At 65.1% G+C, this 50,856-nt stretch carries 45 protein-coding genes and 1 pseudogene; 28 read left to right on the top strand and 18 right to left on the bottom strand.

What is annotated here, in order from left to right; all coding sequences use genetic code 11:
- The 8 genes from HMPREF9710_RS17805 to flgJ form a co-directional block, all read left to right on the top strand.
- On the top strand, positions 1–527 hold a 527-nt coding region (locus tag HMPREF9710_RS17805; protein ID WP_005668606.1), incomplete at its 5' end, for a flagellar hook-length control protein FliK.
- A gap of 5 nt (positions 528–532) precedes the next feature.
- On the top strand, positions 533–982 hold the full coding sequence (locus tag HMPREF9710_RS17800; RefSeq protein WP_005668605.1) for a flagellar basal body-associated FliL family protein: 450 nt from the start codon (positions 533–535) through the stop codon (positions 980–982).
- A 28-nt stretch (positions 983–1,010) separates the two neighbouring features.
- Positions 1,011–1,745, top strand: coding sequence for a FliA/WhiG family RNA polymerase sigma factor (locus HMPREF9710_RS17795; protein WP_005668604.1), 735 nt, complete (start codon positions 1,011–1,013; stop codon positions 1,743–1,745).
- Between the two features lie 36 nt (positions 1,746–1,781).
- The gene (gene motA / locus HMPREF9710_RS17790; protein WP_005668603.1) at positions 1,782–2,693 is read left to right on the top strand and encodes a flagellar motor stator protein MotA; all 912 of its coding nucleotides are present in this window, start codon (positions 1,782–1,784) and stop codon (positions 2,691–2,693) included.
- 3 nt (positions 2,694–2,696) lie between these two features.
- Positions 2,697–3,644 (top strand): flagellar motor protein MotB, encoded by a 948-nt coding sequence (locus tag HMPREF9710_RS17785; RefSeq protein WP_005668602.1) that lies wholly within the window; start codon positions 2,697–2,699, stop codon positions 3,642–3,644.
- Between the two features lie 29 nt (positions 3,645–3,673).
- Positions 3,674–3,946, top strand: a complete 273-nt coding sequence (gene flgM / locus HMPREF9710_RS17780) for a flagellar biosynthesis anti-sigma factor FlgM (protein WP_005668601.1) — start codon at positions 3,674–3,676, stop codon at positions 3,944–3,946.
- Positions 3,946–4,374, top strand: a complete 429-nt coding sequence (flgN, locus tag HMPREF9710_RS17775; RefSeq protein ID WP_005668600.1) for a flagellar export chaperone FlgN — start codon at positions 3,946–3,948, stop codon at positions 4,372–4,374. Before flgM ends, flgN begins: the two co-directional genes overlap by 1 nt.
- The gene (gene flgJ / locus HMPREF9710_RS17770; RefSeq protein WP_005668599.1) at positions 4,361–5,125 is read left to right on the top strand and encodes a flagellar assembly peptidoglycan hydrolase FlgJ; all 765 of its coding nucleotides are present in this window, start codon (positions 4,361–4,363) and stop codon (positions 5,123–5,125) included. The genes flgN and flgJ overlap by 14 nt, the downstream gene beginning before the upstream one ends.
- Positions 5,126–5,129: 4 nt before the next feature.
- Here flgJ and flgA read toward each other — a convergent pair whose 3' ends face one another.
- Complete coding sequence (gene flgA, locus HMPREF9710_RS17765) at positions 5,130–5,792, bottom strand: flagellar basal body P-ring formation chaperone FlgA (protein WP_229409855.1); 663 nt, start codon at positions 5,790–5,792, stop codon at positions 5,130–5,132.
- 113 nt (positions 5,793–5,905) lie between these two features.
- Here flgA and flgB point away from each other — a divergent pair, with 113 nt between their 5' ends.
- From flgB to fliD, 13 genes are all read left to right on the top strand, one after another.
- A complete protein-coding gene (gene flgB / locus HMPREF9710_RS17760) occupies positions 5,906–6,265 on the top strand; it encodes a flagellar basal body rod protein FlgB (RefSeq protein ID WP_005668595.1) in 360 nt (119 codons plus the stop codon).
- 10 nt (positions 6,266–6,275) lie between these two features.
- The gene (gene flgC / locus HMPREF9710_RS17755; protein ID WP_005668593.1) at positions 6,276–6,680 is read left to right on the top strand and encodes a flagellar basal body rod protein FlgC; all 405 of its coding nucleotides are present in this window, start codon (positions 6,276–6,278) and stop codon (positions 6,678–6,680) included.
- Positions 6,681–6,682: 2 nt separating this feature from the next.
- Complete coding sequence (locus HMPREF9710_RS17750; protein WP_005668592.1) at positions 6,683–7,366, top strand: flagellar hook capping FlgD N-terminal domain-containing protein; 684 nt, start codon at positions 6,683–6,685, stop codon at positions 7,364–7,366.
- 14 nt (positions 7,367–7,380) lie between these two features.
- Entirely contained in the window at positions 7,381–8,565 is a 1,185-nt protein-coding gene (locus tag HMPREF9710_RS17745; RefSeq protein WP_005668590.1) for a flagellar hook protein FlgE, read from the top strand.
- Positions 8,566–8,574: 9 nt separating this feature from the next.
- Positions 8,575–9,300: a flagellar basal body rod protein FlgF gene (locus HMPREF9710_RS17740; RefSeq protein WP_005668588.1), complete on the top strand. Its 726-nt coding sequence runs from the start codon at positions 8,575–8,577 to the stop codon at positions 9,298–9,300.
- Between the two features lie 37 nt (positions 9,301–9,337).
- Entirely contained in the window at positions 9,338–10,123 is a 786-nt protein-coding gene (gene flgG / locus HMPREF9710_RS17735; protein WP_005668586.1) for a flagellar basal-body rod protein FlgG, read from the top strand.
- Positions 10,123–10,776: a flagellar basal body L-ring protein FlgH gene (gene flgH / locus HMPREF9710_RS17730; protein WP_005668584.1), complete on the top strand. Its 654-nt coding sequence runs from the start codon at positions 10,123–10,125 to the stop codon at positions 10,774–10,776. Before flgG ends, flgH begins: the two co-directional genes overlap by 1 nt.
- A gap of 10 nt (positions 10,777–10,786) precedes the next feature.
- Positions 10,787–11,896: a flagellar basal body P-ring protein FlgI gene (locus HMPREF9710_RS17725; RefSeq protein WP_005668582.1), complete on the top strand. Its 1,110-nt coding sequence runs from the start codon at positions 10,787–10,789 to the stop codon at positions 11,894–11,896.
- Positions 11,896–12,234, top strand: a complete 339-nt coding sequence (locus HMPREF9710_RS17720; RefSeq protein WP_005668581.1) for a rod-binding protein — start codon at positions 11,896–11,898, stop codon at positions 12,232–12,234. Before HMPREF9710_RS17725 ends, HMPREF9710_RS17720 begins: the two co-directional genes overlap by 1 nt.
- A gap of 101 nt (positions 12,235–12,335) precedes the next feature.
- Positions 12,336–13,715 (top strand): flagellar hook-associated protein FlgK, encoded by a 1,380-nt coding sequence (gene flgK / locus HMPREF9710_RS17715; protein WP_005668579.1) that lies wholly within the window; start codon positions 12,336–12,338, stop codon positions 13,713–13,715.
- A 10-nt stretch (positions 13,716–13,725) separates the two neighbouring features.
- On the top strand, positions 13,726–14,637 hold the full coding sequence (gene flgL, locus HMPREF9710_RS17710; RefSeq protein WP_005668577.1) for a flagellar hook-associated protein FlgL: 912 nt from the start codon (positions 13,726–13,728) through the stop codon (positions 14,635–14,637).
- Positions 14,637–15,680 carry a hypothetical protein gene (locus HMPREF9710_RS17705; RefSeq protein WP_005668574.1) on the top strand — a complete coding sequence of 348 codons (1,044 nt, stop codon included), beginning with the start codon at positions 14,637–14,639 and terminating at the stop codon, positions 15,678–15,680. Before flgL ends, HMPREF9710_RS17705 begins: the two co-directional genes overlap by 1 nt.
- Positions 15,681–15,822: 142 nt before the next feature.
- On the top strand, positions 15,823–17,151 hold the full coding sequence (gene fliD, locus HMPREF9710_RS17700; protein WP_005668572.1) for a flagellar filament capping protein FliD: 1,329 nt from the start codon (positions 15,823–15,825) through the stop codon (positions 17,149–17,151).
- A gap of 28 nt (positions 17,152–17,179) precedes the next feature.
- Here fliD and HMPREF9710_RS17695 read toward each other — a convergent pair whose 3' ends face one another.
- Complete coding sequence (locus tag HMPREF9710_RS17695) at positions 17,180–17,638, bottom strand: hypothetical protein (protein ID WP_157225638.1); 459 nt, start codon at positions 17,636–17,638, stop codon at positions 17,180–17,182.
- 287 nt (positions 17,639–17,925) lie between these two features.
- Between HMPREF9710_RS17695 and HMPREF9710_RS17690 the strand changes: the two genes are divergently transcribed.
- From HMPREF9710_RS17690 to HMPREF9710_RS17680, 3 genes are all read left to right on the top strand, one after another.
- Positions 17,926–18,420 carry an Hcp family type VI secretion system effector gene (locus HMPREF9710_RS17690; RefSeq protein WP_005668568.1) on the top strand — a complete coding sequence of 165 codons (495 nt, stop codon included), beginning with the start codon at positions 17,926–17,928 and terminating at the stop codon, positions 18,418–18,420.
- Positions 18,421–18,579: 159 nt separating this feature from the next.
- The gene (locus HMPREF9710_RS28425) at positions 18,580–18,807 is read left to right on the top strand and encodes a CHAP domain-containing protein (protein ID WP_005668566.1); all 228 of its coding nucleotides are present in this window, start codon (positions 18,580–18,582) and stop codon (positions 18,805–18,807) included.
- Complete coding sequence (locus tag HMPREF9710_RS17680; RefSeq protein WP_040777014.1) at positions 18,788–19,381, top strand: hypothetical protein; 594 nt, start codon at positions 18,788–18,790, stop codon at positions 19,379–19,381. Before HMPREF9710_RS28425 ends, HMPREF9710_RS17680 begins: the two co-directional genes overlap by 20 nt.
- A gap of 285 nt (positions 19,382–19,666) precedes the next feature.
- On the opposite strand, the gene typA is transcribed toward HMPREF9710_RS17680, so the two are convergent.
- The 13 genes from typA to HMPREF9710_RS17615 form a co-directional block, all read right to left on the bottom strand.
- Positions 19,667–21,499, bottom strand: coding sequence for a translational GTPase TypA (gene typA, locus HMPREF9710_RS17675; protein ID WP_005668564.1), 1,833 nt, complete (start codon positions 21,497–21,499; stop codon positions 19,667–19,669).
- Between the two features lie 240 nt (positions 21,500–21,739).
- Positions 21,740–22,666, bottom strand: a complete 927-nt coding sequence (truB, locus tag HMPREF9710_RS17670) for a tRNA pseudouridine(55) synthase TruB (RefSeq protein WP_005668562.1) — start codon at positions 22,664–22,666, stop codon at positions 21,740–21,742.
- The gene (rbfA, locus tag HMPREF9710_RS17665; RefSeq protein ID WP_005668560.1) at positions 22,663–23,091 is read right to left on the bottom strand and encodes a 30S ribosome-binding factor RbfA; all 429 of its coding nucleotides are present in this window, start codon (positions 23,089–23,091) and stop codon (positions 22,663–22,665) included. The genes truB and rbfA overlap by 4 nt, the downstream gene beginning before the upstream one ends.
- A gap of 216 nt (positions 23,092–23,307) precedes the next feature.
- Positions 23,308–26,142: a translation initiation factor IF-2 gene (gene infB, locus HMPREF9710_RS17660; protein WP_005668558.1), complete on the bottom strand. Its 2,835-nt coding sequence runs from the start codon at positions 26,140–26,142 to the stop codon at positions 23,308–23,310.
- Positions 26,143–26,186: 44 nt separating this feature from the next.
- Positions 26,187–27,752: a transcription termination factor NusA gene (nusA, locus tag HMPREF9710_RS17655; protein ID WP_005668556.1), complete on the bottom strand. Its 1,566-nt coding sequence runs from the start codon at positions 27,750–27,752 to the stop codon at positions 26,187–26,189.
- The gene (gene rimP, locus HMPREF9710_RS17650) at positions 27,749–28,237 is read right to left on the bottom strand and encodes a ribosome maturation factor RimP (RefSeq protein ID WP_005668553.1); all 489 of its coding nucleotides are present in this window, start codon (positions 28,235–28,237) and stop codon (positions 27,749–27,751) included. Before rimP ends, nusA begins: the two co-directional genes overlap by 4 nt.
- Positions 28,238–28,555: 318 nt before the next feature.
- Positions 28,556–30,529, bottom strand: coding sequence for a 23S rRNA pseudouridine(2605) synthase RluB (gene rluB, locus HMPREF9710_RS17645; protein ID WP_005668551.1), 1,974 nt, complete (start codon positions 30,527–30,529; stop codon positions 28,556–28,558).
- A complete protein-coding gene (gene scpB, locus HMPREF9710_RS17640) occupies positions 30,516–31,250 on the bottom strand; it encodes an SMC-Scp complex subunit ScpB (protein ID WP_005668548.1) in 735 nt (244 codons plus the stop codon). The genes rluB and scpB overlap by 14 nt, the downstream gene beginning before the upstream one ends.
- A gap of 406 nt (positions 31,251–31,656) precedes the next feature.
- A complete protein-coding gene (locus tag HMPREF9710_RS17635) occupies positions 31,657–32,670 on the bottom strand; it encodes a glucokinase (protein ID WP_157225637.1) in 1,014 nt (337 codons plus the stop codon).
- A 192-nt stretch (positions 32,671–32,862) separates the two neighbouring features.
- Positions 32,863–33,807 (bottom strand): VTT domain-containing protein, encoded by a 945-nt coding sequence (locus HMPREF9710_RS17630; protein WP_005668545.1) that lies wholly within the window; start codon positions 33,805–33,807, stop codon positions 32,863–32,865.
- 91 nt (positions 33,808–33,898) lie between these two features.
- Positions 33,899–35,599 (bottom strand): ABC transporter ATP-binding protein, encoded by a 1,701-nt coding sequence (locus HMPREF9710_RS17625; RefSeq protein ID WP_085986724.1) that lies wholly within the window; start codon positions 35,597–35,599, stop codon positions 33,899–33,901.
- Positions 35,600–35,607: 8 nt separating this feature from the next.
- Positions 35,608–36,630 carry an ABC transporter permease gene (locus tag HMPREF9710_RS17620; protein ID WP_005668542.1) on the bottom strand — a complete coding sequence of 341 codons (1,023 nt, stop codon included), beginning with the start codon at positions 36,628–36,630 and terminating at the stop codon, positions 35,608–35,610.
- The gene (locus HMPREF9710_RS17615) at positions 36,627–37,565 is read right to left on the bottom strand and encodes an ABC transporter permease (protein ID WP_005668540.1); all 939 of its coding nucleotides are present in this window, start codon (positions 37,563–37,565) and stop codon (positions 36,627–36,629) included. Before HMPREF9710_RS17615 ends, HMPREF9710_RS17620 begins: the two co-directional genes overlap by 4 nt.
- Before the next feature lie 532 nt (positions 37,566–38,097).
- Between HMPREF9710_RS17615 and HMPREF9710_RS17610 the strand changes: the two genes are divergently transcribed.
- Positions 38,098–41,010, top strand: a complete 2,913-nt coding sequence (locus HMPREF9710_RS17610) for a TonB-dependent receptor domain-containing protein (RefSeq protein WP_229409854.1) — start codon at positions 38,098–38,100, stop codon at positions 41,008–41,010.
- 66 nt (positions 41,011–41,076) lie between these two features.
- On the opposite strand, the gene aroG is transcribed toward HMPREF9710_RS17610, so the two are convergent.
- Positions 41,077–42,135: a 3-deoxy-7-phosphoheptulonate synthase AroG gene (gene aroG / locus HMPREF9710_RS17605; RefSeq protein ID WP_005668537.1), complete on the bottom strand. Its 1,059-nt coding sequence runs from the start codon at positions 42,133–42,135 to the stop codon at positions 41,077–41,079.
- A gap of 525 nt (positions 42,136–42,660) precedes the next feature.
- On the opposite strand from aroG, the gene HMPREF9710_RS17600 reads away from it, so the two are divergent.
- Positions 42,661–45,528 carry a TonB-dependent receptor gene (locus tag HMPREF9710_RS17600; protein WP_005668536.1) on the top strand — a complete coding sequence of 956 codons (2,868 nt, stop codon included), beginning with the start codon at positions 42,661–42,663 and terminating at the stop codon, positions 45,526–45,528.
- Between the two features lie 68 nt (positions 45,529–45,596).
- Here the strand turns inward: HMPREF9710_RS17600 and HMPREF9710_RS17595 are convergent, their stop codons facing one another.
- Together HMPREF9710_RS17595 and HMPREF9710_RS28645 are read right to left on the bottom strand one after the other, a co-directional pair.
- Positions 45,597–48,296, bottom strand: coding sequence for a TonB-dependent receptor (locus HMPREF9710_RS17595; protein ID WP_005668535.1), 2,700 nt, complete (start codon positions 48,294–48,296; stop codon positions 45,597–45,599).
- 172 nt (positions 48,297–48,468) lie between these two features.
- Positions 48,469–48,606 (bottom strand): annotated as a pseudogene (locus HMPREF9710_RS28645) (Hcp family type VI secretion system effector); the annotation flags it as partial.
- Positions 48,607–48,666: 60 nt separating this feature from the next.
- Between HMPREF9710_RS28645 and HMPREF9710_RS17585 the strand changes: the two are divergent.
- Positions 48,667–49,754 (top strand): IS3 family transposase gene (locus tag HMPREF9710_RS17585; protein WP_085986720.1). Its coding sequence is split into 2 segments (ribosomal slippage): positions 48,667–48,919 and positions 48,919–49,754, totalling 1,089 coding nucleotides; the frame shifts between segments, so codons are not numbered across the junction.
- Positions 49,755–49,883: 129 nt separating this feature from the next.
- Positions 49,884–50,856, top strand: a 973-nt coding sequence (locus HMPREF9710_RS17580; RefSeq protein WP_005667707.1) for an IS481 family transposase, incomplete at its 3' end; no start/stop codon positions are given.

Genomic DNA, 50,856 nt, shown 5'->3' with positions numbered 1-50,856 from the left:
CCACCGCCGGCGTCGCCGGCGCCGCCAGCCAGCCGGCCGCGACCCGCGGCGCCGACAGCGTCACGCTCGCCGGTCCGCCGACCGCCTGGCGCCAGACCCTGCAGGAAGCGCTGGGCGACCGCCTCCAGCTGCAGCTCGGCCGCGGCATGGAGCAGGCCACGATCCGCCTTGAGCCGCCGATGCTGGGCCGGATCGAGATCTCGGTACGCCACAGCGGCGGCAACCTGGAAGTGTCCATCGCCGCCTCCAACAGCGAAGTGCTGCGCCAGTTGAACACGGTCAGCGACAGCCTGCGCAACGACCTGGCCGGCCGCCAGTACAGCAACGTCTCGGTCAACGTGAGCGAGACCCCGCGCGCCCAATCCACCGCCCAGGCCGGCAACCAGCCGTCCGGCCAGCCCGGCGCCGATGCCGGGGGCCGTGGCCGCCAGCAGAGCGAGGAAGAACAGCGCCAGCGCACGCCCGGCCTGGCCCTGAACGACGCCGGCGACGCCGGTTCCCTGTTTTCGATGAATAACCGCGACTAAAGACCATGAAAGCAAAACTGATCATCGCCTTTGCCGGGGTCGCCGTGGCGGCCGCCGCCGCCGCGGGCGGCGCCATGTGGTACATGAACCCGGCGCCCGCAGCGGGCGCCGTGGCCAAGCCGGCCCCCGAGAAGAAGCCGACCAAGTACGTCACGCTGGACAAGGTGATCGTCATGCTGCGCCGCGCGCCGAACGAGCAGGCCGCGCACTACCTGTCGGTCGACCTGGTGCTGGCCACCACGCCGGCCGAAGAGAAGGAAGCCAAGGAACAGCTGCCGCTGCTGCGCTCGATCGCCGTCTCGGCGCTGTCGGCGCGCACCATGGCCGAAGCCTCGAGCATGACGGTCGACCAGTACGCGGCCGAGCTGAACAAGGTATTCAACGCCAACTATGAAAAGGAAAACCACATCAAGCCGTTTTCCGAAGTCATGGTCGGCAAGCTGATCATCGAGTGACACCATCCCGGGTGACCACGTGGCCTATATGACCGATTACCTCGACGTTGCCGCCGGCGCCTGCGCCGACTATGGCGAGGCGCAAGCCGCCGGCATGAGCGCCCAGGACGAGGGGCGCCACCTGCTGGCCTACGCGCCGCTGGTGAAGCGCATCGCGCGCCAGCTCGGCAGCCAGGTGTCGGGCGCGTTCGGGCGCGAGGACATGGAGCAAATCGGCCTGATGGGCCTGCTCGAAGCGCTGCGCCGCTACGGCCAGCCCGATGCCGGCTTTTCGAGCTATGCGGCGCTGCGCGTGCGCGGCGCCATCCTCGACGAGCTGCGGCGCCAGGACTGGCGTCCGCGCGCCGTGCGCCAGGACAGCCACCGCCAGCGCGACGCCCTGCGCGCGCTGACCCGCAGCCTGGGCCGCGAGCCGAGCGAGAAAGAGGCGGCGCAGGCCCTGGGCCTGTCCTTTGATGAGTATCAACAGTATCTGCTCGACGACAGTGCCGAGGAAATGCTGAGCTTTGACGAAGTCTTGCAGGAAGCGGTCGCCGAAGCCCACCATACGCCCGGCCCGGAAGAACAGTTCATGGTGCGGCGCAGCCTGGAACAGGTGCTGACCACCCTCAACGAAAAGGAGCAGCGCGTGATCCAGATGATCTACGAGTTCGAACTGAGCTACAAGGAAATCGCCGCCGTGCTCGACCTGTCCGACGCCCGCGTCTGCCAGCTCAACAAGAGTGCGCTGGCCAAGATGAAGGCCGCGCTCCAGCGCGACTGAACCGAATCACAGAATAAGCCAGAAAGGCCCTAAGTCATGCAGCAACTACTCGGCATCGCCATCGTGCTCGGCGCCATCTTCGGTGGATTCACCATGATGGGCGGCACCTTCGCCTCGATCTTCCACCCGGTCGAGATCCTGATCATCGGCGGCGCCGCCTTCGGGGCGCTCGTGCTCGGCAATCCGCGCCACGTGCTGTCCGAGATGGGCCACCAGCTCAAGAAGGTCGCGGCGCGCAAGAAGCACGACTCGGAATTCCAGCGCCAGCTGCTGCTCCTGATGTACGAACTGCTGCAGACCGCCGCCGGCGGCCTGAAGGCCCTGGACGCCCACGTCGAGGCGCCCGCCGAAAGCCCGCTGTTCCAGCGCTATCCGGCGATCCTGGCCGAGCCGAAGCTGCTGGCCTTCATCGTCGACAACTTCCGCCTGATGGCCATGGGCAAGATCAACGCCCACGAGCTGGAAGGCGTGCTGGAGCAGGAACTGGAAGCCATCCACGAAGAGCTGACCCAGCCGTCGAAATCGCTGCAGAAGATCGCCGAGGCGATGCCGGGCTTCGGCATCCTGGCCGCGGTGCTGGGCATCGTGATGGCCATGTACTCGGTCTCGGGCGGCGCCGATTCGGGCGAGATCGCCGAGAAGGTCGGCGCGGCCATGGTCGGCACCTTCATCGGCATCTTCTTTTGCTACGGCGTGCTCGAACCGCTGGCCAACCTGATGAAGCAGACCGTCAATTCGGACGCCTCGACCATGGAGACCGTCAAGGTGGTGCTGTGCACCCACGTGGCCGGCAAGCCGGCGCTGCTGGCGATCGACGCCGGACGCCGCCTGATCCAGCTGAACACCAAGCCCAGCTTCGCCCAGCTCGAACAGTGGATCAACGCCATGGGCGGCGAAGACGAATCGCAGAACAAGCGGCGCCGCGGCAGCGACCGCATGGCGGGGTAACACGTGTCGAAAACGAACGACAAGCACGAATCGACCATCGTCAAGCGCGGCGGCGGCAAGCACCAGCACGACGAGCACGGCGGCGCCTGGAAAGTGGCGTTCGCCGACTTTTGCCTGGCCCTGATGGCGCTGTTCCTGGTGCTGTGGCTGATCGCCGCGCGCGAGCAGCAGAACCTGAAGGCGATCGTGCGCGACGCCACCAGCGCCGGCATGCTCGAGGGGCAAGGCCAGAAGCCGGCCATCGCCACCGAGCCGAGCGGCAGCCTGATCGAACGCTTCGAAGTCCCGCGCACCGGCAATGCCGGCACCAGCCAGCCGGGCAGCCCGAGCGCCCCGAAGGTCGGCTATGAGACGCCAGCCGACCTGGCAGCATTGTCCAGGGCCCTGACCGAGCTGTCGGTGAACGCCGGCCTGGCCTCGAACCTGGCCACCGTCGTCACGCCCTACGGCTTGCGCGTGATGCTGCACGACACCGACAAGCAGGGCATGTTCATGCGCGGCAGCGCGCTGCCCACCGGCCGCTTCGCGCGCCTGCTGCAGAAGATGGGGCCGCTGTTCGCCCAGATGCGCAACCAGATGCTGATCATCGGCCATACCGATTCGAGCCGCTACGCCGGCATCGACAAGGGCGGCTACTCGAACTGGGCCCTGTCGACCGACCGCGCGCTGGCCGCGCGCGCCCAGCTGCTCACCGGCGGCATGCAGACCTCCACCATCCTGCAGGTGGTCGGCATGGCCGACCGCGGTCCGCTGCATCCGGAAGACCCGCTGGACGGCATGAACCGCCGCATCGAACTCCTGATCCTGACCAGCGCCCAGTCGCGCGCGGTGGCGAACATGTTCGGCGCCCCCGGCAGCAATGGAACGGCGCTGGGCAACGGCGCCACCGTCACGCTGCCCGACGCGACGGCGCTCGAAGAATTGCGCGGCCAACTGCCGAAAACGCCATGACGATCCAACCGAAATCTCGAGGTAACCGCATGAAAATCACCGGCTCATCCAACGCCGCCGTCGCCAGCGTCACTGTCGGCGCCCAGACCGTGGCCGCGCCGGTCCAGGCCGAGATGCCGGCGGCCGCCGGCGCCGCCCTGCAATCCGAGGTGCTGAAACCCGCGTCCGAAGCCCTGCGCGCCATGCCCGACTTCGACGCCGCCCGCGTGGCCGAGCTGCGCGATGCGCTGGCGCGCGGCGAGCTGCCGTTCGACCCGGGCCGCCTGGCCGGCCTGATCCAGAAATTCCACGGAGGACGCTGATGGCCACCCTCACCCGCACCCAGGCCAATGCGCTGCTGCTCGACGGCGTCCAGCGCGACCTGCACGAAGCGGCCGCCATCCACGCCCTGCTGGAACGGCAGTTCGAGGCCGCCGTGCGCCACCGCAGCGTTGAACTGACGGCGCTGGCCGAGGACCTTGCGCCGCTGCTCGAGGCCATGGAAGGGCGCCGCCAGCAACGCCTGCAGCTGGTGCGCGCCCTGCTCGGCGCGCAAGCCACGATGGAACAGTACATCGCCAGCCTGACACCGGCCGCGCGCGCCACTTTTGACGCCGCCTGGGCCGAGCTGGAAACCATCGTGCGCGCCTGCAAGGAAGCGACCATCCGCAATGGCCAGCTGCTGGCCGAGCAATACTCCGTGATGCAGCGCGTGCTGCATGGCGAGGATGGCATCTATGCGCCACGCTGATTTCTCCATCGCGCCGACCGCCGCCACGGCGGCCACGTCGGCCACCGCCGCGACCCGTCCGACCGCGGCCATCGGCGACGGCGGCGGCGCCGGCTTCGGCCGCCTGTTCAGCGAGCTGCAGGGCGAAGTGAACGCCTACATCCAGCACGGCGACGTCGACGGCGGCGCCGCCAGCAGCCTGAGCGCCGAAGGCGCCCTGCTGCGGCTGCGCGCGCAAGGCTTGATCATGGGCGAGGACGAGCGCGTCGACCCTGCCACCGCCAGCGGCGGCGCTGCCGCCAACACGCCGGAGCAGCAGGCGTTCCTGGACAGCATCGCCCCCTGGGCGCGCCAGGCCGCGCGACAACTCGGCGTGGCGCCGGAACTGGTGCAGGCCCACGCCGCGCTCGAATCGGGCTGGGGTCAGCGTCCGCTGCGCACCGCCGACGGCGCGAGCAGCCACAACCTGTTCGGGATCAAGGCCGGCGCCGGTTGGGAAGGCGCCGCCGGCGAGTCCACCACCACCGAATACGTGAACGGCGCCGCGCTCAAGACGCGCGAGCGCTTCCGCGCCTATCCGGACGCGGCCAGCGCCTTCCAGGACTATGCGCGCGTGCTCACCGATAATCCGCGCTACCGCGCCGCCCTGAACACCGGCAACGACGCCCAGGCCTTCGCCCAGGGACTGGCGCGCGGCGGCTATGCGACCGATCCCGGCTACGCCGCCAAGCTGGCCCGCATCGCGGCCAGCCTGCAAGGGAACCAGGAATGACGGACTATTCGCCCAGCGGCATGTCGATCGGCTGCACCGCGCCGGCGCCGAGCACGCGCATGCGCACCACCTGGCCGCTGGCGCTGTTCTTGACCCGCACCACGGCGCCGCGCGCGCCGGCGTCGAGCGCCTCGCCCGCCATGCTGACCTCGATGCCGTCCTCGCGCGCCGTCATGACCACGGCGTCGCCGCGTTTCACCACGATCGGGGCTACCAGCTGGCTGGCGCGCAGGACCTCGCCCGCGCGCAGGCTGCGCCGGCTCGACTGGCCGACCGCTTCCTCGGGCAGGCCGATCGGATCGCGCAGGTTGGTCACGTCGCGCCGCTCGAGCGTGACGTCGGATTCGCCCAGCGTCTGGTTGGCGCCCACCGGCGCCGCGGTCACCGCCACCAGCGCCGACATGCGCGCGCGCACCACGAAGTCGTGGCGCCAGCCCTGTCCGTCCGGGCAGCGCGCCACGAAGCGCATGCGCGCCGGCTGGCGCGTGTCGAGCGCTTCGACGCTTACCGGCCCCTTGCAGGCGGGCGCCGGACGACTGCTGACCACGTTCAGGTCGAACTCCGGATCGCCCAGCGCGCTGGCCGCGGCGACCTTCTCGAGTTGCTCGCGCGCGGCTTGTTCTATTTGTACGGAAAGAGTTTGCGCCGACCACGCTGTGGTGCACAACAGACAGGTTACAATACTTATTGTTGCCGTACGGAAAGCAATCATTGGACAATACGGGTCAGGCGGAAAGGCCCATTCTAACCAAGTTCACTGCAGTTCACTGGAGAATCGCCATGTCGATTAATTTCAAGGAAGCCCTCGGCGTCAGCGCCGACGCGCTCCAGCTGCGCGCCGAACGCACCCGCGTGCTGGCCGCCAACATCGCCAACGAAAGCACGCCCGGCTATACGGCGCGCGACATCGACTTCGCCAGCGTGATGCAGGACCGGATGGATGCCGACGACGGCCTGCCGACGCTCTCCGAGGACGGCCCGCTGTTTCGCGTGCCCTACCACCCGAGCGCCGACGGCAATACCGTCGAGATCGGCGTCGAGCAGGCGGCGTTCTCGCAGAACGCTTCCGATTTCCAGACCAGCCTGACCTTCATCAATATGAAGCTGCGCGGCCTGAACAAAGCCATCACCGGCCAATAAGGAGCGCTGAATGGGTTTCAAAGACATTTCCCTGATCGCCGGCTCGGCCATGGCGGCCCAGACCGTGCGCATGAACACGATCGCCAGCAACCTGGCCAACGCAAATGCCGTGGCCACCACCGAGGCCGAGGCCTACCGCGCCCGCAAGCCCGTGTTTTCCGCCGTGCTCGACGGCGAGGGCGTGGCCAAGGTGCAGGTGCTGGACGTGGTGCAGTCGAGCGAACCGCTGCGCCGCGTGCATGAGCCGGACAATCCGCTGGCCGACGCCGACGGCATGGTCTTTTACGCCAACGTCAATGAAGTGGCCGAGATGGCCGACATGATGGCCGCCTCGCGCGCCTTCGAAACGAACGTCGAGGTCATGGGCCGCATCAAGTCGATGCAGCAGTCCCTGATCCGCATGGGAGAAAGCTGATCATGGTCACCACCACCAACAACTTCGGTTTCAGCAGCAATTACAGCAGCACCAGCACCAGCCCGGCCGGCGTGCCGATGAGCGAGAACAAGGACATGTTCACCAAGCTGCTGGTGGCGCAGATCCGCAACCAGGATCCGCTGGCCCCGTCCGATCCGGCCACCTTCGTCAACCAGCTGTCGCAGCTGTCGCAGACCGAGGCGCTGGAAAACATGACCCAGACCACGGCCGCCAGCGCCACCATGCTGCAGAGCCTGCAGGTGCTGGCGATGGGCGGCCAGGTCGGCAGCCAGGTCTCGGTCGAGACCAGCCGCGTGGAACTGGGCGACGCCGCGATCACCGGCAGCGTGCGCCTGGAAGGCGCCAGCACCCTCACCCATGTGATCCTGACCGACGTCGCCGGCAAGCAGACCAGGATCGAACTGCCGCCGCACGGCGCCGGCGGCCAGGCATTCACGCTCGACCCGGCGCAGCTCGGCCTGCCGGCCGGCAAGTACAGCATCGCGGCCGAGTCGTCGGACGGCACCAAGCCGGCGATCGAGATCGACGGCCGCCTGAACAGCGTGCGCCTCGATTCGACCGGCGGCATCCTGATGCAGGTGGCCGGCGTCGGCGAAGTCGAGCCGGGCTGGATCACGGGTTTCAACGGTAAAAACACGTCCGCCGACCTGGCGCTGACCAACTAAGCAAAGGATTCCCCATGAGCTTCAATATCGCCCTGTCGGGCATCCAGGCCATCAACGAGCAGCTGAACACCCTGTCGAACAATATCGCCAACGCCGGCACCTACGGCTTCAAGAGCAGCCGCGCCAACTTCTCGTCGGTGTACGCGGGCGACATGGCCAACGGCGTGCAGGTCGGCTCGCTGACCCAGGACATCGGCAAGAACGGCAGCCTGCAGACCACCGGCCGCGGCCTCGACGCCGCCATCCTCGGCCGCGGCTTCTTCACCAGCCGCGACGCCCAGGGCGTGGTCTCGTACTCGCGCGTCGGCATCTTCAACACCAATGCCGACGGCTACCTGGTCGACGCCACCGGCAAGCGCGTGCAGGGCTATGGCCCGACCGTCAACGGCGTGCGTGGCGCGATTGGCGATATCGCTGTTCCGACCGGTCAAATTCCGGCTGAGCCTAGTGACAAGGTCAGCTATACGGGCAATATGTCTGCAGACTGGAAAGTTCCGACCGTGACGCCGTTCGATATGGCCAATGCAAACAGCTACAACATGGTCAAACAGTCCGTGGTGTACGACTCGCTGGGAAGCCAGCACACGGTATCGCAATATTTCATCAAGACCGACGACAATACGGTGAGCGTGCGTTACAGCGTCAATGGCGCCGCCCCGACTGTCACGCATACTTTGAATTTCGACGAGGACGCCCAGCTGGAAGCCGATTCGGTGATGAGCGGAGCCTTGACCTTCAACGTCCCTGGCGCAAATCCTGTCACCGTTTCTTTCGACTATACCGGCACGACGAAATTCGGCGGTGAGGCAACCACGACGACGAACCGCGGAAACGGCTACGCTTCCGGCACCTTCATCGGCGTAGAACTGGCCGAGGACGGTTCGATCGTCGCCAAGTACAGCAACGATCAGCAGCAGGTCGTGGGCACCGTGGCGCTCGCCACTTTCCCGGACGAGGGCAGCCTGGTCCCGACCAGCGACACCACCTGGGTCGCCAACGCCAACTCGGGCGCGCCGCTGTACACCGTACCGGGCGAAGGACTGGGCGGCAAGCTGTCCAAGGGCTCGCTGGAAGGTTCGAACGTGGACATCACCTCGGAACTCGTCGGCCTGATGACCTCGCAGCGCAACTACCAGGCCAACTCGAAGGTGATCACCGCCGAGAACCAGATGATGCAGTCGCTGATGCAGGCGCTGTAAGCATAGGCCATGGACAAGTTCATCTTCACCGCCGTCAGCGCCGCCCAGCGCACCCTGCAGGCGCAGCAGGTGCGCGCCAACAACCTGGCCAATGCCGACACCCCGGGCTTTCGCGCCAATATCGAACTGGCCTCGAGCCAGGCGCTGGCCGGCTACGGCTACGACGACGTGCACCTGGCGCGCGGCATGGCCGATGCCGTCTCGACCCGCAACGGCACTGTGCGCGACACCGGCCGCGCGCTGGACGTCGCCGTCAACGGCAACGGCTACCTGGCGGTGGAATTCGACAACGGCGAAGCCTATACCCGCGCCGGCGCGATCGACATCGACGCCAACGGCGCGCTGTCGGTGGGTGGCCGCCCGCTGCTGGGCGAGGGCGGGCCGATCGTGCTGCCGCCGCACACCGCGGTCGATATCGCGGGCGACGGCACCATCTCGGTGATGCCCGAAGGCGGCACCCTCACCCAGATCATCGACCGCCTGCGGCTGGTCAGCGCCGACGGCGCCCAGCTGGCCAAGAACGAAGCCGGCCTGATCGTCACGCGCGACGGCGAGCAGCTCGCGGCCGACCCGAACGTCACCGTGCGCGGCCGCGCCCTCGAAGGCAGCAACGTCTCGGCGGTCGAGGAGATGGTGGCCGTGATGAGCCTGAACCGCAGCTTCGAACTGCAGATGAAGATGTTCAAGGCCAGCGACAGCATGAACGAGTCGGGCAACCGGCTCATCGGCGCCTGAATCGCGAAATAAGGCGACACTTAATTAGGGAGCAACCATGAATCCAGCAATGTGGATCAGCAAGACCGGCGTGCAGGCACAGGATGCCAAGCTGCAGGCCATCGCCAACAACCTGGCCAACGTCAACACCGTCGGCTTCAAGCGCGACCGCGTCGTGTTCGAAGACCTGTTCTACCAGGTCGACGCCCAGCCGGGCGCCCAGAACGCCGACAACACCGTCAACGGCGGCGTCCAGCTCGGCAACGGCGTGCGCGTGGTCGGCACCCAGAAAGCCTTCACCAACGGCAGCCTGCAGACCACCAGCCAGCCGCTCGACGTCGCCATCTCGGGAAACGGTTTCCTGCAGGTGCTGCGCCCGAACGGCGAACCGGCCTACACCCGCGCCGGCCAGCTGAAGGTCGATCCGAACGGCACCCTGACCAATGCCCAGGGCCTGGCCATCGTCCCGCAGATCACGATCCCGCAAAATGCCAGCGGCGTGACCATCGGCGAGAACGGCGTGGTCTCGGTGACCTTCCCGAACCAGCCGGCGCCGCAGGAAATCGGCCAGATCAACCTGACCGCCTTCATCAACCCGACCGGCCTGCTGGCCCTGGGCGACAACCTGTTCCAGGAAACCGCCGCCAGCGGCGCGCCGAACGAAGGCCGTCCGGGCGACGCCGCCTTCGGCACCCTGAAGCAGGGCGCGCTGGAAGGCTCGAACGTGCAGGTGGTCGAAGAGATGGTCGACATGATCGCCGCCCAGCGCACCTACGAGATGAACACCAAGGTGCTGTCGGCGGCCGACAATATGCTGCAATACCTGTCGCAGGCGGCGCGCTGATGAAAGCCCTGGCTGCCCTGCTCTGCGTCATGGTGCTGGCCGGCTGCGCCACGCCGGCGCAGGTCGCCATGCGCGACGACGATGACGACCACATGCCGCTGCAGCGCATGGCGCGCGGCGGCGTCTCGGGCGGCGTGTTCACCGCCGACACCGTCTCGCTGACCTCGGACAGCCGCGCCTACCGCGTAGGCGACGCCGTCACCGTGATCCTGCAAGAGACGACCCAGGCCAGCAAGCGCGCCGGCACCAGCATCTCGAAGGGGTCTTCCATTGGCATTTCTCCGCTCGCCGCGCTGGGCAAGGTCTACGACAAGGCGGCGGTCGACATCACCGCCGACCGCGATTTCCAGGGCGACGCTACCAGCACCCAGCAGAATGCGCTGTCCGGCTCGCTGACCGTGATCGTGCAGGAAGTGCTGCCCAACGGCCTGTTGCGCGTGGCCGGCGAAAAGAACCTGATGCTGAACCAGGGCGAGGAATTCGTGCGCCTGAAGGGCTTCGTGCGCGCCGCCGACGTCGACGCCGACAACCGCGTGTCCTCGCTGCGCGTGGCCAATGCCCGCATCGCCTATTCGGCGCGCGGCGCGCTGGCCGAGGCCAACCAGCCGGGCTGGCTGACGCGCTTCTTCAACAGCCCCCTGATGCCATTCTAAGGTCGACATCATGAACCTGCGCCGCATTGTTCCCCTCATGGTCGCCGCCGTCCTCGGCTGCGCCATCTTGCCCGTCCAGGCCGCGCAAGCGCTGCGCAACCTGGTCAGCGTCGAAGGCGTGCGCGAGAATCCGCTGGTCGGCTATGGCCTGGTGGTGGGCCTGAACGGCTCGGGCGACTCGACCCAGGTCAAGTTCGCCAGCCAGTCGGTCATCAATATGCTCAAGCAGTTCGGCGTGCGCCTGCCGGAAGGCGAGGACGCCAAGAACAAGAACGTGGCCGCCGTGATGGTCTCGGCCACCTTCCCGCCCGGCTACCGCCGCGGCCAGAGCATCGACGTCACCGTCTCGTCGCTGGGCGACGCCAAGAGCCTGCGCGGCGGCACCCTGCTGCTCACGCAACTGCGCGCGGCCGACAACGAAGTCTATGCCCTGGCCCAGGGCAATGTGGTGGTCGGCGGCCTGAACGCCACCGGCCGCAGCGGCTCCTCGGTCACCGTCAACACCCCGACCGCCGGCCGGGTGCCCAACGGCGCCATGATCGAGCGCGAGATCGCGACCGACTTCGCGACCCGCCCGCAAGTGATGCTGCGCCTGCGCCAGCCGCATTTCGAGACCGCCACCAACGTGGTCAATGCGATCAACAAGCGCTACGGTCCGATCGCCACCACCCTGGACGGCACCAGCGTCGAAGTCATCGCGCCGGAGAATCCCACCGAGCGCGTCGCTTTTGTGGCCGCCCTGAATGCGATGAGCGTGGAAGCCGGCATCGAAGTGCCGAAAGTCGTGTTCAACTCGCGCACCGGCACCGTCGTCATCGCCGACGGCCTGCGCGTGAAGGCGGCCGCCGTGACCCATGGTTCGCTCAAGGTGATCATTTCGGAGAGCTCGCGCGTCAGCCAGCCGGGCCCGTTCGGGCGCGGCCAGACCGCCGTGACGCCGGAATCGAAATTGTCGGTCGACCAGGGCTCGGGCCAGATGTTCCGCTGGCCGCCGGGCGCGCGCCTGCAAACCATCATCGACACCGTGAACAGCCTGGGCGCCTCGCCCGACGACATCATGGCGATCCTGCAGGCCCTGGACCAGGCCGGCGCGATCGAAGGCGAACTGGTGGTGATCTGATGCGCATCGACGATCTTCGCAACGGCAGCCTGACCCCGAACACCGACGCGCCGGTCGCGCCCGCCGCCGACCAGCCCGACCCGGCCTACGTGGCGAAAGCCACCCAGGCCGCGGTCGAATTCGAGCGCTTTTTCGTGAGCCACATGCTGCGCACGATGCGTTCTTCGACCCGCGCGATGGCGGCCGAGGACAGCGTGTTCAACAACCGCGTCAACCAGGACATGCAGGACATGGCCGACGACCTGCTGGCCGGGAATATGGCCGGCCAGCGCGCCTTCGGCATCGCCGACGCTATCCTGCGCCAGCTGGTGCCGGGCGCCACCACCGGCAAGCGCTGAGCGGTCGACCCGATTTACATCTAATACTTAATAAACGGCAATAATCGGTCGCCCTGTTAGGTTAACGCAGGTTAAGCCTGTATCGAGGACGAATTCGCATCATGACGATCATCAATAATGCCCTGTCGGGCGCCCTCGCCGCCCAGCTCGCACTGTCGGCCAGCAGCCACAACATCGCCAACCTGCAGACCAAGGGCTATACCCGCCAGTCGGCGCTGTTGATGGCGGTCGGTCCGGATGCCAGCGGCCGCTCGGCCGGCAATGGCGTGCAGGTGACCTCGCTGCTGCGCTTCTCGGACAACTACAAGACCCAGGCCATGTGGCGCGCCAATTCCGAGCAGGGCATGTACTCGCAGTCGCAGCCCTACCTGACCCAGCTCGAGAGCGTGATGAGCGACGCCTCGGCCAGCCTGTCGGCCGGCATCGACGACTTCTTCAAGGCGATCAACGCGGTGGCCGGCGACCCCGGTTCGACCCCGCTGCGCCAGCAGGTGCTGACCGCGGCAGGCCTGATGGGCGAGCGCTTCAATGGCCTGAACAACGTCTTCAACACCCAGCTGACCTCGGTGCGCCAGCAGCGCAGCGCCCTGGTCGACTCGGCCAACGTCGACATCGCCACCATCGCCCGCCTGAACAAGCAGATCATCGAGACCCAGGCCAGCGGCGTGTCGGCGTCGAGCCTGATCGATGCGCGCGACCAGGCCATCGACGATCTGTCGAGCAAGATGGCGCTGGAGGTATCGGACAATGGTGACGGCAGCCGCGACGTCTCGCTCAAGAGCGGCCAGGCACTGGTGATCGGCAGCATGAGCGGCACCCTTAAAGCGGCCCCGACCGCAGATTCGCCGCAGGGGTTCTCGATCACCTTCGCCAGCTCGACTTTCGCGCTCGACGCCAGCAAGATGGGCGGCCAGCTGGGCGGCCTGACCCAGTTCGAGATCAACACCCTGCTGCCGCTGCAGGAAGACGTCGACTCGCTGGCCGAGCAGATCGCCACCCTCGTTAACGAGCAGTTGGCGCGTGGTTATACCTCGCCTGCCGACGAGCCGAACGGCACGCCGCTGTTCGTCTACACCCCAGGCGGCGGCGCGAACATGCTCAAGACGGTCGAAGGCTTCAAGGCCCAGGACCTGGCCTTCTCGAGCGACGGCGAGCCGGGCGACACCGGCAACCTGCAGAAGCTGGCCGCCCTCAAGAGCGAATCGATCACCCTGCCGGGCATCGGTAAAGTCCTCTTGAGCGACGCCGACACCCAGATGCTGGGCAAGCTGGCCGTGGACAGCAAGATCAACAAGGCCGCGCTGAAAACCGCCGAGACCGTGCGCGTCCAGTCGATCAACGACTGGCAGTCGACCAGCGGCGTCAACGAAGACGAGGAAGCGGTCAAGCTGGTGGAGTTCCAGCGCATGTACCAGGCGAACATGCAGGTGATCTCGATCGCCAATTCGCTGTTCGACGCCACCCTCGCCATGATGCAATAAGGAGAGCAGCATGCGTATCGCCACTGCCCAATACCAATCGACGATGAACCAGTCGCTCCAGAACAACCAGGAGCGGCTCAGCTACATCATGCGCCAGCTGGACACCCAGAAGCGCATCCTGCTGCCGTCGGACGACCCGGTCGACAGCGTGCGCCTGTCGCGCCTGGCGCGCGAGGAGTCCACGGTCGGCCAGTACCGCAGCAATATCTCCTCGCTCCAGCTGCGCCTGACCAAGTCGGAAGGCTACCTGAGCAATATGGTTACCGAGATGATCCCGGGCCGCGACCAGCTGGTCTGGGCCCTGGACGGCGCCAACACGCCGGACGACCTGAAGGCCATGATCGCGCCGCTGCAATCGCTGCGCGACAGCCTGTTCTACACCGCCAACACGATCGACGAGGAAGGCAACTACCTGTTCGCCGGCACCGCGACCAAGACCGCGCCGCTGGCGCTCGACGCGGACGCGGACGCCGGCGCGCGCTACAGCTTCGCCGCCAATACCAATGCCCAGCTGGTCGTGGTCGGCAACGGCCTGACCCAGCCCGCCAACGAGAACCTGGCCGGCCTCGAGAAGCTGCTGAACCAGATCGACGCCACCATCGAGGTGATGTCGCAACCGGGCGCCACGCCCAACGACCCGGCCGTGCGCGCCGTGCTCGAAGCCAACCTGAACGGTTTCGACGATGCGCAGGCGCTGATCTCGAGCAAGGTCGCCGACCTGGGCGGACGCCAGAACATCATCAAGACCCTGGACGACAACCACGCCAACATCAGCCTGTCGAACAAGATGGCGATCACCGACATCGGCGCGCTCGACGTCGGCGTCGCCGCCACTGAACTCAACGGTTACTCGACCGCCCTGCAGGCGACCTACAAGGCCTATGCCAAGATCGGCAACCTGAGCCTGTTCAATGCGATCTGATGGCCATGGAAGCACTGCTCAGACCAACCAGCACGACGACCGCCAGCGGCGCCAACCCTAACGGCGGCGCCGTCAGCGGCAACACCGGCGCCCAGAGTACGTCGGCCACCGGACGCGCCCATGCCGTGCCGCCGGCGAGCTCCGCCGACCGCGCCGTCAGCCGCAGCGCGCCGACGGCGAGCCCGTTGCGGCGCGGCGTCGGCATGCAGCAGAACCAGGGCGAAGTGGCGCGCGCCCAGCAGGCGCTCGACTACCTCGAACGCATGGCCAGCCAGCTCGAAGCGCTCAAGGCCGACCTCAGCGCGCGCCTGTCGGGCCGCGGCGCCGCCTCGCGCGAACTCGAAGCGCGCGTGCGCCAGCTCAGCGCCGCCCTCGAGGCGCGCCGCCAGCAGGCCGGCGACGGCCTCGACGCCCAGCTCGACTTCGACGCGGTGCAGGGCGCCCAGCAGCGCTTCCGCATCCAGGGCCTCGACATCGCCTCGCTCAAGGCCGGCGGCACGCAGACCCTGGGCTTTTCGGTCGGCAGCGCCGGCGGCCCGCAACTGGCCACCACGATCGAACCGGGCATGACGCCGGAAGAGATCGCCCGGCGCCTGGACCGCACCCTGGCCCCGGTCAAGGTGCGCGCCGGTCTCGACCAGGACCGCGAACTGGTGTTCCGCACCAGCGAATCGACGTTCTCCGGCGTCAAGGATGCGATCGCGGTGACCGGCCGCGGCCGGGTCGACACGGTCGCCCTGCCATCCTCGCTCGAGCCGAAAGAATGGGAACTGGGCAACCCCGACGCCCTGCGCCAGAGCCTGCGCGAAGTGGTGCAGGCGCTGGCCCGGGTGCGCCGCTCGCAGGACGCCGCCTCGCTGGCGCTGAGCACCGCCATGGCGCGCAGCGCCCAGCCCGAGATCCCGAGCGCCGAACTGGCCATGATCGCGGGCGACTTCGCTTCCACCGCCGCCAGCCACGACTACGAGTCGCTGCTGGCCATCACCTCGGCCCTGGTCGGCGTCAGCCGCGAACGGGTGCACGCCCTGCTCGGCCTGCGCTGAGCTGAGCTGCACCAGGATGGCCGGGACTTGACCGTTCCGGCCACCGATACAATCGATGACTGGTCACGGCTGCATTTTCATGCGATAAAGCAATGGTAGCAACCTTCGGTTGCACGACATTCCCGACCAGGATTATCGAGCCATGCTGACAACTTCCACCACCGGACTCGCGTCCCAGCCCGCCGCCAGCCAATACGGCGACATCCGCACCAACCTGACGCAATCGCTGCTGGCCCAGAATCCCGGGCTGAAGATCATCGATGCCCAGGTCAAGCGCGACGACGCGCGCCTGTCGTCCATCGGCAAGATGGCGCTGGCGCTGGACGGCTTCCGCTCGGTCGCGGCCGGCCTCACCGGCGGCAAGCTCGACATGCTGGCGAGCGCCAGCGGCAGTGCCCTGTCGGCGAAGCTGAGCGCCGCTTCCGCCAACCCCGGCAAGTATACGATCGACGTGCAGCAACTGGCCCAGGGCCAGACGCTGGAGACCAGGGCGGTGGCGGACAAGGACGCGGCATTGGGAACCGGCGGCGCCAGCGTGATCACGGTCGAGACCGGAACCGGCGCGAATGCCAAAAAGACCACGGTGCGCATCGATCCGGGCAACAGCAGCCTCGAAGGCATTGCCAAGGCCATGCGCGAAGCCGGCCTGGATGCCGGGGTCGCCAAGGATGGCGACGGCTATGCGCTGAGCCTGACCGGCGCAACGGGCGCAGCCAACGGCATGCGCGTCAGCGTCGCCGGCGATCCGGTATTGGGGGGCCTGCTCGCTTACCAGCCGGGCACGGAAGGCGGCATGCAGCAGGTGGCCGCGGCCCAGGATGCGCGCCTGGTGGTCGACGGCAAGACCGTCACGTCCGCCACCAACGCGGTCACCGAGGCCATCCCCGGCCTGGACCTGACCCTGAAAGAGACCGGCAAGAGCGAGGTCGAGGTGCGCAGCGATCCGGCCGCGATCGCGGGCAACGTCAAGGATTTCGTCAAGGCCTTCAATGACCTGAACACCCAGCTGGGCAAGCTGGAAATGGGCGACGACCGCTCCGACGCCACGCTGCTGCGGATGCGGGCCCAGATCGGCAATATCGTCAACGGCAGCAGCGTGCGCGACCTGGCCGGCTTCGGCATCACCCAGAAGGATGGCGCGCTGGTGCTGGACGAGGACAAGCTCAAGGCGGCCATCGCCGCCGATCCGGCGCGCGCCAACAAGGTGTTCAGCGACCAGGGCGGCCTGGCCGACCGCCTGGTCGATCAGGTCAACAAGCAGATCGGCGCCAGCGGCAGCCTCGGGGTGGAGGCGGCCAGCGTGATGCGCGAGCGCGACCGCCTGCTCGAGCAGCGCGACAAGGTGATCGACACCGTGACCCGCCAGGCCACGCTCATGGCCCAGCAATACCAGCTGGCCGGCAGCGGTGGCGGACTGCTGTTCGGCGGCGGGCTCGGGCGACCGATGTCGTCGTTCGATTACATGGCCTGATATCGTATAGGGGTATCGGGAGTGGTTCTTAGTCTTGCCACTCCCTGACAATCTGCGCCAGTTCTTCACGCGTCATCTTTCGGGCCTTCAGTATTCGGACAAGATCGGCCTTGGACACCGGCGTGTTCGCCAGCAGCATAGGAAGGTCTTCGGGTCTCACTGGCTCGCCCCAGAGCGGCGCTGTAAAGTTCGGCTTGTCGGAGACGACTGTCCTGGTTGCGACCGGCGCCTTGATGTTCACATAGACGATGTACCGGGTATGCCCTTCGGGAAACGCGTAATCTTTGTAAAGAGCGGTTCCTGCAGGCAGCATGTGGTAGGCCCTCTGCTGTGCTTCAGGTGTGAGCACTTCCAGCAGGAGCGGCTCCTGTAGTTCCAAGTGAGTCGCGTTCTGCATCATTGGTGCTCCAAGTTTTTGAAATGCCATACCGCTAGCAAACATGGCCGCCAGCATTCCTGCGAAACCAAGGAGTCGTAGCCCATTCATCGCTTGTCCTCATATGTTCATTCTTGGTCTTCTTGGCCGAGGGGCTTTCCAGCGTTGCCTGGAAATCTCTGGGTGGCCATGCCAGCCGCCGGGATCAGCAGCTTGTCGGGCGTCAGTTTTAACTTGCAAGGAACTTCTGGAGCGTCCATGGTTGCCTTTCCACTGATATCACTCCAATACCGGCCGACGGCGAGTGACCCAACGGGATATACCTTGAGGCCCGCCAACTCTACTACTGCAGAGCCGGGCAAGAATGTGGCCTCGAAATCAACATTCTCGGAGGTTCCATGGCAAGCGACGTCTATCTGCAAATTGATGGGATTAAGGGCGAGTCCCAGGACAGCGGGCATAAGGACTGGATCGAATGCAGCTCAGTCCATTGGGGGATCATGCAACCGCGTTCGGCGTGCGTATCATCGGCGGGCGGACACACTGCCGAGCGCTGCGAGCTTGACGATATCATGTTTCACAAGATCGCGGATTTGGCTTCGCCCATCTTGATGCAGACCTGCGCTACCGGCAAAACCATCCCGAAAGCCAAGTTTGAATTCATGCGCGCCGACGGGGACGGCAAGCCCATCAAGTATTTCGAGATCGAGCTTGAAAACGTTCTTGTCGGGCAGATCACCCCGAGCATCGAGGCCGGCTCATTGTTGTCCGAGAATGTGTGCCTCAAATTCTCAAGGGTAAAGTGGCGCTACAGCCAGCAAAAGATCGGTGGCGGCAGCGGCGGCTCCACGCTAGGCGGCTGGGATCTGAATCAGAATCGGATCGCGTGCTAGGCCATGTACATCGATGTAGAAAGGTTTACAGCGCATCTTCGCGAGAAATCGGAGGCGCGGAGCCAACGCAAATGCGCTAGATTCGTTCGCCAGGCTCTGGCTGCCGGCGGCGCACACACGAAAGGAGCGCATCCCGTTGACGCCAAGGATTGGGGGCCTATGCTGCTGCGCCTCGGCTTTCATCAACTGACGGTCGAAGACTCAGACAAGTTTATTCCCATGAAAGGCGACGTTGTTGTGCTTCAGCCTTACGAGGGCGGAAACCCCTCAGGGCACATCGCCGCTTTTGATGGACGCATTTGGATCTCCGATTTTCGCCAGATCGACTTTTGGTCCGGCCCCGGCTACCGAAGAAAGAGGCCCGCCCATGTCTTCTATCGCCCTTAAGCATTTTGTCGCGCTCGCCATGTTCCTCATCGCGGGCGGACCGTTCTTCGCTCAGGCTCAGGCTCAGCCTCGCTTTCTTCAAGATCCGCTCATCGGCTTGCGCTACGAACCCACCAAGATCCATTTTGAACCTGTGCCGCAGCAAGTCGTCTCAAAGTGCGAGGCCCTCTCGGGAAATCAGCACATGCGCGGGGTTTGGTTTGTTTTCGGCCTGGCTGGCGACGCGACCGGACGAACCTTCTATCTCGTCAACGGATACGAGATCAGGAGCAAGCCAGAGCCCCCAGACTTTCCAAGGTACAGCGCTGGGGGCTATGGGCTTCTTCTGGTAGTCAACGGGCATGAGTGTCAGCTCATCGACGCGGACGCCCGGCAGTCTTTCGCAGATCGTCTATTCGATGAAGAGCTTCCGCAGCATATTGTCCAAAAGCTTGCGAATAATTTTGCAACGCGGATGAAGAATGCGTTCGGTGGAGCATATAAGCTTCGTGTCGAGATAACCAATCAGCGTATCGATCTCGACGCACTTCCAGAAGAGATTAAAGCATCGCTTCGTGACCTTCGAGAAAAATAGATAAAGCCAACCCTTCCTGGTTGACTCCTCGGTAAGCGAACCCGCTTTGAAGTCAACCACGGCTCCGCTTTCAGGCGTGGTCGTTCGGAAGCCAACCATCGCCGCGTGGACGGCCCACGCGGTGATAGTTATCGATGCCGATCTTGTGCCGGATGAATTATCTGCCAACCATCACCACGTGGACGGCGTAGCCGTCCACCCTACCGCCGCCGGCAAAAAAAAACCCGCTGCAAGCAGCGGGATTTTTTTCGCCCTGGGGCGACGGAGCACCCTGGACTATTTCGCTTACGCCTCGCGGCTGGCCTTCTTGCGCTCGTGCTCTTTCAGGAAGCGCTTGCGCAGGCGGATCGATTTCGGGGTGATCTCGACCAGTTCGTCGTCCTCGATGAACTCGACGGCGTATTCCAGCGACATCTGGATCGGCGGCACCAGGCGCACCGCTTCGTCGGTGCCCGACGAACGCACGTTGGTCAGCTGCTTGCCCTTGATCGGGTTGACGACCAGGTCGTTGTCGCGCGAGTGGATGCCGATGATCATGCCTTCGTACACCGGGGTATTGTGCTCGACGAACATGCGGCCGCGGTCCTGCAGTTTCCAGATCGCGTAGGCGACGGCGGCGCCGTCGTCCTGCGAGATCAGCACGCCGTTGCGACGGCCGGCCAGGTCACCCTTGCTGTTGTCGACCGCTGCGTACTCGTGGAACACGTGGCTCATCAGGCCGGTGCCGCGGGTCAGGGTCATGAATTCGCCCTGGAAGCCGATCAGGCCACGCGCCGGGATCAGGTATTCCAGACGCACACGGCCTTTACCGTCGGATTCCATGTTCTGCAGGTCGCCACGGCGGCGGCCCAGTTCTTCCATCACGCCGCCCTGGTTGGCTTCCTCGACGTCGACGGTCAGGTTTTCGTATGGCTCCTGGCGCACGCCGTCGACCATCTTGTAGACGACGCGTGGACGCGACACCGCCAGCTCGAAGCCTTCGCGACGCATGTTTTCCAGCAGGATGGTCAGGTGCAGCTCGCCGCGGCCCGACACTTCGAAGGTGGTGTCGTCGTCGGTCGGCGCCACGCGCAGCGCGACGTTGGCCTTCAGTTCGCGCTCGAGGCGCTCGCGCAGCTGGCGGCTGGTGACGAACTTGCCTTCGCGGCCGGCCAGCGGCGAGTTGTTGACCATGAAGTTCATGGTCAGGGTCGGCTCGTCGACGGTCAGCATCGGCAGGGCTTCCGGGGTGTCCACGGCGCAGACGGTCGAGCCGATGCCGATTTCTTCGATACCGTTGATCAGGCAGATGTCGCCAGCAACAGCCGAGTCGACCAGCACGCGCTCCAGGCCCTTGAAGTTCAGCACCTGGTTGATGCGGCCCTTGATCGGGGTCGAATCAGGACCATTCAGGATGAGCACATCCTGGCCGGTCTTGACGGTGCCGCGATTGACGCGGCCGATGCCGATCTTGCCGACGTAGGACGAGTAGTCCAGCGAGGTGATCTGCATCTGCAGCGGGCCGTCCGGGTTGTCGTCACGCACCGGCACGTATTTCAGGATGGCGTCGAACAGCGGCTTCATGTCGCCGCCGCGCACGCTTTCGTCCATGCCGGCGTAGCCGTTCAGGCCCGAGGCGTAGACGATCGGGAAGTCCAGCTGCTCGTCGGTCGCGCCCAGCTTGTCGAACAGTTCGAAGGTCTGGTTGATCGCCCAGTCGGCGCGCGCGCCCGGACGGTCGATCTTGTTGACGACGACGATCGGCTTCAGGCCCAGCGCCAGCGCCTTGCGGGTCACGAAGCGGGTCTGGGGCATCGGGCCTTCCTGCGCATCGACCAGCAGCAGCACCGAGTCGACCATCGACAGCACGCGTTCCACTTCGCCGCCGAAGTCGGCGTGGCCCGGGGTGTCGACGATGTTGATGTGCGTGCCTTCGTATTCGACGGCGCAGTTCTTCGACAGAATGGTAATGCCGCGCTCTTTCTCGAGATCATTCGAGTCCATGACGCGGGTGTCCACGGCCTGGTTTTCACGGAAGGTGCCGGACTGGCGCAGCAGCTGGTCGACGAGCGTGGTCTTGCCGTGGTCAACGTGGGCAATGATTGCGATATTACGAATCGCGCGTTTGGTGTTTGACATGATTTTTGAGAAGTAACGTGGTGTACGAAATGTACTGGAACTGCGTGTACTGGAACTGCAAGTCCGATACTGCTGATTTCGGAAACCGACTAGTATAGCATGGTAAGCCGGCCAGTCTGAATCTCGGCGCCGAAAGGCACGAATTTTCAACGGAATTTCAACAGCTTGTCACGGTGGCAGCGTGGTGGAAGATTAGCCGCCGTCCGTGACAGCCGCGTGACATGCCCGATGGAAAAGCGATCAGGCTGCCGGCGCGGTCGAGATCAGGCGCTCCGGCGCCAGGATGGCGTACTCGCCCAGCTGGCCGGTGCCGAGCAGGCGGCCGTCGTGGTAGATGCGCACCCTGCCCTGTTGTTCCGGCACGGCGACATCTTCCTTGCCCAGCGCCAGGCGCTGGCCTTGCAGGAAACGCCTTGCCAGCTCGGCATCCAGTTCGATCGACGGGAAGGTCGACAACAGCGCATCGACCGGCCGCAGCAGCGAGCGCGGGTCCGGGTGCGCCAGCAGCTCATCCAGCGTGATCATGCCCGTGACGTCCAGCGCACCGACCTCGATCCGGCGCAGCGCGTTCAGGTGCGCCCCACAGCCGAGCGCGGCCCCGATGTCCTCGCCCAGCACGCGCACATAGGTGCCCTTGCTGCAGGTGACGCGGATCTTCAGGAACGGCGCCTGGTAGTCGATCAGCGACAGCGCGTGGATCGTCACCGGCCGCGCCTCGCGCTCGAGCGTGATGCCCTCGCGCGCGTATTCATACAGCGCCTTGCCGTCGCGCTTGAGCGCCGAATACATCGGCGGCACCTGCTGGATCGGACCGCGGAACCGCGCCAGCGCCGCCTCGATCTGCTCCACGGTGACGTCGACCGGCAGGGTCTCGATGGCCTCGCCCTCGGTGTCGCCGGTATTCGTCATGATGCCGAGGTGGACCGTGGCTTCATAGGTCTTGTCTGCCTCGAGCAGGTCTTGCGAGAACTTGGTCGCTTCGCCGAAGCACAGCGGCAGCAAGCCGGTGGCGAACGGGTCGAGCGTGCCGGTGTGACCGGCCTTCTTCGCGTTCAGCACGCGCTTGGCGCGGATCAAGGCGTCGTTCGAGGACAGGCCGACCGGCTTGTCGAGCAACAGCACGCCGTCGACGAGGTCGCGCGGTTTTTTCGCGGGACGACCGTTCACTCTTTCTCCGCCGGGTCGGCTTCCTGCGCGTCGGGATTCGACTCCGGATCGTCCTTGGCGCGGGTGGCGTTGGCCTGGTCGATCAGGGCCGACATCGCCATGCCGCGCACGGTCGAGGTGTCGTGCACGAAGTGCAGCGACGGCAAGGTGTGGATGTGCAGGCGCTTGCCCAGCATGTTGCGCAGGTAGCCGGACGCCTTGGACAGGCCTTCCAGCGTCTGGCGCACTTCTTCCGCGCTGTCCTTCAGCAGGGTGAAATAAATCTTGGCGTGGGCGTAGTCGGGGGTCAGCTGGACTTCGCTGATGGTGACCATGCCGACGCGCGGGTCCTTCAGTTCGAAGGCGATGAGTTCCGACAGGTCCTTCTGGATCTGGTCGGCCACGCGCAGGCCGCGCTGTGGAATGCTTTTGCTGTGTTTAGCCATGATGTGCTGCTTGTTCTTTTGTGAGCTTCAATTCACCGTCGTCCCCGCGTAGGCGGGGACCCAAGTTTCTAAGTTCAGTGGCTCTGCTGGGGGCAGTCGTCCAGCGAGCGAACTTGGGTCCCCGCCTGCGCGGGGATGACGTGATAAAAAAGGGCCAGGCCCTCCGCGACATTGCCGCGAAGCGTCCTGGCCCCCATGGTACGCCAACGGCGTGGCTTACAGCGTACGCGCCACTTCGGTGACTTCGAACACTTCCAGGACGTCGCCGACCTGGATTTCGTTGTTGCCCTTCAGCGACAGACCGCACTCGAGACCGGCGCGCACTTCCTTCGCGTCGTCCTTGAAGCGTTTCAGCGAATCGATCTCGCCGGTCCAGATCACGATGTTGTTGCGCAGCAGGCGGACCGACGAGGTACGCTTGACCACGCCATCGGTGACCAGGCAGCCCGCGATCGCGCCGACCTTCGACACCAGGATGACCTGGCGAATCTCGACCTGGCCGGTGACGGTCTCGCGCTTCTCCGGCGCCAGCATGCCCGACAGTGCGGTCTTGATCTCGTCGATCGCATCGTAAATGATGCTGTAGTAACGGATGTCGACGCCGTTCGCCTCGGCCAGCTTGCGCGCCTGGGCGTCGGCACGGGCGTTGAAGCCGATGATGACTGCCTTCGATGCGGTCGCCAGGTTGACGTCCGACTCGGTGATGCCGCCGACCGCCGCATGGACGATCTGCACGCGCACTTCCGAGGTCGACAGCTTCTGCAGCGAGCCCACCAGCGCTTCCTGCGAACCCTGCACGTCGGTCTTGACGATCAGCGGCAGGTTCTTCACCTCGCCTTCGGCCATCTGCTCGAACATGTTTTCCAGCTTCGCGGCTTGCTGCTTGGCCAGCTTCACGTCACGGAACTTGCCTTGACGGAACAGGGCGATTTCACGCGCCTTGCGCTCGTCGGCCATGACCATGACTTCTTCGCCGGCGCTCGGCACTTCGGTCAGGCCCTGGATCTCCACCGGAATCGACGGGCCGGCCGAGGCGATCGTCTTGCCGTTCTCGTCCAGCATGGCGCGGACGCGGCCGAACGAGGAACCCGCCAGCACGACGTCGCCGCGCTTCAGGGTGCCCGACTGCACCAGGATCGTCGCGACCGGGCCGCGGCCCTTGTCCAGACGGGCTTCGACCACCAGGCCACGGGCCAGCGACTCGGTCGGCGCCTTCAGTTCCAGCACTTCGGCCTGCAGCAGCACGTTCTCGAGCAGGTCGTCGATGCCGGTGCCGACTTTCGCCGACACTGGCACGAATGGCGACTCGCCACCGTACTCTTCAGGCACCACGCCTTCGGCGACCAGTTCCTGGGTCACGCGATCCGGGTTGGCGCCCTGCTTGTCGATCTTGTTGATCGCGACGACCAGCGGCACGCCGGCGGCTTTCGCGTGAGCGATCGCCTCTTTCGTCTGCGGCATCACGCCGTCGTCCGCCGCCACCACCAGGATGACGATGTCGGTCGCTTTCGCGCCGCGGGCACGCATCGCGGTGAACGCTTCGTGGCCCGGGGTGTCCAGGAAGGTGATCATGCCGCGCGGGGTGTCCACGTGGTATGCACCGATGTGCTGGGTAATGCCGCCGGCTTCGCCCGACGCGACCTTGGCGCGGCGGATGTAGTCCAGCAGCGAGGTCTTGCCGTGGTCGACGTGACCCATGACGGTGACCACCGGTGCGCGCGAAGTCGATTCGAACTCGGAGTGCTCGCCCTGGTCGGCCAGCAGTGCCTCGGGATCGTCCTCGGCGGCGGCGAAGGCCTTGTGGCCCATCTCTTCCACCAGGATCATCGCGGTTTCCTGATCCAGCACCTGGTTAATGGTGCACATCTGGCCCAGCTTCATCAGCTGCTTGATGACCTCGGATGCCTTGACCGACATCTTGTGCGCCAGTTCGGCCACGGTGATGGTTTCCGGTACAAACACGTCCTTCACGATCGCTTCAAGCGGCGCCTGGAAGTTCGATTCACGATCGTCCGAATGACCGCGACGGCCGCCACGGCCACCGCTGCGCCAGCCGTCACGGCCGCCGGCACCGGCGCCGGCGCCGCCGCGCGTCTTCACGCTCGGGCCGCCACGCTTCTTGGCGTCGTCCGACCAGGTCGACGACACATTGGCCGACTTGATCGACTTCTTGTCGCCCGGCTTCTTGGCGTCGTCCTTCTTGACTTCGCCCGGCTTTTTATCGGCAGGCTTGTGCAGCGTGCCGGCGGCAGCCGCAGGAGCGGCTGGCTTCGGCGCCGGTTCCGGCGCCTTGATCACGCGGCGTGGCTGGCTCATCATGAGCTTGATCTGCGCCACTTCGTCGGCCACGGCCTTGCGTGCGCGCTCGGTGGCGGCAGCGCGTTCGGCGGCTTCCTTGGCGGCGGTTTCCTTGGCAGCCTGGGCCTCCTCGGCGGCTTTCTTGGCCGCTTCGTCGGCGCCGGCGGCTTGCTTGCCCGCCGCGGCTTCCCTGGCGGCCTTGTCGGCGGCAGCCTTGTCGGCGGCGTCGCGCTTGGCCTGTTCTTCGGCTTCGCGCTTGGCCTGCTCTTCAGCCGCCTTGGCTTGCGCCTTTTCTTCGGCTTCCAGCTTGGCCAGGCGTTCCTGCTTCTCGCGCAGGTCGGCCTCTTGACGGGCGATCAGCTCGGCCTGGCGGCGCGATTCTTCCTCGCGGCGCGCCTGTTCGGCGGCGTCGATCACCGGCTCCTCGGGGGCCTTGGTCGTGACCAGGTCGTCGCGCTGCACGAAGGTGCGCTTCTTGCGGACTTCGACCTGGATGGTGCGCGATTTGCCCGACGAATCAGCTTGCTTGATTTCGCTGGTTTCCTTGCGCGTCACCGTGATCTTCTTCTTCTCGCCGGTATCGGCGGCGCCGTGGGTACGGCGCAGATGGTTCAGCAGCTTGTCCTTATCATCTTTCGACAAGGGATCTGACGTCGAGCTTTTCTCGACGCCGGCCGAACGCAGCTGGGTCAGCAGCAGGTCTGCAGGCATCTTCAGCTCGGTGGCAAATTGGGCTACGTTGTTACTCGCCATTCAGTCCTCTTTTCTACGTGTCGCGACAGATGATAAAGAAATGCTCAAGCCTTGGCCGTTTCAGCCAGGCTCCAGGCTTTCGCCTGCAGTGCTTTCGCCCGGTCGTCGTACTTGCTGTCGACCAGTTTCATCTCGTCGTCGGTCACATCATTAAATTCACTCTTGATCAGGTCGCGGGCGCGGTCCGACGACAACGCCAGGATGGCGCCGAATTCGTCATAGGCCAGTGCCGCGAATGCTTCGACCGTCTTGATGCCAGCCAGGCCAAGCTTGCCGGCAACGGTGCGGTCCATGCCTTCCAGATTGACCAGAGCTTCTTCCATGCCTTCGAGACCTTCCTCGGAAGCGATCGCCTCAGTCACCAGCGCGTCACGGGCGCGGGTGCGCAGTTCGTTGACGGTGTCTTCGTCGAACGATTCAATTTCCAGCATCTCGGAAATTGGCACGTATGCGATTTCTTCCAGGCTCGAGAAGCCTTCTTCAACCAGGATATCGGCCACTTCCTGGTCGACGTCCAGTTTTTCCATGAACAGCGCGCGGATCGCGGCCGTTTCTTGCGCCACCTTGTTCGCCGATTCCTCGGCGGTCATGATGTTGATCTTCCAGCCGGTCAGCTCGGACGCCAGGCGCACGTTCTGGCCCGAACGGCCGATCGCGATGGCCAGGTTTTCTTCGTCCACGACCACGTCCATGGCGTGCTTTTCTTCATCGACCATGATCGACGAAACATTCGCCGGAGCCAGGGCGCCGATCACGAACTGGGCCGGATCGTCCGACCACAGCACGATGTCCACGCGCTCGCCGCCCAGCTCGCCGGTCACGGCCTGCACACGCGAACCGCGCATGCCGACGCAGGTGCCGATCGGATCGATGCGCTTGTCGGCCGTGAACACGGCGATCTTGGCGCGCACGCCGGCGTCACGGGCCGCCGATTTGATCTGCAGCAGACCCTGTTCGATCTCTGGCACTTCCAGTTCGAACAGCTTCATGATGAACTCTGGCGCGGTGCGCGACAGGATCACCTGCGGGCCACGCATATTGCGGTCCACACGCAGGATGAAAGCGCGCACGCGGTCGCCGATGCGCAGGTTTTCTTTCGGGATCATCTGGTCGCGCGGCAGGCGCGCCTCGATCTTGCCCGACTCGACGATCGCATCGCCGCGTTCCATGCGCTTGATGGTGCCGGTCACCAGCGAATCGCCGCGCTCCAGGAAGTCTTGCAGGATCTGCTCGCGCTCGGCATCGCGCACGCGCTGCAGCACGACTTGCTTGGTGTCCTGGGCAAAACGACGGCCGAACTCGACCGACTCGATCGGCTCTTCGATGTATTCGTCGACTTCGATGTCAGGAATTTGTTCCTTGGCTTCGAAGTGCAGGATTTCCTGGTCAGGCAGCTGCAGGCCCGCTTCATCAGGCACCACGTGCCAGCGGCGGAAAGTCTCGAACTCGCCGGTGTCGCGATCGATCGACACGCGAATGTCGACTTCGCCTTCATAGCGCTTCTTCGTGGCCTGTGCCAGCGCGAACTCGAGCGCACCGAAAACGACTTCCTTGTCGACGTTCTTTTCGCGCGCAAGCGCATCCACCAGCAATAAAATTTCGCGACTCATGCTTTGCGACTCCTAAAATCCACCTGTGGCACCAAACGTGCCTTGTCCAATTCGGCCAGCGTAAATTCCATCAACGCCGGGCCATCTTTACTGTCAAATTCCAAACCGACCTTGTCGTTCTCGACGCCGCGCAGGATACCGGTATAGGTTTTCCGGTTCGCGCTGCCCGGCACCGCGACGCGCAGCTTGACCGTGCACTCATGGCCGGCGAAGCGGGCGAAATCGGCGAGGGTTCGTACCGGGCGATCGAGGCCCGGCGACGAAATTTCCAATCGTTCGTAATCGACGTTTTCCACGGTCAGCACGTGCGACAGCTGGTGGCTCACCTTGGCGCAGTCCTCGACCGTGATCGGGCCCTTTTCGTCCGCGTCGGCAGCCGGGAAATCGATGTATACACGCAGGATCCCGCGCTCGCCCCGCTCCACATCGACGAGGTCATAGCCGAGTCCACTGACTGTCGTGGCGATTAAGTCAAACTGCTGCACGGCACTTCTCCAGGGCTTTAAAACGATTTACCAAAAAAAAAATGGGCATCTGCCCATCTTTTTGTACTTACAACCCAACCAGATGAAAGCACTTGCACCAATTTCACGCGCATCACGACTCGCGGATACAACGTTCGGGAAGGACTTCGATTAGGCTGCAAATTATACTGCTTTTCCGCTTCTCTCGCAATCGCCATACCATAAATGAGATTTTAAACAACAGTTGGCAGTGTGCTATGGGCTGCGAAACATTTTACGCCGATCTGGCGACGCATGCGCGGCCTGCGCACGCTTGCGCAGGCCGGTCATGAACGGTGCTCAGCCGCGACGTCCACGGCGCGGCAAGCCGTGTTCCGAGCCGCGCGGCCCCTGGCCGCCGCGACGGCCGCCGCCGGTGCCGGCGAAGCCGAAGGTGGTCTGCAGCGGATCCGGCTGGCGCGGACGGCCGCTGCCGGCGCCACCCTTGCCGCCACCCGCGTTGGCGCCACGGCCCTTGCCGCCGCCCTGGCCGCCGAAACCGCCCTGGCGACCGCCGACTGGCTTGCCGCTCGGCACTGGGCCGTTCAGGATGCCCTGCCCACGGGTGGCGCCGACCCGCGCCACCGGCGGGCCGAAGGGATCGACGTTGCGGTTGGCGTCGGCGCGGTCGATGCGATTGCCGTCGCTGCGATCGTTGTTGCGCTCGGCGCCACGGTTGCCGTCGGCGCGCATGCCTTCCGGACGCGGGCCCTTGCCCTTGTGGCCGCCCTTGACATGCTTCTCGGGGGCAGCGCCCTTCTTCTCGACGCCGAAGGCCGCCATCAGGGCGCGCACGTCGTTTTCTTCCAGCTCTTCCCAGCGACCGCGCTTGAGGCCGGTCGGCAGGGTCATGGCGCCGTAACGGGTACGGATCAGGCGCGAGACGGTCAGGCCGACCGCCTCGAACATGCGGCGCACCTCGCGGTTGCGGCCTTCGCCGATCACCACGCGATACCAGCGGTTGATGCCTTCGCCGCCGCCGTTCTGGATCTTCGAGAACGCGGCCTTGCCGTCGTCGAGCTCGACGCCGGACAGCAGCTTCTGGCGCATGCCTTCCTCGAGCTCGCCCAGGGTGCGCACCGCGTATTCGCGGTCGATGTTGTAGCGCGGGTGCATCAAGCGGTTGGCCAGGTCGCCCGAGGTCGTAAACAGCAGCAGGCCCTCGGTATTGAAGTCGAGGCGGCCCACGGCCAGCCATTTGCCGGCCTTCATGGTCGGCAGGCGGTCGAACACCGATGGACGGCCTTCCGGATCGTCATGGCTGACGATCTCGCCGGCCGGCTTGTGGTAGACCAGCACGCGCGGCGGCTTGCTGCTCACGCGGCGCTGGATCAGCTTGCCGTTGATGCGGACCGCGTCGGTCGGCAGGATGCGCTGGCCGATATGGGCCGGCTCGCCGTTGACCGAGACGCGGCCGGCGACGATCAGCTCTTCCATGTCGCGCCGCGAACCCAGGCCGGCCTCGGCCAGCACCTTGTGCAGCTTCGGCGCATCGTCGTCGGCGGTCAGGTCGCGCCGCGCCGGCTTGGACGAAGCGTTGCCGCGCGCGCCGTCGTTGGCGTCGAAGTCGCTCGACGTGACGAAGGAGAACACATTGTCGGCCTCGTTGCCCGGCTGCTGCTTGCCGCCCTTGCCCTGCGGCTGCTGCTTGCCGCCGCGGCCGATCTGCTTGGCCGGACGTCCGCCTTCGGTGGGACGAGCGCTTTGCTGGCCCGGACGGCTGCTTTGCTGGCCGCGCTTGCCCTGCTTGTGCTGGCCACGGCCGCGCGCTTCTTGTTTACCCTCTTGCTTACCTTCCTGCCCGCCTTCCGGCACGGCATCAAAGCCAGCCTCGGGCGCCGCAGCGGCCTGCTCGGCGACAGCCGGCGCGGCGGCCTGCTGCAAGGCTTCGCGTTCGGCGCGCTTTTCGCGCATCTGGCGCGGGCCGCGCGGCTTGCGCGCTTCCTGGGCCGGAGCGGCGTCGACCGCGGCCGGCGCTTCGGCGACCGCGTCTGCCGGTGCGGCGGCGGACTCTTCTTTCGCGGCCTTGGTGGCGCGCGGCTTGCGGGCCTTCGGCGCCGGCGCTTCGGCGGCTGGCGCAGGTTCGGCGGCGACCGGCTCGGCGGCGACGGCCGCCTTCCGGGTGCGCTTCGGCTTGGCCGGCGCGTCGGCCGCTAAGGCCTCGCCCGGCGCAGTGTCGGCCACGGCAGCCGCCTTGCGCGTACGCTTCGGCTTGGCTGCAGCTGGCTCGCCTGCATCCACAGGCTTGGTCTCGTTTTGTTCAGTTGGGTTCATCGTTCGTGTCTTTATTGTGCTGACCCGCCTCGGCAATCCCGTCATCAAGCGTGTCGCGGATCGGAACTTCAACGGGTGAAGTAGCTAAATCGTCGGCGGCCGCGCTGGCGTCCGCCCTGTCAAAATTATCGTTCAATGCCGCCTCGAGGGCTTCCAGGCTGCGGCTGTCGGGGCCTTCGGCCAGCGGCTGCAGCGGCGGCAGCTGCGAGAGCGACGCCAGGCCCAGGTCGTCCAGGAACTGGCGCGTGGTGCCCAGCAGCGCCGGCCGCCCCACCACTTCGCGGTGGCCGACGACGTCGATCCAGCCGCGGTCTTCCAGCATCTTGATGGTCTGCGAATTGACCGCGACGCCGCGGATCTCTTCGATGTCGCCGCGCGTGACCGGCTGGCGGTAGGCGATGATCGCCAGCGTTTCCAGGGTCGCCCGCGAGTACCTGGGCGGCTTTTCGGGCGACAGGCGGTCGAGATAGGGCTTCATCTCGGGACGGCTCTGGAAGCGCCAGCCCGACGCCAGGCTGACGATCTCGATGCCGCGTCCATCCCAATCCTGGCGCAGTTCTTCCAGCAAGATTTTGATCGTATCGGCGCCGACGCCGGCGCCGACCTGCCGTCCTTGCGCGTCGACCTCGGCGAAGAGTTTCTTCATGCCATGGATCGACATCGGCTCGCGGGCGCATAGCAAGGCGGTTTCGAGGACTCTCTTGGCCTCGTCAGTATTCATATCGCGATGTCGTCAATCAAACAATTCGGCCAATCGGGGTCGGGACAGGATCAATGCGCGTGGCGCGCATGCCTGCGCGCCATGCGCCTGTCGCCCTGCGATCTGCTGCCTGAAACCGGAATCCGTGGGCCCGGCGCGCTGAGCGCCGGAGCTGTTACATGGCGGGCAAGGAACCCACCAGGGGCAACCCGCCTGCGCGACGGGCCGCTGGTGTTGATCTTCATTGCGAAACGTGGAACTCGGCGGAACTCTATCTCTTAGGCACGCCCGCGATCGGGGCGCTGCCGGGGAGCGGCCTGTGCGGCACGCGAGTGGACGACGTCGTTTCTTCCAACTGGCGGCCATTGTAACCGATAAAACCCCGCAGCGGACAAGGGGGCGGCGCTGCGATGTGCGCCTATTTGCGTCAGTCGGACAGTTTTTCCGACAAAATCGCCGATACGCCAAGGAATGCGGGGTACTCGGCCGTGATCACATAGGTCGGCACGTCGGCCAGGTAGCCGGCGAAGCGCCCCTTCTGCTCGAAGCGGCGGCGGAACGAGGAACGGTCGAAGCGCTCCCCGAGGCGCGGCACGATGCCGCCGCCGATATACACGCCGCCCTGGGCGCCGAGGGTGACGGCCAGGTTGCCGGCCACGGTGCCGAGCATGCCGCAGAACGCTTCCAGCACCTCGTCGCACAGCGCGCATTCGCCGCTGAGTGCGCGGCGCGAGATTTCGGCCGCGTCGAGGCGCTCGTCAGGGCGGCCGGCGCGGTCGGCCAGCGCACGGTAGATGAGCTCGACGCCGGCGCCGGACAGGAAGCGCTCGAACGAGACGTGCTCGAATTCGCGCCAGGCATATTGCAGGATCGCGATTTCCTGCTCGTTGACGGGAGCGAAGCTGACATGGCCGCCTTCGCTGCGCAGCGCGGTCCAGCTGTCGCCGCACGGCACCAGGCCGGAGACGCCGAGGCCGGTGCCGGCGCCCAGCAGGCCCAGCGCCGCGTCCGGCTGCGGCGCGCCACCGCCCACCTGGCGCTTTTGCTCGCCAAGATGCGGCAGCGAACGGGCCAGGGCCGAGAAGTCATTGACCACCAGCAGGATTTCGAAGCCGCACTCTTGCCGCAAGGCTTCAGTGGAAAATTCCCAGTGGTGATTGGTCATGCGCACATAGTCGCCGTTCACCGGGTTGGCGATGGCGATCGCAGCGTGGCGGATCGGCGCGGCGCTGATCGCCTTGACCGCCGCGCTGCCCAGGTAGGCGCGCATGGCATCGCCCAGGGTGGCATGGTCGGCGCAAGGCAGCACCTCGACCGCCTCGAGCCGGCCCGGCCCCAGCTCCAGCACGAAGCGGCAATTGGTGCCGCCGATATCGGCAAGCAGGCGGGCGCCGCCGCGATGGGGGCGGTCGGTCGATGGGCTGAACGGGGAGGCAGTCATGGTGGTACGCATGTAAAAGACGCCCAAGCTTACTAAATTTTTTGCCCTGACGACAAGTGTTTTCTGTAGTTTAGGTACATACTCCGCAACAAGGCGGATTATAAAGACCCGCCGCCCACTCGCGCCGACGTAGTAGAACTACTTTTTTGATGAGACTGAGCGCATCGCGCCGCCTGCCGGGCGGCGCGCCGGTCAGCAGGTTGCCGGATCGAGCTCGGGATCGTTGCCGCGCTGGGCGTTCCAGGCGTCGAGCCCGCCCTTGAGCGGACGGGCACGGTGGAAGCCGTTGGCCATGAACTGGCGCGCCACTTCGGCGGCGGTGACGTCGTCCGGGCAGCTGCAATAGACGACGATGTGGCGGTCGCGGTCGAGCGAAGCCATCAGGTGTTCGGGCTGGCAGGCCTTGAAGATCACGGCGCCGGGAATCGCGGCTTCCATCTGCTGCGCGCTCAGGCTGCGCGCATCGATGATCACCGGATCGTGGCCGGCCTCGATCAGGGCCAGCACCTCGTCGATCCCGATGCGCTCGATCGCGCTGCGCGAACGGTGGCGGCGCCGCTCGGCATACTTGAAGGCGATGAACAGGGCCAGCAGGCCGGCCACGATCGTCAGCGCCGTGCTGCCCATGGTCGAGAGCGTGTCGAGGACGCCGTCGACGCTGTTATGGAACCAGACGCCGAGCAGGATGCCGGTGCCGCTCCAGAGCGCCGCGCCGGTGACCGCATACAGCAGGAACAGGCGCGGGTTGACGCCCATGGCGCCCGACAGCGGCGCCGCGATGGTGTTAAAGCCAGGAACGAACTTGGACACCAGCAGCGACTTGACGCCGAACTTGCGGAAGCGGTCTTCGGTCTGGTTGACGCAGGAATCGGGGGACAGCGAAATCTTGCACAGCAGCCGCAGGATGCGCTTTCCGTAGAAGCGGCCGGCGCGGAACCAGAAGGCGTCGCAGATCAGGCAGGCCAGGATGGCGGCCACCCATACCAGGTGCCAGCTCACGTCGGCGGTGACCGAGAGCGCACCGGCCACGATCAGGACCGGGTAGGCGGGTATGGGCAGGCCGAACTGTTCGACGAGGACGATGCCGAACACGATCAGCACGCCATAGACTTGGAGGAGTTCGGCTAGCTGGGGCATTTCTGTATATTAGCGCAATTGGGCTGGAGGCACAGGAACGCCCCCTATTCCTTTTGGCGTAAGCGCAACGCCGGTGACGGATGAGCTGTTTTTACAAGACGCCACGCGGAATCGCCGCCAGCAGCGAGCGCGTGTACGGATGCTGCGGGTCGCGGTACAGCGCGTCGGCATCCGCCATCTCGACCACGCTGCCATGGTGCATCACCATCACCTGGTCCGAGATGTACTTGACCACCGACAGGTCGTGCGAGATGAAGATATAGCTCATGCCGTATTCGTCCTGCAGGTCTTGCAGCAGGTTCAGCACCTGGGCCTGCACCGAGACGTCGAGCGCCGACACCGATTCGTCGCACACCAGGATCTCGGGCCGCATGGTCAGGCAGCGCGCGATCGCGATGCGCTGGCGCTGGCCGCCCGAAAACTCGTGCGGATAGCGGCCATAGGCGGCGTCCGGCAAGCCCACCCGCCCCAGCAAGCCGCGCGCCAGTTGCGCACGCTCCATCTCATTGGCGCCGATGCCGTGGATGCGCATCGGTTCCAGCAAGATCTGGCCGACCGTGAAACGCGGATTGAGCGAGGCATAGGGATTCTGGAAGATGATCTGGATCCGCCGTTTATACGCCTGGAATTCGCGGTCGGACATGGCCAGCAGGTCGCGCCCCTCGAACAGCGCCGAGCCGCCGCTCGCGCGGTGCAGGCGCAGCAGGGTCAACCCAACCGTGGTTTTTCCGGACCCCGACTCGCCCACCACGCCCAGGGTCTTGCCGCGGCCCAGGGTGAACGAGACGTCCTTGACCGCCTTGAATTCGCGCTTGCCGAACAGGCCTTCGCGCAGCCAGAAACTTTTCGCCAAATTGTTGACAACCAGCACCGGCTGGTCGTCCGGCGCCGTGCCGCGCTCGCGCTGCGCCGGCGCTTGGTCAAGCATTTGATCGGGCAGGATGCGGCCGCTCAGATAGTCGTCGATCACCGGCAGGCGCAGCGGCCGCGCATCGAGCGGCGGCCGGCAATGCAGCAGCGCCCGGGTATACGCGTCGACCGGGGCGCCGAACACCTGGCCGGCCGCGCCCTCCTCGCGCACCTCGCCGTGGCGCATCACGATCACGCGGTCGGCGATCTCGCCCACCAGCCCCAGGTCGTGGGTGATGAACAGCACCGCCATGCGGCGCTCGCGCTGCAGGCGCGCGATCAGCTCCATGATCTGCTTCTGGATCGTCACGTCCAGCGCGGTGGTCGGCTCGTCGGCGATCAGGAGGCGCGGCTCGCAGGCGATCGCCATCGCGATCATCACCCGCTGCTGCTGGCCACCCGACATCTGGCTCGGGTAGGCGTCGATCTTGCGCCCGGGTTCGGGAATGCCGACCTCGTGCAGCAGCGCCAGGGCGCGCGCCCGCGCCGCGCGCCTGCTCATGCCCAGGTGCAGGCGCAGGACCTCGCCGATCTGGTAGCCGACCGTGAATACCGGGTTGAGCGAGGACATCGGCTCCTGGAAGATCATCGCGATGTCCTTGCCGCACAGCGCGCGCCGCTCGCGCGCAGGCAGGCCGAGCAGCTCACGGCCGGCGAAGCGGATGCTGGAAGCGGGATCGATGACGGTGGTCTGCTCCGGCAGCAGGCCCATCACGGCCAGCGAGCTGACCGACTTGCCGCTGCCGGACTCGCCCACCAGCGCCACCGTGCTGTTGTCGGGGACGTCGAACGAGATGCCCTTCAAGGCTTCGAAGGTCTGCCGCTTGTCGGTGCGAAAGGCGATGCGCAGGTCGCGCACTTGCAACAATGGTTCCTGGGTCATATCGGCCGTCATTTGATCTTGGGATCGAGCGCATCGCGCAGCGCATCCGCGAACAGCGAGAAGCTCGTCACCAGCAGCGCCATCGCGCCCGCCGCCGCCGCCAACTGCCACCACTTGCCGAGGATCAGTTCATTCTGCGCCTCGTTGAGCATGCTGCCCCAGGACACGGTGCCGACCGGCACGCCGAAGCCCAGGAACGACAGGATCACCTCGGCCTTGATGAAGCCCACCACCAGGATCGACATCTGCACCAGCGCCACGTGCGAGACATTGGGCAGGATGTGGCCGAACATGCGGGACCAGCTCGACGCGCCGATGGCATCCGCCGCCATCACGTATTCGCGCGCGCCGTGCTTGATGTATTCGGCGCGCATCAGGCGGTAGGGGCCGGTCCAGCCGGTCAGGCCGAGGATCAGCACGATGGTGGCCACGCCTTTTTGCTGGAGCACGGCGGCCACGGTCAGGATCATGAGGATCGCCGGAATCGCCGTGAAGATGCTGTAGAACCAGTTGAACAGGTCGTCGACCCAGCCGCCATAAAAGCCCGAGACGGCGCCGAACAGGGTGCCGAGCGCCACCGCCAGCAGGGCCGCCACCAGGCCCACCACGATCGAGGTCTCGCCGCCCTTGATGGTCTTCTTGACGATGTCGTGCCCCCATTTGTCGGCGCCGAACGGCAGGGTCGTGCGCTTTTCGACCGGCGGATGGGTCTGCGCCACCTGCGCCTCGAGCTCGGCCAGATCGATCGCCAGCGGGTCGAAGGCGTTCGGCGGCGTGGCGCGCGGCAACTGGGCGCGGGCCAGGGCGCGCGCCGTGGCGTCGGCGCCGACGAAGCTGGGCGGCGCGTAGTTGACCGCCACCTCTTGTTCCCAGTCGCTGGCCAGCATGCCCGTGGCGGACAACAGCACCAGCAGCAGGAAAGCGGCGACGACGGCCAGCGCCGCCATCCCGACGCGGTCGGCGCGCAGGCGCCGCCAGGCGAGCGCCCACAGTCCGGGAGAGCGCATGTGCACGGTGGTGGTCATCGTCATTTGAGCTGCACGCGCGGATCGACCGCCTGGTACAGCAGGTCGGCCAGCAGGTTGAACACCATGGTCGCGGCGGCCACATAGACCGTGATCGCCTTAATCACCGGGAAATCGCTGCGCTCGACCGCCAGGATCACTTCGCGGCCGATGCCGGGAATGCCGAAGAAGCGCTCGAGCAGGAAGGCGCCGATCAGCAGCGCCGGCAGGTTGGCCATGACGTGGGTGATGATCGGGATCGCGGCATTGCGCAGCACGTGGACCCAGACAATGCGGCCCTCCTTCAGGCCCTTGGCGCGCGCGGTGCGCACATAGTCCTGCCCCGCTTCGTCGAGCACGAAGCTGCGGTACAGGCGCAGGGTCGGCGCGATCGACACCGCCAGGCCGATGATGATCGGCAGCAGCGCATACCTGAGCAAATTCTCTCCCAGACTATTGCCCCAACCCTGGACCGGAAACAGGCCCAGCTGGTAGGCGAACACGTACTGGAACACGATGATGTAGACCAGGATCGAGATCGACATCCCGACCGTGCAGGCGACCATCACGGCGCGGTCGGTCAGCGAGCCGCGCACGAAGGCGATCGCCAGCGCCAGCGCGATGCCCAGCACGGTCTCGAGCACGGTCAGCGGAATCAGGACCGTGAGCGACGGCCCCAGGCGGCTCGCGATGATGTGCGACACCGGCTCGCCCGTGCTCCAGGCGTTGCCGAAGTCGAAGGTCAGGATCTGCTTGACGAAGATCCATAGCTGCACAGCATACGGCTGGTCGGTGCCGAGCTGGCGCCGGATGTTCTCGATCGCGCCGGCGTCGGCCATCTTGCCGGCCAGCAGGTAGGCCGGGTCGCCGCCGACCCAGTTGAACAAGAAAAACACCAGCAGCACCACGCCGCCCATCGTCGGCAGCATCTGCCACAGCCGGCGCAGGACATAAGCAAACATCGCACTCCCGAATTTGCGGATTGGGCGAACGTGCCGCCCCCCAGGTTTGCCACCAAGCCAAATTCACGATGGCAAAAAACGACACGATAGCGCATATCCGCACGCACCGACAGCCGCGCAATCTTATGCCCCGATAGTCACAGGTTATTACAATGTAATGACACTGGTATCAAGAATTCATATAAGAAGCTTGCCGACGACCTGATATATGTACATCGCCGGATTCGCAATATCATGTCCCAAAAATATAGTTTGAACGAATCAAATGCTATATCTAACTATATTTTTCGCATGATATATCGTATTTCGAGTTTTGTGACTTTTGTGTGACTAGCATCAAAATTGCAGATTGTAAAGACAAGTCATCAGACAGTTGTATTTTGCTGCATACAGACGTTACCAATTGACACTATCTATTCGTCAATGTTTTTATTGTTAAGTAGTAAAAACATGCCGGGCCCATTCGCCACGGCGATTCACTTGACTTTACTGGCGACGCGACCCGCCGCCAGGTCTTAGGGGAAGACTGACTATGATGGTTGAAACTGTGTTATCTCGATCGATACGCCTGATGTGCGCCGGCGGCCTTGTCGTCGCCGTGACCGGCGCCCACGCGCAGGAAGCGCCGCCTGCCGTCGAATCGGCCCAGCGCGTGGAAGTGACCGGTTCGCGCATCGCGACCGCCAACCTGGAAAGCGTCAGCCCGGTCACCGTGGTCGGCGCCAAGGATATCGCGCTGGAGGGCGTGAAATCGGTCGAGAGCCTGCTGAACAACCTGCCCCAGGTGTTCGCCGACCAGGGCGGCTCGATCTCGAACGGCTCGTCCGGCACGGCCACCGTCAACCTGCGTAACTTCGGCGCCGACCGCACCCTGGTGCTGGTCAACGGCCGCCGCCTGCCGGCCGGCAGCCCGCGCAATACCGCGGCCGACCTGAACCAGATTCCCGCCGCGCTGATCAAGCGCGTCGAGGTGCTGACCGGCGGCGCCGGCGCCATCTACGGTTCGGACGCCGTGGCCGGTGTCGTCAACTTCATCATGAACGACACCTTCCAGGGTGTGCAGATCGACGCCAACTACCAGTTCTACAACCACGACCAGAACGGCGGCCTGGCGGCCCAGGCGGCCCAGCGCCGCAACTACCCGCTGCCGGACGACGTCGGCGCCGACGCCAAGATCAAGGACATCAGCCTGCTGCTGGGCGGCAACTTCGCCGACGGCAAGGGCAATGCCACGCTGTACTTCGGCTACAAGAAGGAAGATCCGGTGCTGCAGTCGCAGCGCGACTTCTCGTCCTGCTCGCTGGACGGCTTCAGCTCGGGCAACCAGTTCAACTGCGGCGGCTCCGGCACCAGCTACCCGGGCCGCTTCATCACCGCCAACGGCGACCGCACCGTGGCTGACGCCAACGGCAACGTGCGCCCCTACGTGGCCGCCACCGACCAGTACAACTTCGGCCCGCTGAACTACTACCGCCGTCCGACCGAACGCTACACCTTCAGCGCCTTCAGCCACTACGACATCAACGAGAAGGCGCGCCTGTACACCGAAGCCAGCTTCCACGACGACAGCACGGTGGCGCAGATCGCCCCATCCGGCCTGTTCGGCCTGGATGCCTCGGGCGCCAACGCGATCCGCTGGGAAAACCCGCTGCTCACCGATGCATGGCGCAGCGCGCTCGGCATGACCGGCCCGGGCGACACCGCCGATGTCCTGATCTTCCGCCGCAACGTCGAAGGCGGCGGCCGCCAGGACGACCAGCGCCACACGTCGTACCGCGGCGTGATCGGTATCAAGGGCGACATCGGCAACTGGCGCTATGACGCCTTCGCCCAGGTCGGCAAGGTGCTGTACTCGGAAACCTACTACAACGACTTCTCGGTCGCCCGCAGCGCACGCGCGCTGGACGTCATCGCCGACGCCAACGGCAACCCGGTGTGCCGCAGCTTCGCCAACGGCACCGACCCGAACTGCGTCCCATACAACATCTGGCGCCTTGGCGGCGTGAGCCAGGACGCGCTGAGCTACCTGCAGACGCCGGGCTTCCAGCGCGGCAGCACCTCGCAGACCGTGCAGGGCATCAACCTGTCGTCCGACCTGGGCGAATACGGCCTGACCATCCCGGGCAGCAATGAAGGCATCGGCGTCGCCTTCGGCTGGGAACACCGCACCGAAAAACTGGACCTGAACGCCGACGCGGCCTTCTCGACCGGCGACCTGGCCGGCCAGGGCGGCCCGACCCAGAGCGTGGCCGGCCAGTTCAGCGTGCGCGACTACTTCGCCGAGACCCGCATCCCGATCCTGCAGAACGTGCCGCTCGCCGACCAGCTGACCGTGACCGCCAGCTACCGCAAGTCTGACTATTCGACCGGCCACAAGACCAATTCCTACGGCGCCGGCATCGAGTGGGCGCCGGTGGAAGAAGCGAAGTTCCGCTTCAGCTACCAGCGCGCGGCGCGCGCGGCCAACGTCGTCGAGCTGTTCAGCCCGTTCGGCCTGAGCCTGTTCGGCATGTCGAACGACCCTTGCGCCGGCGCCAACCCGAGCGCCACCCTGGCGCAGTGCCAGCTGACCGGCGTCACCGCGGCCCAGTACGGCAACATCCAGGACAGCCCTGCCCTGCAGTACAACCAGATCAGCGGCGGCAACCCGAACCTGGAGCCGGAAACCTCCGACTCGTATACCCTGGGCCTGGTGCTGACCCCGTCCCGCAACAGCTCGATCACCATCGACGCCTTCGACATGAAGGTCGAGGGCACGATCGGCGGCTTGCCGGCCTCGACCACGCTGACCCAGTGCCTGAACACGGGCGATCCGACCTTCTGCTCGCTGATCACGCGTGACCGCCTGGGCACCCTGTGGGCGCTGCCGGCCGCGCAGGTCGTCGCGACCAACCAGAACCTGGGCCAGATGTCGACCAAGGGCGTCGACCTGGGCGCCAACTACCGCATGAAGATGGGCGCATGGGGCGGCCTCGACCTGTCGCTGATGGGCACCTACCTGAAGGAATTCATCCAGGAAGACTTCCCGGGTTCGGGCGAGTACGACTGCGCCGGCTTCCACGGCACCTCGTGCGGCACCCCGATGCCGAAATGGCGCCACAAGCTGCGCGCGGTGTGGGCAACCCCATGGCGCGGCCTGGAACTGGGCGCGACCTGGCGCTACGTCCGTGGCACCAAGCTCGACCAGTCCAGCGACAATCCGATCCTGGCGGGCGACTTCGAGCCGGCCGACGAACGCATGGGCGCACGCAGCTACCTGGACCTGGTGGGCAACTACCGCATCAACGACAACTTCACCTTCCGCGCCGGCATGAACAATGCGCTGGACAAGGATCCACCGGTGTCGGGCGTCGTCGCGGCCGTGTTCGGCAACGGCAATACCTATCCGCAGGTGTATGACACCCTGGGCCGTCACATCTTCCTGAACGTGACCGCCAAGTTCTAAGCCGCCGACAGGCGAAAAAAACGGCGCACTTCGGTGCGCCGTTTTTCATTTGGTGGCCGGAGCGGATCAGTCCTGGCGCAACCTGCGCTGGCGCACCGCTTGTGCCAATCCTTCCAGCACTCCCACGCTGGTATCCCAGTCGATGCAGCCATCGGTCACCGACTGGCCATAGGTCAGCTCCTTGCCCGGCACCAGGTCCTGGCGTCCGGCCACCAGGTGCGACTCGATCATCACGCCGACGATGCGGTCGTCGCCGCCCGCGATCTGGGCCGCGATGTCGGCGCACACCGGCACCTGGTTCTCCGGCTTCTTGGAACTGTTCGCATGCGAAGCGTCGATCATCAGGCGGCTGGCCAGGCCGAGCGCGGCGATCTGGCGGCACGCCTCCTCGACGCTGGCGGCATCGTAGTTCGGCGTCTTGCCGCCGCGCAGGATGATGTGGCAATCCTCGTTGCCCGAGGTCGACACGATGGCCGAGTGGCCGCCCTTGGTCACCGACAGGAAATGGTGTGGCTGCGACGCGGCCTTGATCGCCTCGGTCGCGATCTTGATATTGCCGTCGGTGCCGTTCTTGAAGCCGACCGGGCACGACAGCCCTGACGCCAGCTCGCGGTGCACCTGCGACTCGGTGGTGCGGGCGCCGATCGCGCCCCAGCTGACCAGGTCGGCAATGTACTGCGGGCTGATCACGTCGAGGAACTCGGTGCCGGCCGGCAGGCCCATCTCGTTGATGTCGCGCAGCAGCTCGCGCGCCATGCGCAGGCCGTCGTTGATGCGGAAGCTGTTGTCCATGTACGGGTCGTTGATCAGGCCCTTCCAGCCGACCGTGGTGCGCGGCTTCTCGAAATAGACGCGCATCACGACTTCCAGCTCGCCGGCGAAGCGGCGGCGCTGCTCGACCAGCCTGCGCGCATACTCGAGCGCCGCCTTCGGGTCGTGGATCGAGCACGGTCCGATCACCACCATCAGGCGGTCGTCCTGGCCGTGCAGGATGCGGTGCAGGTCGATGCGCGCGCCGCTTGCTGTCTGCTCGGCCTGCGGGGTCACCGGGAACTCGCGGATCAGGTGCGAGGGCGGCGTCAGTTCCTTCATTTCACGGATGCGTAAATCGTCGGTGCGGGGCATGCTGGGACTCCCTTTCGTGCTGTTCTTTGCTGTATTGGTTCAGGACTGGAAATAAAAAAACCGCCATCGCTGGCGGTTTGTCTGGATGTTGCCGGGACGTTTTACTGCGCGTACCCGCCGCTACTCCACCGCCAGGGGCTGGAATGGCTAAAGTAAAAAAAGCGGGTAAAGAAAGCGTGGCGCATGGTGTCGTCCGGGTTTGGTCGAATTGACTATAACAACAAGGCATGAAAGTTGGCAAGCCTTTTGTCGCCCGTTCCACGCTTGTACAGACAACAATCGGTTGCAGCAAACTGACATGCCCATCTGAACTCGGGCACCTACGCCCCTTATCTTGCGCGCATCTTGCGTTAGCTCAGTCCCGCCATGGCTGCCGATGCAACAGTCGATTCAAGCCCGGCGGGCGCGCGTGTTGATTGTAGACACAAATAGGTGCTAAGAGGTGCCAGGGAAATTGATCTGCAATAAGGATCAAGCCCTCCACCCGCGCCATCCGGATCCTTCCATCCACTGGAGTGTCGGACCATGACTGAAACCCTGCTTTCCCGTTCCGTGCGCCGCCTGTTCGCGGGAGGCGGCGCCGCCGGCCTGGCGCTCGCCGGCCCCGTGCTGCTGGCCCTTCCCCACCCTGCCGTCGCGCAAGAAGCCGCTCCCGTGGCCCGCGTCGAGATCACCGGCTCGAACATCCGCCGCGCCCAGGCCGAGACCGCGTCGAGCGTGCTCACCGTCAACCGCAACGATATCGAGCGCTCGGGCAAGACCACGGTGGCCGAGCTGCTGCAGACCCTGGCGGTCGACAACCAGGGCTCGGTGCCGATGAGCTTTGGCAGCGGCTTCGCGGCCGGCGCCTCGGGCATCTCGCTGCGCGGCCTGGGCACGGCCTCGACCCTGGTGCTGCTCAACGGCCGCCGCATGGCGCCCTACGGCCTGGCCGACGACGGCCAGAAGGTGTTCGCCGACCTCAACGTGATCCCGACCGACGCGGTCGAGCGCATCGAGATCCTCAAGGACGGCGCCTCGGCCATCTATGGTTCGGACGCGATCGCCGGCGTGGTCAACATCATCCTGCGCCGCAACTTCCAGGGCACCAGCGCGCGCGCGCTGTACGGCAGCGGCGAGGCCGGCGACGGCCAGCAGCACAACCTGGCCCTGGCCTGGGGCTTCGGCGACCTCGAGACCGACCGCTACAACGTGCTGGTCAACGTCGAGTACAAGCACACGCAAGAAATCTGGTACCGCGACCGCGGCAACCGCGACTACATCGGCAAGATCGACCTGCGGCCCTATGGCTATTCGGCCCAGGAAGGCTTCGGCGGCACCGGCGCCATCACCGGCAACAACCAGTCCGGCAACGCCATCAACGGCAATGTGCGCAACCCCGACACGCTGGAGTACTACAACCGCGGCAACCTGGCCGGGCCCGGCTTCACGCGCACCTTCCCGGGCGCCGCCTGCAGCAATTTCACCAATCACCCGCAGGGCGATCCGCTCGGCGGCTGCCTGGTCGATTCGGCCTTCCTGTACAACCAGATCCAGCCCGACAGCGAATACCTGTCGCTGTACAGCCGCGGCACGCTCAAGCTGCAGGGCGATACCGAGGCCTATGCCGAACTCAATCTGTACAACAGCCTGGCCCAGTCCAGCTCAACGCCGAATCCGATCGCGGCCAGCGTCGGCTATCCCGGCGGCCCGGTCAGCAACGCCGGCGTCCAGCTCGGCGCCGAGCACCCCGACAACCCATACTTCGGCCGTGCGGCGCGGCTGCGCTACCTGCCGTTCGACGTCGGCCCGCGCGAGTCCGACATTTCCTCGACCTTCATCCGCGCGCTGTTCGGCGCGCGCGGCACCCACGGCGCCTGGGACTGGGATACCTCGCTGCTGTATTCGACCAGCCGGGTCGACAACGACCGCCGCGGCTACCTGCAGCGCGACGCCACCTTCGCCCTGCTCGACCCGTCGGCCGCGAACGTGGCGGCGGCCCAGGCCAATCCCGGCTACCGCGCGCTGCCGGCCGGCGCCTATTGGCGCATCGCCGAGAACGCGGGCCTGAATTCACCGGACCTGTACGCCGCCCTGTCGCCGACCATCTCGAACGACGCCGAGACCGAGATCGCCCAGGTCGACTTCAAGGCCACGCGCGAGATCGGCAAGCTGGCCGGCGGCGCGGTGGGCGTGGCGCTGGGCGCCGAATTCCGCCACGAGTCGGCGCGGCTGGAGCCGACCGCCGGCACCGAGCGCGGCAACATCATCGGCCTCGGCTACTCGGCCTATGACGGCCAGCGCAACGTGACCGGCATTTATGGCGAAGTGCTGGCGCCGGTGCTGCCCGGACTCGAACTGACCGGCGCCATGCGCTACGACCACTTCACCGACGTGGGCGACGCCTGGACCCCGAAGGTCGGCGTCAAGTGGAACCCGCGCCGCGAGCTGGCGCTGCGCGCCACCTGGGCCAAGGGCTTCCGCGCGCCGAGTCCGGCCGAGAACGGCGTCGGCGGCCTGGCCGCCTTCGCCAACGCCACCGATCCGGCCCGCTGCGCGCTGGGCGTGCAGACCGCCTGCAGCCCGGCCTCGGTGTCGGTCATCACCTCGCCCAACCAGGACCTGAGCCCGGAACGCTCGAAGAGCTGGAATATCGGCGCGATCTGGGATCCGCTGCCACGCACCAGTTTCTCGCTCGACTTCTGGAACATCAAGCGCAAGAACGAGATCAACCAGCAGCAGATCGACGCCGCGATCGCCGCCGGCGACGTGGCGCGCGATCCGAGCACGGCGGTGCCGACGATCCCGGGCGACCCGGGCGCGATCACGGCGGTGCTGGCCGAATACGTGAACTCGGCCGAAACCGAGGTGCGCGGCATCGACCTCGATGCGCGCCAGGGCTTCGGACTCCCGAACAACTGGGGCACCCTGACCTTCGACGTCAAGTACACCTACCTCGACAAATGGGAGCGCACCGAACAGGACGGCACCACGCGCGACTACGCCGGCACCCACGGCAATTGCGACGTCAGCAACTGCATGGGCACGCCGGACCACAAGGCCAACCTGCGCGCGACCTGGGAGCGCGCCAACTGGCGCGTGTCGGCCAACGTCAACTACCGGGGTCCGATCGACAACACCTTCTTCAAGGACGATCCGGAAGGCTGCGCCAGCCACTTCGCCAACGGCATTGACGCGCCGAGCGATTGCGAACTGGCCTCGTTCACCACGGTCGACCTGGTATTCCGCTGGAAGCCGCAAGCGCGCTGGGAAATCTACGGCTCGATCCAGAACCTGTTCGACAAGCAGGCGCCGCTCGACCCGCTGACCTATGGCGCGGTGTCGTACAACCCGCTCGACTACTACGGCGCGATCGGCCGCTTCTTCACGCTGGGAGCGAGATACGCCTTCTGAGCTGGCGATGGCCGGATGCGCGGCACGGAGTCATTCGTGCCACGCATCCGGCGCACGCCACCAGCCGGTCAACCGCCGAAGTGATAGTTCAGCTCGACCCACCCGGTCCGTCCCGCCGGGCTGTAGCTGCCCACCGCATAATTGGGCCAGCCGCCGGTGGTGTCGTGCTTGATGCGGTCGAACACATTGTTGACGATCGCCGACAACGTCAGGCGGTCATTCACGCGATACACGACGCTCGCGTTGACCAGCGTGGTCGGCGTCAGGTAGTCGGTCTGGGCCGAGTTCGGAATCTTGCCGTAGCGGGTGGCGAACAGGGTCGACGACCAGGCGCCCACGTTCCAGTTCAGGCTGGCTGCCAGCTTGTCCGGCCAGTCCGAACTGGTGAGCGAATTGAGTTCGTCGCGTACCGTGTCGCCGGCGAACTGTTTCGAGCGGCGGGTCAGCGTTTTCGAATAATTGCCGCGCAAGGTGAACGTGCCCCAGGCCGTGGTGCGCAGCGCATAACGGGCGCTGACGTCGATGCCGCTGCTCGACTCCTCGGCCGCATTGATCGGGTTCACACGGATCTCGCGGATCTCGCCCGGACGCACCGGCGAACTGGCCGCGTAGCGCGTGATGCGCGAGATCGTGTCCGCGCACAGCGACGAGCCGATGTCCAGCGAGCCCAGGCGGCAGGCCGCTTCGTCGCGCAGCAGCTGGTCGGCCGACAGATTGGTCACCAGGTCGTCGATCTCGATATTCCAGTAATCGACCGAGGCATCGAAACTCGTGCTCGGCGACCAGACGATGCCAGCGCCATACGACTTGCCCTGCTCCGGCTTGAGGTCGGCGCTGCCATACTGGACGTAGTCGGCGCCCGGCGAGTAGTTGGCGAATTCGCAGCTCGCCAGCGGCTGGCCGGTGGCGCCGCAGCGGTAGTGGTCGGTGGTCGACGAGTAATAGCCGGTGCCGCGCGCCTTGTAGATGTAATTCATGTCCGGCGCCCGGAAGCTGGTGGCGTAGTTGGCGCGCACCAGCACCTCGCGCGTCGGCCGCAGTTCCAGGCCGCCGGCATAGGTGAACTTGCCGCTGTCGCGCTCGGCGAATTCATAACGGTCGTAGCGGCCGGCCAGGGTCGCGGTCAGGACCTTGTGCAAGGGAACACTCGCTTCGGCGCCGAGCGCGTAGCGGTTGCGGGTGCCGGCGGTGACGGCGGTGTTCGGCGCCAGGTTGAAATAGCCCGCATTGATGCGCTGGTCGGGCGCATTGGTAAAGCCCTGGCGGCCGGCCTCGGCCACCACCGCCAGTTGCAGCGGGCCGGCCGGCAGTTGCGCTACTTCTCCATTGGCGCTGGCCGACACCGTGTGGGTCCACGACTCGTCGTCGCTTTCGGCGTAGCCGGTGATCGTGCCGAATTCGTCCGGATTCACGCGGGTCGCCAGCCGCGTCGGGTCCGGCGCGTAGATGGCGACGCCGCTCGCGTCGGTTCCCAGGCGCGGCCCGAGGAAGAAGCTGTCGATGTTCGACAGCGCGCGCGGGGTCTTGCCCTTGCTCTCATACCACGAGGCGCTGTAGCCGGCTTCCCACTTCCAGCTGGTGCCCGGCACGATGCCGCGCGCGCCGAGCGAAGCGGCGACCGCGCCGTCTTCCCAGAAGCGGTCGTAGCGCGACAGGCCGCCCATCTCTTCCGGGGAAATGTAACGGGTCCAGGCTTCGTAATGCCCTGTGTTCCGGTTCAGGAAATAACCATTGTTGAGCGAGTTCGACGTCCACGACGGACCGCGCGTATTGTTGACGGTGTCGTTTTGGCCCAGCAGGATGTCGGCGAACAGCGTCGTGTTCTCGTCGAGCTCATAGGTGGCGCTGCCGAATGCATTCTTGCTCTGGTTCCGGGTCTGCACCGACCAGTAGGTGGGGCTGACCTTGTTGCTGGCGCAGTAGTTACCGGTGCGCGATGCGTAGTTGACGACGCTGCCGCCGAACAGGTCGCCCAATTGCGCGCAGGTCGCGCCCGGATCGATGTAGCGGCCCACGGTGGCGTCACGGCGCGACAGCACATTGGTCGGCGTGCCCGAGCGTTCGGCCATGAAATCGCGCTGGTAGGCGCCGATCGGATTGCGTTCCGAGAACTCGAGCGCGAACACGGTGCTCAGGCGGTCGAACTGCTTGCCGCCGGTGAGCTGCACGCGCCGCTCGGCGCCGCCGCCGCGGCTGGTGCCGCCCAGCTTGACGTTGAGGTCGACGCCCTCGGCTTTCCTTTTGAGGATGATGTTGACCACGCCGGCGATCGCGTCCGAGCCATAGATGGCCGAGGCGCCGCCCGACAGGATCTCGATGCGTTCGACGATGGCCGACGGGATATTGGCCAGGTTGGTGAAGTTGACCGTGCCTTCATAGGCGATCGGGAAGTCGGCCAGGCGCCGGCCATTGAGCAGGATCAGCGTGTGGTTCGGCCCCAGGCCGCGCAGGCTGATGGTGTTCGCCGACGGCGTGAAGGTATTGCCGAAGTCGGCGCCCTGCACGAAACCGCTGTTCTGCACCTGGTTGTTCAGGGCATCGAACACATTCTTGTAACCCTGGCGCGTGATCTCGTCGCCGGTGATGACGGTGACCGCCGACGGACCGTCCAGTTGCGCGCGGGCGATGCGCGAACCGGTGACGAGGACCGACGCGGGCGCGGTGTTGGTGGTGGTAGCGGCCGGCGCATCGGCCGAGGTCGCCGCCGCCTGGGCGTGGGCCAGCAGCGGCGCGCCGATGGCGGCGGCCAGGAGGTAGGTATGTTTCATGATTGGCTTGTTTTTATTGGGAAACGAACTCTAACAAGCCATCGACGCAGTACAAACGAATTATTTAGAGCAACTTTATGACAATAATGTTTGATTCAATAATGAAAAATGACGGAAGCCGTCGGCGTTCGTTCAACGCGCGACGTTCCGGTGCTGGTAACGCTTCGACGCGTTACACCGTTATACGATTCGCAGCCAGATCCCACCCGCCTACGGTGCTCCCTCCGCTCCCGCCGCCGACTTTTTGTTGGGTGTAGCGCCACTTTACTTTGGAGAATTTCAAGCTCACCTGTTCGTTCAGCGGTAATCCCCCCACAAAAAGAGCGCGTTCAGAAGTAGAATTTTCTACTTAAGACACAGAAAGCTCTACATGAAGACGTCCCGCTTTACCGACAGCCAGATTATCGCCATCCTCAAGCAAGCCGAAGCCGGTAGCCCGGTGCCAGAGCTGTGCCGCGAGCACGGCATCAGCAACGCCACGTTCTACAAGTGGCGCTCCAAATTCGGCGGAATGGACGCCTCGTTGATGGCACGCATGAAGGAGTTGGAAGAGGAAAACCGGCGGCTCAAGAAGATGTACGTCGAGGAGCGCCTCAAGGCAGAGATCGTCGCGGAGGCGCTCACAAAAAAATGGTAGCGCCATCTCAGCGGCGGGAGATGGCGCAATGGGCCGTAACGGAGCGGGCAGCCACGGTCAAGCTGGCGTGCAAAGCGTTTGGCATCAGCCAGACCTGCTACCGCTACAAGGCCAAGCTGGATGCGGAAAACGTCCTCATCGCGGACTGGCTGGTGCGACTGACGAACAACCAGCGCAACTGGGGCTTCGGGCTGTGCTTCCTGTATCTGCGCAACGTCAAGGGCTTCAGATGGAACCACAAGCGCGTCTACAGGATTTACCGCGAGCTCGAGCTGAATCTGCGGATCAAGCCGCGTCATCGTCTGGTACGTGAAAAGCCGCTGCCGCTGGCGGTGCCGCTCGCGATCAATCAGAGCTGGTCGATGGACTTCATGCACGACCAGCTCGCCGACGGGCGGAGCATCCGTTTGTTCAACGTCATCGATGATTTCAACCGCGAGGGCTTGGGGATCGAAGTCGATTTCTCGCTGCCGTCCGAGCGCGTGATACGCTCGCTCGACCGGATCATCGAATGGCGCGGCAAACCGGAAGCCATCCGCTGCGACAACGGCCCTGAATACATCAGCGCGGTGACTTTGGCGTGGGCTGCAAAACGCGGCATCCGCATCGATTTCATCCAGCCAGGACAACCGCAACAGAACGCCTACGTCGAGCGATACAACAGGACCGTGCGTTACGATTGGCTTGCGCATCACCTGTTCGAGACGCTCGAAGAGATCCAGGAATTTGCTACCAACTGGTTGTGGACCTACAATCACGACCGGCCCAACATGGCACTCGGCGGTATCACGCCAAAACAGAAATTGGCACTGGCCGCTTAGCTGTTTAGTGCCGTGCGATCATATTCCTCGTCGTAGCTGGCCTTTATTCCGAGCAAAGGCTATGCTGAACGAGTTGATTGCTGGGTTCAGCAATCCCGGAATTTCAAAGCACCAGGAGCAATTTGCAGCATGAGTTCACGCATTCACCCGCAAGCCCGAACTACACCGAAAACGCGCCAAGAGATCAAGGACTCGGGCCTGTCAGATCGCCAGGCGGCCAAGGTCTTCAATGTCAGCCGGGCTACCGCCAAGAAGTGGCTCAAGCGTGATGATGTACAGGACCGTTCCCACCGTGCCCATGTCCTCAAGACCACCCTGAGCGCAGCGCAGGAAGCGATCGTGCTTGCGCTGCGCCAGTCGCTTTATTTGCCATTGGACGATCTTCTCTTCGTCACCAAGCAGTACATCAATCCTGACGTCTCTCGCTCAGGTCTTGCCCGCCTTTTGAAGCGCGAGGGCATGTCACGTCTTGAAGATGTCATCCCGAAAGCTGAAGGCGAAACGATCGCGCCGAAAAAGACGTTCAAGGATTACGAACCAGGCTTCGTTCACATCGATATCAAATACTTGCCCCAGATGCCTGACGAAACCTCGCGTCGCTATCTGTTCGTCGCGATCGACCGGGCCACGCGATGGGTTTTCATGCACATCTATGGCGACATGACGGACAAGAGCAGCGTCGATTTCCTGCGTCGGCTCAAGCTTGCTTCACCGATCAAGATCAGCAAGATACTGACAGATAACGGCTCTCAGTTCACTGACCGCTTCGCTACCAAGGACAAGAAGCCGAGCGGCAACCATGCCTTCGATGTGGCTTGTACCGCACTGCCGGCAGAGCATCGCCTGGCACCGCCACGGCACCCGCAAACGAATGGCATGGTAGAGCGCTTCAACGGACGAATCAACGAACTGCTACAGCAAACCCGTTTCGACAGCAGGGCTGATCTGGAGGCGACCTTGATGAACTACTTGAAGCTCTACAACCATCATATTCCGCAACGCGCCATCGACAGCAAAACACCAATTCTGGCGCTCAAAGAATGGCAGAAAAAGCGCCCCGAATTATTTGTCAAACGGGTTTATGAACAGGCGGGACTTGACA

The organism is Massilia timonae CCUG 45783 (genome assembly GCF_000315425.1).
Taxonomy (GTDB): Bacteria; Pseudomonadota; Gammaproteobacteria; order Burkholderiales; family Burkholderiaceae_D; genus Telluria; species Telluria timonae.
Note: the sequence above shows the minus strand (reverse complement) of the source record. Positions and strands in the feature narration are given on the sequence as shown.

Bases quoted from the DNA above. Each gene is read 5' to 3' on its own strand.
- HMPREF9710_RS17800 (WP_005668605.1), top strand. From the start codon at position 533: ATGAAAGCAAAACTGATCATCGCCTTTGCCGGGGTCGCCGTGGCGGCC.
- HMPREF9710_RS17795 (WP_005668604.1), top strand. From the start codon at position 1,011: ATGACCGATTACCTCGACGTTGCCGCCGGCGCCTGCGCCGACTATGGC.
- motA (WP_005668603.1), top strand. From the start codon at position 1,782: ATGCAGCAACTACTCGGCATCGCCATCGTGCTCGGCGCCATCTTCGGT.
- flgM (WP_005668601.1), top strand. From the start codon at position 3,674: ATGAAAATCACCGGCTCATCCAACGCCGCCGTCGCCAGCGTCACTGTC.
- flgN (WP_005668600.1), top strand. From the start codon at position 3,946: ATGGCCACCCTCACCCGCACCCAGGCCAATGCGCTGCTGCTCGACGGC.
- flgJ (WP_005668599.1), top strand. From the start codon at position 4,361: ATGCGCCACGCTGATTTCTCCATCGCGCCGACCGCCGCCACGGCGGCC.
- flgB (WP_005668595.1), top strand. From the start codon at position 5,906: ATGTCGATTAATTTCAAGGAAGCCCTCGGCGTCAGCGCCGACGCGCTC.
- flgC (WP_005668593.1), top strand. From the start codon at position 6,276: ATGGGTTTCAAAGACATTTCCCTGATCGCCGGCTCGGCCATGGCGGCC.
- HMPREF9710_RS17750 (WP_005668592.1), top strand. From the start codon at position 6,683: ATGGTCACCACCACCAACAACTTCGGTTTCAGCAGCAATTACAGCAGC.
- HMPREF9710_RS17745 (WP_005668590.1), top strand. From the start codon at position 7,381: ATGAGCTTCAATATCGCCCTGTCGGGCATCCAGGCCATCAACGAGCAG.
- HMPREF9710_RS17740 (WP_005668588.1), top strand. From the start codon at position 8,575: ATGGACAAGTTCATCTTCACCGCCGTCAGCGCCGCCCAGCGCACCCTG.
- flgG (WP_005668586.1), top strand. From the start codon at position 9,338: ATGAATCCAGCAATGTGGATCAGCAAGACCGGCGTGCAGGCACAGGAT.
- flgH (WP_005668584.1), top strand. From the start codon at position 10,123: ATGAAAGCCCTGGCTGCCCTGCTCTGCGTCATGGTGCTGGCCGGCTGC.
- HMPREF9710_RS17725 (WP_005668582.1), top strand. From the start codon at position 10,787: ATGAACCTGCGCCGCATTGTTCCCCTCATGGTCGCCGCCGTCCTCGGC.
- HMPREF9710_RS17720 (WP_005668581.1), top strand. From the start codon at position 11,896: ATGCGCATCGACGATCTTCGCAACGGCAGCCTGACCCCGAACACCGAC.
- flgK (WP_005668579.1), top strand. From the start codon at position 12,336: ATGACGATCATCAATAATGCCCTGTCGGGCGCCCTCGCCGCCCAGCTC.
- flgL (WP_005668577.1), top strand. From the start codon at position 13,726: ATGCGTATCGCCACTGCCCAATACCAATCGACGATGAACCAGTCGCTC.
- HMPREF9710_RS17705 (WP_005668574.1), top strand. From the start codon at position 14,637: ATGGCCATGGAAGCACTGCTCAGACCAACCAGCACGACGACCGCCAGC.
- fliD (WP_005668572.1), top strand. From the start codon at position 15,823: ATGCTGACAACTTCCACCACCGGACTCGCGTCCCAGCCCGCCGCCAGC.
- HMPREF9710_RS17695 (WP_157225638.1), bottom strand. From the start codon at position 17,638: ATGAATGGGCTACGACTCCTTGGTTTCGCAGGAATGCTGGCGGCCATG.
- HMPREF9710_RS17690 (WP_005668568.1), top strand. From the start codon at position 17,926: ATGGCAAGCGACGTCTATCTGCAAATTGATGGGATTAAGGGCGAGTCC.
- HMPREF9710_RS28425 (WP_005668566.1), top strand. From the start codon at position 18,580: ATGCTGCTGCGCCTCGGCTTTCATCAACTGACGGTCGAAGACTCAGAC.
- HMPREF9710_RS17680 (WP_040777014.1), top strand. From the start codon at position 18,788: ATGTCTTCTATCGCCCTTAAGCATTTTGTCGCGCTCGCCATGTTCCTC.
- typA (WP_005668564.1), bottom strand. From the start codon at position 21,499: ATGTCAAACACCAAACGCGCGATTCGTAATATCGCAATCATTGCCCAC.
- rbfA (WP_005668560.1), bottom strand. From the start codon at position 23,091: ATGGCTAAACACAGCAAAAGCATTCCACAGCGCGGCCTGCGCGTGGCC.
- infB (WP_005668558.1), bottom strand. From the start codon at position 26,142: ATGGCGAGTAACAACGTAGCCCAATTTGCCACCGAGCTGAAGATGCCT.
- nusA (WP_005668556.1), bottom strand. From the start codon at position 27,752: ATGAGTCGCGAAATTTTATTGCTGGTGGATGCGCTTGCGCGCGAAAAG.
- rluB (WP_005668551.1), bottom strand. From the start codon at position 30,529: ATGAACCCAACTGAACAAAACGAGACCAAGCCTGTGGATGCAGGCGAG.
- scpB (WP_005668548.1), bottom strand. From the start codon at position 31,250: ATGAATACTGACGAGGCCAAGAGAGTCCTCGAAACCGCCTTGCTATGC.
- HMPREF9710_RS17635 (WP_157225637.1), bottom strand. From the start codon at position 32,670: ATGACTGCCTCCCCGTTCAGCCCATCGACCGACCGCCCCCATCGCGGC.
- HMPREF9710_RS17630 (WP_005668545.1), bottom strand. From the start codon at position 33,807: ATGCCCCAGCTAGCCGAACTCCTCCAAGTCTATGGCGTGCTGATCGTG.
- HMPREF9710_RS17625 (WP_085986724.1), bottom strand. From the start codon at position 35,599: ATGACCCAGGAACCATTGTTGCAAGTGCGCGACCTGCGCATCGCCTTT.
- HMPREF9710_RS17620 (WP_005668542.1), bottom strand. From the start codon at position 36,630: ATGACGATGACCACCACCGTGCACATGCGCTCTCCCGGACTGTGGGCG.
- HMPREF9710_RS17615 (WP_005668540.1), bottom strand. From the start codon at position 37,565: ATGTTTGCTTATGTCCTGCGCCGGCTGTGGCAGATGCTGCCGACGATG.
- HMPREF9710_RS17610 (WP_229409854.1), top strand. From the start codon at position 38,098: ATGATGGTTGAAACTGTGTTATCTCGATCGATACGCCTGATGTGCGCC.
- aroG (WP_005668537.1), bottom strand. From the start codon at position 42,135: ATGCCCCGCACCGACGATTTACGCATCCGTGAAATGAAGGAACTGACG.
- HMPREF9710_RS17600 (WP_005668536.1), top strand. From the start codon at position 42,661: ATGACTGAAACCCTGCTTTCCCGTTCCGTGCGCCGCCTGTTCGCGGGA.
- HMPREF9710_RS17595 (WP_005668535.1), bottom strand. From the start codon at position 48,296: ATGAAACATACCTACCTCCTGGCCGCCGCCATCGGCGCGCCGCTGCTG.